This is a genomic window from Pseudomonas sp. NFACC51 (assembly GCF_900103575.1).
GTDB classification, from domain to species: domain Bacteria; phylum Pseudomonadota; class Gammaproteobacteria; order Pseudomonadales; family Pseudomonadaceae; genus Aquipseudomonas; species Aquipseudomonas fluorescens_Q.
The window spans coordinates 24,187-79,215 of sequence record NZ_FMXH01000002.1 but is presented as its reverse complement, the minus strand read 5'-3'; the positions used below and the strand labels follow the sequence as shown (position 1 = coordinate 79,215).

Annotated in this window: 58 protein-coding genes (1 of these 58 only partly in view); 23 read left to right on the top strand and 35 right to left on the bottom strand. The window is 63.2% G+C overall.

What is annotated here, in order from left to right:
• Positions 1–587, top strand: partial view of a 2,3-butanediol dehydrogenase gene (locus BLT00_RS04475; RefSeq protein ID WP_256572761.1) — the 3' portion only. Its footprint begins 478 nt before the window's first position; only the last 587 of its 1,065 coding nucleotides appear in the window; its start codon lies off the left edge, out of view; its stop codon occupies positions 585–587.
• Positions 588–639: 52 nt separating this feature from the next.
• Here BLT00_RS04475 and BLT00_RS04470 read toward each other — a convergent pair whose 3' ends face one another.
• The 17 genes from BLT00_RS04470 to BLT00_RS04390 all read right to left on the bottom strand — a co-directional run bounded on the left by BLT00_RS04470 (position 640) and on the right by BLT00_RS04390 (position 16,103).
• Positions 640–1,143: a DUF6644 family protein gene (locus BLT00_RS04470; RefSeq protein WP_092145834.1), complete on the bottom strand. Its 504-nt coding sequence runs from the start codon at positions 1,141–1,143 to the stop codon at positions 640–642.
• Positions 1,143–1,493 (bottom strand): DUF6152 family protein, encoded by a 351-nt coding sequence (locus BLT00_RS04465; protein ID WP_092145832.1) that lies wholly within the window; start codon positions 1,491–1,493, stop codon positions 1,143–1,145. The genes BLT00_RS04470 and BLT00_RS04465 overlap by 1 nt, the downstream gene beginning before the upstream one ends.
• 25 nt (positions 1,494–1,518) lie before the next feature.
• Positions 1,519–2,073 carry a DinB family protein gene (locus tag BLT00_RS04460; protein ID WP_092145830.1) on the bottom strand — a complete coding sequence of 185 codons (555 nt, stop codon included), beginning with the start codon at positions 2,071–2,073 and terminating at the stop codon, positions 1,519–1,521.
• 137 nt (positions 2,074–2,210) lie between these two features.
• Positions 2,211–3,128: a dihydrodipicolinate synthase family protein gene (locus tag BLT00_RS04455; protein WP_063320805.1), complete on the bottom strand. Its 918-nt coding sequence runs from the start codon at positions 3,126–3,128 to the stop codon at positions 2,211–2,213.
• Between the two features lie 214 nt (positions 3,129–3,342).
• Positions 3,343–4,371 carry a trans-3-hydroxy-L-proline dehydratase gene (locus BLT00_RS04450; protein ID WP_092145828.1) on the bottom strand — a complete coding sequence of 343 codons (1,029 nt, stop codon included), beginning with the start codon at positions 4,369–4,371 and terminating at the stop codon, positions 3,343–3,345.
• Positions 4,372–4,479: 108 nt separating this feature from the next.
• Positions 4,480–5,202 carry an amino acid ABC transporter ATP-binding protein gene (locus tag BLT00_RS04445; protein ID WP_092145826.1) on the bottom strand — a complete coding sequence of 241 codons (723 nt, stop codon included), beginning with the start codon at positions 5,200–5,202 and terminating at the stop codon, positions 4,480–4,482.
• The gene (locus BLT00_RS04440) at positions 5,195–5,845 is read right to left on the bottom strand and encodes an amino acid ABC transporter permease (RefSeq protein WP_003202560.1); all 651 of its coding nucleotides are present in this window, start codon (positions 5,843–5,845) and stop codon (positions 5,195–5,197) included. Before BLT00_RS04440 ends, BLT00_RS04445 begins: the two co-directional genes overlap by 8 nt.
• Before the next feature lie 12 nt (positions 5,846–5,857).
• A complete protein-coding gene (locus BLT00_RS04435; RefSeq protein WP_060742046.1) occupies positions 5,858–6,523 on the bottom strand; it encodes an amino acid ABC transporter permease in 666 nt (221 codons plus the stop codon).
• Positions 6,516–8,291: a cis-3-hydroxy-L-proline dehydratase gene (locus BLT00_RS04430; protein ID WP_092145824.1), complete on the bottom strand. Its 1,776-nt coding sequence runs from the start codon at positions 8,289–8,291 to the stop codon at positions 6,516–6,518. The genes BLT00_RS04435 and BLT00_RS04430 overlap by 8 nt, the downstream gene beginning before the upstream one ends.
• Positions 8,292–8,301: 10 nt before the next feature.
• Positions 8,302–9,120: an ABC transporter substrate-binding protein gene (locus BLT00_RS04425; protein WP_092145822.1), complete on the bottom strand. Its 819-nt coding sequence runs from the start codon at positions 9,118–9,120 to the stop codon at positions 8,302–8,304.
• A gap of 233 nt (positions 9,121–9,353) precedes the next feature.
• A complete protein-coding gene (locus BLT00_RS04420; protein ID WP_092145820.1) occupies positions 9,354–10,103 on the bottom strand; it encodes an AraC family transcriptional regulator in 750 nt (249 codons plus the stop codon).
• 120 nt (positions 10,104–10,223) lie between these two features.
• On the bottom strand, positions 10,224–11,480 hold the full coding sequence (locus BLT00_RS04415; protein WP_092145818.1) for an NAD(P)/FAD-dependent oxidoreductase: 1,257 nt from the start codon (positions 11,478–11,480) through the stop codon (positions 10,224–10,226).
• The gene (locus tag BLT00_RS04410; protein ID WP_060742051.1) at positions 11,477–11,713 is read right to left on the bottom strand and encodes a 2Fe-2S iron-sulfur cluster-binding protein; all 237 of its coding nucleotides are present in this window, start codon (positions 11,711–11,713) and stop codon (positions 11,477–11,479) included. The genes BLT00_RS04415 and BLT00_RS04410 overlap by 4 nt, the downstream gene beginning before the upstream one ends.
• A 191-nt stretch (positions 11,714–11,904) precedes the next feature.
• Complete coding sequence (locus tag BLT00_RS04405; protein WP_092145816.1) at positions 11,905–13,020, bottom strand: NAD(P)/FAD-dependent oxidoreductase; 1,116 nt, start codon at positions 13,018–13,020, stop codon at positions 11,905–11,907.
• Positions 13,017–13,949, bottom strand: coding sequence for a 4-hydroxyproline epimerase (locus BLT00_RS04400; protein WP_092145814.1), 933 nt, complete (start codon positions 13,947–13,949; stop codon positions 13,017–13,019). The genes BLT00_RS04405 and BLT00_RS04400 overlap by 4 nt, the downstream gene beginning before the upstream one ends.
• 112 nt (positions 13,950–14,061) lie before the next feature.
• Positions 14,062–14,733, bottom strand: a complete 672-nt coding sequence (locus tag BLT00_RS04395; RefSeq protein ID WP_063320817.1) for a GntR family transcriptional regulator — start codon at positions 14,731–14,733, stop codon at positions 14,062–14,064.
• 203 nt (positions 14,734–14,936) lie between these two features.
• Positions 14,937–16,103, bottom strand: a complete 1,167-nt coding sequence (locus tag BLT00_RS04390) for an MFS transporter (protein WP_092145812.1) — start codon at positions 16,101–16,103, stop codon at positions 14,937–14,939.
• Between the two features lie 136 nt (positions 16,104–16,239).
• On the opposite strand from BLT00_RS04390, the gene BLT00_RS04385 reads away from it, so the two are divergent.
• Complete coding sequence (locus BLT00_RS04385) at positions 16,240–17,631, top strand: aminotransferase-like domain-containing protein (protein WP_092145810.1); 1,392 nt, start codon at positions 16,240–16,242, stop codon at positions 17,629–17,631.
• Positions 17,632–17,831: 200 nt separating this feature from the next.
• The gene (locus BLT00_RS04380) at positions 17,832–19,961 is read left to right on the top strand and encodes a TonB-dependent siderophore receptor (protein WP_092145808.1); all 2,130 of its coding nucleotides are present in this window, start codon (positions 17,832–17,834) and stop codon (positions 19,959–19,961) included.
• A 66-nt stretch (positions 19,962–20,027) separates the two neighbouring features.
• Here the strand turns inward: BLT00_RS04380 and BLT00_RS04375 are convergent, their stop codons facing one another.
• Both BLT00_RS04375 and BLT00_RS04370 read right to left on the bottom strand, forming a co-directional pair.
• A complete protein-coding gene (locus tag BLT00_RS04375; RefSeq protein ID WP_092145806.1) occupies positions 20,028–20,762 on the bottom strand; it encodes an SDR family NAD(P)-dependent oxidoreductase in 735 nt (244 codons plus the stop codon).
• Positions 20,763–21,015: 253 nt separating this feature from the next.
• The gene (locus BLT00_RS04370) at positions 21,016–21,222 is read right to left on the bottom strand and encodes a tautomerase family protein (RefSeq protein ID WP_025213530.1); all 207 of its coding nucleotides are present in this window, start codon (positions 21,220–21,222) and stop codon (positions 21,016–21,018) included.
• 126 nt (positions 21,223–21,348) lie between these two features.
• Here BLT00_RS04370 and BLT00_RS04365 point away from each other — a divergent pair, with 126 nt between their 5' ends.
• On the top strand, positions 21,349–22,272 hold the full coding sequence (locus tag BLT00_RS04365) for a LysR family transcriptional regulator (protein WP_092145804.1): 924 nt from the start codon (positions 21,349–21,351) through the stop codon (positions 22,270–22,272).
• A 115-nt stretch (positions 22,273–22,387) separates the two neighbouring features.
• On the opposite strand, the gene BLT00_RS04360 is transcribed toward BLT00_RS04365, so the two are convergent.
• Positions 22,388–22,822 carry a nuclear transport factor 2 family protein gene (locus tag BLT00_RS04360; RefSeq protein WP_063325053.1) on the bottom strand — a complete coding sequence of 145 codons (435 nt, stop codon included), beginning with the start codon at positions 22,820–22,822 and terminating at the stop codon, positions 22,388–22,390.
• A 475-nt stretch (positions 22,823–23,297) separates the two neighbouring features.
• Entirely contained in the window at positions 23,298–24,194 is an 897-nt protein-coding gene (locus BLT00_RS04355; RefSeq protein ID WP_063320823.1) for a LysR family transcriptional regulator, read from the bottom strand.
• A 107-nt stretch (positions 24,195–24,301) separates the two neighbouring features.
• Between BLT00_RS04355 and BLT00_RS04350 the strand changes: the two genes are divergently transcribed.
• From BLT00_RS04350 to BLT00_RS04335, 3 genes are all read left to right on the top strand, one after another.
• Positions 24,302–25,699, top strand: coding sequence for an MFS transporter (locus tag BLT00_RS04350; RefSeq protein ID WP_256572751.1), 1,398 nt, complete (start codon positions 24,302–24,304; stop codon positions 25,697–25,699).
• Complete coding sequence (locus tag BLT00_RS04345) at positions 25,696–26,970, top strand: glucarate dehydratase family protein (protein WP_092145800.1); 1,275 nt, start codon at positions 25,696–25,698, stop codon at positions 26,968–26,970. Before BLT00_RS04350 ends, BLT00_RS04345 begins: the two co-directional genes overlap by 4 nt.
• A 370-nt stretch (positions 26,971–27,340) precedes the next feature.
• Complete coding sequence (locus BLT00_RS04335; protein ID WP_092145796.1) at positions 27,341–28,525, top strand: porin; 1,185 nt, start codon at positions 27,341–27,343, stop codon at positions 28,523–28,525.
• Positions 28,526–28,733: 208 nt separating this feature from the next.
• Here BLT00_RS04335 and BLT00_RS04330 read toward each other — a convergent pair whose 3' ends face one another.
• The 11 genes from BLT00_RS04330 to BLT00_RS04280 form a co-directional block, all read right to left on the bottom strand.
• On the bottom strand, positions 28,734–30,230 hold the full coding sequence (locus tag BLT00_RS04330; RefSeq protein ID WP_092145794.1) for a nitrite reductase: 1,497 nt from the start codon (positions 30,228–30,230) through the stop codon (positions 28,734–28,736).
• Positions 30,227–31,069: a uroporphyrinogen-III C-methyltransferase gene (gene cobA, locus BLT00_RS04325; protein WP_092145792.1), complete on the bottom strand. Its 843-nt coding sequence runs from the start codon at positions 31,067–31,069 to the stop codon at positions 30,227–30,229. Before cobA ends, BLT00_RS04330 begins: the two co-directional genes overlap by 4 nt.
• Positions 31,070–31,109: 40 nt before the next feature.
• Positions 31,110–32,288, bottom strand: a complete 1,179-nt coding sequence (gene nirJ / locus BLT00_RS04320; protein WP_092145790.1) for a heme d1 biosynthesis radical SAM protein NirJ — start codon at positions 32,286–32,288, stop codon at positions 31,110–31,112.
• A 28-nt stretch (positions 32,289–32,316) separates the two neighbouring features.
• Entirely contained in the window at positions 32,317–32,853 is a 537-nt protein-coding gene (locus BLT00_RS04315; RefSeq protein WP_092145788.1) for a siroheme decarboxylase subunit beta, read from the bottom strand.
• Positions 32,828–33,271 carry an Lrp/AsnC family transcriptional regulator gene (locus BLT00_RS04310; protein WP_092145786.1) on the bottom strand — a complete coding sequence of 148 codons (444 nt, stop codon included), beginning with the start codon at positions 33,269–33,271 and terminating at the stop codon, positions 32,828–32,830. The genes BLT00_RS04315 and BLT00_RS04310 overlap by 26 nt, the downstream gene beginning before the upstream one ends.
• Complete coding sequence (locus BLT00_RS04305) at positions 33,264–33,776, bottom strand: siroheme decarboxylase subunit beta (RefSeq protein WP_063320831.1); 513 nt, start codon at positions 33,774–33,776, stop codon at positions 33,264–33,266. Before BLT00_RS04305 ends, BLT00_RS04310 begins: the two co-directional genes overlap by 8 nt.
• On the bottom strand, positions 33,773–34,231 hold the full coding sequence (locus tag BLT00_RS04300; RefSeq protein WP_063320832.1) for an Lrp/AsnC family transcriptional regulator: 459 nt from the start codon (positions 34,229–34,231) through the stop codon (positions 33,773–33,775). Before BLT00_RS04300 ends, BLT00_RS04305 begins: the two co-directional genes overlap by 4 nt.
• A 2-nt stretch (positions 34,232–34,233) precedes the next feature.
• Positions 34,234–35,412 carry a cytochrome D1 domain-containing protein gene (locus BLT00_RS04295; protein ID WP_092145784.1) on the bottom strand — a complete coding sequence of 393 codons (1,179 nt, stop codon included), beginning with the start codon at positions 35,410–35,412 and terminating at the stop codon, positions 34,234–34,236.
• Positions 35,409–35,738 (bottom strand): c-type cytochrome, encoded by a 330-nt coding sequence (locus BLT00_RS04290; RefSeq protein ID WP_092145782.1) that lies wholly within the window; start codon positions 35,736–35,738, stop codon positions 35,409–35,411. Before BLT00_RS04290 ends, BLT00_RS04295 begins: the two co-directional genes overlap by 4 nt.
• Positions 35,739–35,929: 191 nt before the next feature.
• Positions 35,930–36,238: a c-type cytochrome gene (locus BLT00_RS04285; RefSeq protein WP_063320835.1), complete on the bottom strand. Its 309-nt coding sequence runs from the start codon at positions 36,236–36,238 to the stop codon at positions 35,930–35,932.
• A 24-nt stretch (positions 36,239–36,262) separates the two neighbouring features.
• Positions 36,263–37,942 (bottom strand): cytochrome D1 domain-containing protein, encoded by a 1,680-nt coding sequence (locus tag BLT00_RS04280; RefSeq protein ID WP_092145780.1) that lies wholly within the window; start codon positions 37,940–37,942, stop codon positions 36,263–36,265.
• Between the two features lie 267 nt (positions 37,943–38,209).
• Between BLT00_RS04280 and BLT00_RS04275 the strand changes: the two genes are divergently transcribed.
• The 6 genes from BLT00_RS04275 to BLT00_RS04250 all read left to right on the top strand — a co-directional run bounded on the left by BLT00_RS04275 (position 38,210) and on the right by BLT00_RS04250 (position 43,917).
• Entirely contained in the window at positions 38,210–38,944 is a 735-nt protein-coding gene (locus tag BLT00_RS04275; protein WP_371856181.1) for a CbbQ/NirQ/NorQ/GpvN family protein, read from the top strand.
• Positions 38,928–39,512 carry a cytochrome c oxidase subunit 3 family protein gene (locus BLT00_RS04270; RefSeq protein ID WP_063320837.1) on the top strand — a complete coding sequence of 195 codons (585 nt, stop codon included), beginning with the start codon at positions 38,928–38,930 and terminating at the stop codon, positions 39,510–39,512. Before BLT00_RS04275 ends, BLT00_RS04270 begins: the two co-directional genes overlap by 17 nt.
• A 12-nt stretch (positions 39,513–39,524) precedes the next feature.
• Positions 39,525–39,782 carry a cytochrome C oxidase subunit IV family protein gene (locus tag BLT00_RS04265; protein WP_092145778.1) on the top strand — a complete coding sequence of 86 codons (258 nt, stop codon included), beginning with the start codon at positions 39,525–39,527 and terminating at the stop codon, positions 39,780–39,782.
• A gap of 250 nt (positions 39,783–40,032) precedes the next feature.
• A complete protein-coding gene (locus BLT00_RS04260) occupies positions 40,033–40,473 on the top strand; it encodes a c-type cytochrome (RefSeq protein WP_003202495.1) in 441 nt (146 codons plus the stop codon).
• A gap of 3 nt (positions 40,474–40,476) precedes the next feature.
• A complete protein-coding gene (locus tag BLT00_RS04255) occupies positions 40,477–41,904 on the top strand; it encodes a cbb3-type cytochrome c oxidase subunit I (protein ID WP_092145776.1) in 1,428 nt (475 codons plus the stop codon).
• Positions 41,905–42,078: 174 nt separating this feature from the next.
• On the top strand, positions 42,079–43,917 hold the full coding sequence (locus BLT00_RS04250) for a nitric oxide reductase activation protein NorD (protein WP_092145774.1): 1,839 nt from the start codon (positions 42,079–42,081) through the stop codon (positions 43,915–43,917).
• Between the two features lie 4 nt (positions 43,918–43,921).
• Here BLT00_RS04250 and BLT00_RS04245 read toward each other — a convergent pair whose 3' ends face one another.
• On the bottom strand, positions 43,922–44,122 hold the full coding sequence (locus BLT00_RS04245; protein ID WP_072347903.1) for a protein DnrP: 201 nt from the start codon (positions 44,120–44,122) through the stop codon (positions 43,922–43,924).
• Positions 44,119–44,802, bottom strand: coding sequence for a Crp/Fnr family transcriptional regulator (locus BLT00_RS04240; RefSeq protein ID WP_003202487.1), 684 nt, complete (start codon positions 44,800–44,802; stop codon positions 44,119–44,121). The genes BLT00_RS04245 and BLT00_RS04240 overlap by 4 nt, the downstream gene beginning before the upstream one ends.
• Before the next feature lie 564 nt (positions 44,803–45,366).
• On the opposite strand from BLT00_RS04240, the gene BLT00_RS04230 reads away from it, so the two are divergent.
• Together BLT00_RS04230 and BLT00_RS04225 are read left to right on the top strand one after the other, a co-directional pair.
• Positions 45,367–46,557: an NnrS family protein gene (locus BLT00_RS04230; RefSeq protein WP_092145770.1), complete on the top strand. Its 1,191-nt coding sequence runs from the start codon at positions 45,367–45,369 to the stop codon at positions 46,555–46,557.
• Positions 46,558–46,582: 25 nt separating this feature from the next.
• On the top strand, positions 46,583–47,020 hold the full coding sequence (locus tag BLT00_RS04225) for a hypothetical protein (protein ID WP_063320844.1): 438 nt from the start codon (positions 46,583–46,585) through the stop codon (positions 47,018–47,020).
• A 75-nt stretch (positions 47,021–47,095) separates the two neighbouring features.
• Here BLT00_RS04225 and ytfE read toward each other — a convergent pair whose 3' ends face one another.
• On the bottom strand, positions 47,096–47,770 hold the full coding sequence (ytfE, locus tag BLT00_RS04220) for an iron-sulfur cluster repair protein YtfE (RefSeq protein WP_092145768.1): 675 nt from the start codon (positions 47,768–47,770) through the stop codon (positions 47,096–47,098).
• A 160-nt stretch (positions 47,771–47,930) separates the two neighbouring features.
• Between ytfE and norR the strand changes: the two genes are divergently transcribed.
• From norR to BLT00_RS04180, 8 genes are all read left to right on the top strand, one after another.
• Positions 47,931–49,463 (top strand): nitric oxide reductase transcriptional regulator NorR, encoded by a 1,533-nt coding sequence (gene norR / locus BLT00_RS04215; protein ID WP_092145766.1) that lies wholly within the window; start codon positions 47,931–47,933, stop codon positions 49,461–49,463.
• Positions 49,464–49,618: 155 nt separating this feature from the next.
• Entirely contained in the window at positions 49,619–50,266 is a 648-nt protein-coding gene (gene pdxH / locus BLT00_RS04210) for a pyridoxamine 5'-phosphate oxidase (protein ID WP_092145764.1), read from the top strand.
• Between the two features lie 88 nt (positions 50,267–50,354).
• Complete coding sequence (gene moaB, locus BLT00_RS04205; RefSeq protein WP_092145763.1) at positions 50,355–50,909, top strand: molybdenum cofactor biosynthesis protein B; 555 nt, start codon at positions 50,355–50,357, stop codon at positions 50,907–50,909.
• The gene (glp, locus tag BLT00_RS04200) at positions 50,906–52,141 is read left to right on the top strand and encodes a molybdopterin molybdotransferase MoeA (protein ID WP_092145761.1); all 1,236 of its coding nucleotides are present in this window, start codon (positions 50,906–50,908) and stop codon (positions 52,139–52,141) included. The genes moaB and glp overlap by 4 nt, the downstream gene beginning before the upstream one ends.
• 81 nt (positions 52,142–52,222) lie before the next feature.
• On the top strand, positions 52,223–53,218 hold the full coding sequence (locus BLT00_RS04195; protein ID WP_092145759.1) for a ubiquinone anaerobic biosynthesis protein UbiU: 996 nt from the start codon (positions 52,223–52,225) through the stop codon (positions 53,216–53,218).
• Between the two features lie 11 nt (positions 53,219–53,229).
• Positions 53,230–54,120, top strand: a complete 891-nt coding sequence (locus BLT00_RS04190; protein ID WP_092145757.1) for a U32 family peptidase — start codon at positions 53,230–53,232, stop codon at positions 54,118–54,120.
• Complete coding sequence (locus BLT00_RS04185; RefSeq protein WP_053184645.1) at positions 54,114–54,584, top strand: ubiquinone anaerobic biosynthesis accessory factor UbiT; 471 nt, start codon at positions 54,114–54,116, stop codon at positions 54,582–54,584. Before BLT00_RS04190 ends, BLT00_RS04185 begins: the two co-directional genes overlap by 7 nt.
• The gene (locus BLT00_RS04180) at positions 54,584–54,958 is read left to right on the top strand and encodes a putative zinc-binding protein (protein WP_092145755.1); all 375 of its coding nucleotides are present in this window, start codon (positions 54,584–54,586) and stop codon (positions 54,956–54,958) included. Before BLT00_RS04185 ends, BLT00_RS04180 begins: the two co-directional genes overlap by 1 nt.
• Positions 54,959–55,029 lie beyond the last annotated feature (71 nt).

The window sequence follows — 55,029 nt, the reverse complement described above, 5'->3', positions numbered from 1 at the left end:
TGGGCATGCATGCGGTGAAAAAAGCCGGGAGCCTGCTGGGCCAGAACGTCGTGGTGGTCGGCGCCGGGACCATCGGCCTGTGCACCATCATGTGCGCCAAGGCCGCCGGGGCGGCCCAGGTGATCGCCCTGGAAATGTCCGGTGCCCGCAAGGCCAAGGCCCTGGAAGTCGGGGCCAGTCATGTGATCGATCCGAACGAATGCGACGCCCTGGCCGAAGTCCGCCGCCTGACCGGTAACCTGGGGGCCGATGTCAGTTTCGAGTGCATCGGCAACAAGCACACCGCCAAACTGGCCATCGACCTGATCCGCAAGGCCGGCAAATGTGTGTTGGTGGGCATTTTCGAGGAACCGAGCGAGTTCAACTTCTTTGAACTGGTCTCCACCGAGAAGCAAGTGCTTGGCGCGCTGGCTTACAACGGTGAGTTCGCCGATGTGATTGCCTTCATCGCCGACGGACGCCTGGACATCTCGCCGCTGGTGACCGGGCGCATCCAGTTGGAGGAGATCGTCGGGCAGGGCTTCGAGGAACTGGTGAACAACAAGGAACACAACGTGAAGATCATCGTGTCTCCTGCACGGATCTGAGAGCGCCCGGGTGGGCGATTTGGCGATGGCCGGCAGCGGCCATCGCATTTTTTCAGGTATAAGCCAGCAGGCGGCCGCAGCAGATCACCGCGATCCATAGCGCCATCGACACCAGCGCCTGGATTTTGGCCAGGCCGGGTGCCTTGTGGCCGATATTCCATTGCTGGACGCCGCGGTAGGTTCCAACGTGGAACACCAGGGCGTTGAGGCCCGCCGTCGCGATCAGGCAGAGCTTGAGGACGAAGACGTCGTTGCCGGCAAAATCATGGGGGTGCGCGCTGAACATCATCAGCCCGGCAGGCACGATCAGCAGCAGGGCCGCAATGGCCCAGGTCAGCAGATGACGGGCCAGGGCAGTCACGGCGATGCCCTTGGATAGCCCCAGGATACGCAGGTCGAACATCACCACCGCGCCCACCAGCACCGAAAAGCCGATGATGTGCACGACTTCCACCAGCGGGTAGAGCCACAGCTCGCTGCGCATGGCCAGCGCCAGGGATGAATCCCCCAGTTGGTCCATCCAGCCTTGGGTCGCGCCAGCCTGGGAGGCCTGCATCAGCGCAACTCGGTGGTCTTGTCGTCGATGGTGATGCGTTCGGCGCGCAATTCGTCGGGTTTGTTGCGGTTTGCATAGCCGACCACGGTGGCCCGGTTACCCGCTTTGAGCATGTCTTTGGTCAGGCCCCGATTCTCCATGCGTGACGGCGGGGCCAGCACGACGGTCCAGGTTTTGTCGGTGGTCTGCAGGTGCACGTAGCCATGGGGATGGGAGTAACCGGCTTCCTTGATGGTGCCGTCGAGTTCCAACGGGGTGCTGGCGTCGTATTCACTCCAGCCGTGGTGAGCGAGTGCTGCCGTGGCCATCAGCATTGACGCCAAACCGATGCAACGAAGGATAACGTTCATGGCAAGGTTTCCTTTTGGGGGCGGTTCAACCAGGCACGTAATCGCGCCAGACCCGCCGTTCATCGAGTTGAAGCCGCTGTTCCTCGTCCTTGCGCAACGGTCGGTCGCAGTCGAGAAAGAACTCATCGAGTTGTGGCGGCTCGACGTGGGTGGCGCTGAGCATGGTGTGGACCTGCCCACGATGATGGATCTGATGTTCGAACAGGTGCAACAGCAGCCGGTCGATTCGTTCGCGCACGACACCGTCGGCCCGCACCAGGTCGACGCAGCGGGCGAGGTCTGTTTCCCGCAGGGCTTCGCAGAACGCCACCAGCCGCTGGTCGGTTTGGGTTTGGCTTTGCTTCAGTTGGGCAAAGGCCAGGGTTTCAGAAAAGTCCTTTATCTGGCCGTCCCGGTCGCCTTCCAGAGCGGTGAGGTAATAACGGTCCACTTCCAGGATGTGGCACAGCGTGGCTTGGATGGACGGGAAGAACCCCGTGCGCGGCGCCTTGTAGTCTGCCTCGCTCAGATGCGCGCAGGCGCCGAGCAGTCTGTGGTTGGCCCATCGGTTGTTCAGGGCCTGGGCCAGGAAGTAATTCATGGAAAGCCTCATCGAAACGTTGTGGGAATGAGCTTGCTCGCGAAGAGGGACGGCACATCCAGCATAGCCGGCTCTGGCAGACCGCTACCGCGAGCAAGCCCTCTCCCACAGGGTGGGCTTGCGGGTTAGGCCGGACCTTAAAGCCCCACATCCGGCAACACCGGCCGATTGGCCATGGCCTTGGCCATGATCTGTTCCACATACAGCCGGTCTTCCTCTGGCAAGGCCAGGCGCGGTGGGCGGGTGAGGGCGCTGCCGCGACCGGCGATGGCTTCGCACAGCTTGATGCATTGCACCAGATCGGCGCGGGCGTCCAGGTGCAGGATCGGCATCAGCCATTCGTAGATCGGCATCGCCTCGGCGAAGCGTCCGGCGCGGGCCAGGCGGAAAATGGTCTCGCCTTCCTGCGGGAACACGTTGGACATGCCCGAGACCCAACCTTCGGCTCCCACGGCGAGGCTTTCCAGCACTACGTCATCGAGGCCGGCGAACAGCACGAAGCGGTCGCCGACTTCATTGCGCACGTCGATGAAGCGCCGGGTGTCGCCGGAGGAATCCTTGAAACACACCACGTTGTCGCAATCGGCCAGGGAAATCAGGATGTCCGGCGTCACGTCATTCTTGTAGATCGGCGGGTTGTTGTAGACCATCAGCGGCACATCGGCGTGGCGGGCCACGTAGCGGAAATGCTCGGCGGTTTCGAAGGGCTTGGAGCCGTAGACCAGCGCCGGCATCAGCATCACCCCGTCGACGCCGACCTTACGCACCGCGTTGGCGACCTTGGCGGCCTGCACGCTGGTGAACTCGGCCACGCCGCAGATCACCGGCACGCGGCCGCGGGAGGCGTCTACCGCCACTTCAGTCACGGCGATTTTTTCTTCGGCGCTCAAGGAGGTGTTTTCCCCCACCGATCCGCAGACCACCAGGCCGGAAACGCCATCACGGATGACGTTGGAAATCACTTGGTGGGTTTTTTCCAGATTGATGGAAAAGTCATCGTTGAATTGGGTGGTGACGGCAGGGAAGACGCCGCTCCAGTTGATGCGTTTGCTCATGGTTGTCTCCGGTGGTTAAGGGGATTTCTCATATACGCAGGTAAAGTTGAGTCGAGTACATAGCTTTTGTGGCGAGGGAGCTTGCTCCCGCTGGGCTGCGAAGCGGCCCCAATCACTACCTGGCGACTCGGTGTGTCAGGTAGATCCAGAGGGCCGCTGCGCGACCCAGCGGGAGCAAGCTCCCTCGCCACAGGGGATGTGCAAGATTCGAAATTCATGCGCCAGGCCAGGTGTCCGAAAGCCGATAGCCCTGGGGCCACGGATCGGCCGGGTCGAGCAACAGCTGATGGGTCCCGGTGATCCACGCCCGTCCGGCGATGCACGGGTAGATCGCCGGGCGTCCGGCCACGTCGGTCAAAGAGTCGATGCGGCAGTGGAATTCGGAGCCGATGATCGAGCGGCCGATAAAACGCTCGCCGACCTGCATCAAGCCCTTGGCGTGCAGCACCGCCATACGTGCCGAGCAACCGGTGCCGGTGGGGGAGCGGTCGATCTTGCCGGGCTGGATCACCACGGCATTGGCGCCGGTGGCGATGCCGTTTTCCTGGACGATGGGCGCGGCGATCTGGCAGAACGAGATGTGCGACCAATCAGGATTCAACGGGTGCACGAAGCCCAGTTGTTCGTTGGCGGCGCGGGTGATCTTCAAGCCCACGGCCACCAGCTCGGCGGCCTCAAAGGGGCGAATGGCAAAGCCCAGGCGCTGGGCGTCGACGATGACGAAGCTGTCGCCGCCGTAGGCGGTGTCCACCTGCAACGAGCCCAACCCCTCGACTTCGATCCAGGCATCGAGGCGGTCGGCGAAGGAGGGCACGTTCTTGATCTCGACCCGTTGCACCTTGCCGTCGCGGCAGTCGGCCACCGCTTCGATCAGGCCGCCCGGCGCTTCGAGCACCAGGCGGGTCTGGGGTTCGGTCATCGGCAGGATGCCGCTGTCCAGCAGCACGGTGGCGACGCACAGCGAGTTGGAGCCGGACATCGGCGGCGTGTCGGCCGGTTCCATGATGATCCAGGCCATTTGCGCCCGCGGGTCCTTGGCTGGCACCAGCAGGTTGACGTGGCGGAACACGCCGCCACGGGGTTCGTTGAGGACAAAGTTGCGCAGGGTCTGGTCCTGGGCGATCCAGCGTGACTGTTCCCACACGGTGGCGCCGGGTGGTGGGGCGACGCCGCCGACGATCACATCGCCGACTTCGCCTTCGGCGTGGCAACTGACGACGTGGATGATTTTTGATGAGCGCATGGATCAAATCCTTGTGTTATCTGGCAGAGCCTCATCGCGAGCAAGCTCGCTCCCACATTGAAATGCGGTCCCCTGTGGGAGCGAGCTTGCTCGCGATAGGGCCATCCGCTATTTCACCGACTTGAGAAACGCCGCCGTCTCCGGCTGCATCGGGTTGCCAATCACCTGGTCCGGCGGCCCGATCTCATGGACCCGGCCATTGCAAAAGAACGCCACGCGGTCGGACACGTCCCGGGCGAAGCGGATCTCGTGGGTCACCAGCACCATGGTCATGCCGTCTTCGGCGAGCATGCGCATGGTGTCCAGCACTTCACCCACCAGTTGCGGGTCCAGGGCCGAGGTGGCTTCGTCGAAGAGCATGTAGTCCGGCGACATCGCCAGCGCTCGGGCGATGGCCATGCGTTGCTGCTGGCCGCCGGAAAGCTTGCCTGGGAAGGCCTTGAGCTTGTCCCCCAGGCCCACATGCTCAAGCTGTTGCACCGCCAGTGCTTCGGCGTCCTGCTTGCTTTTGCCCAACACCTTGCGCGGCGCCAGCATCACGTTCTCCAGCACGGTCAGGTGAGGGAAGGCGTTCCATTGCTGGAAGACGATGCCGATCTTCTGCCGCAGGCGATTGAGGTCGGTGGTCCGGTCATGAACCTCGATGCCGTCCACGCGAATGTTGCCTTTCTGGATCGGTTCCAGGCCGTTGATGCACATCAGCAGAGTCGACTTACCGGAGCCGGAACCGCCGATGATCGACACCACTTCACCCTTGTCCACCGTCAGGCTCACGCCCTTGACCACCTCCAGGTCACCGAAGGATTTGTGCACGTTTTCGATCTCAATCATTTTCCTGCCACCTTCTTTCCAGGCGTGCGCCAAGGCGGGCGACCACCAGGCTCATGACGTAGTAAATGAGGCCCGCGATGCACAGCACCAGCAGGGGTTCCTGAATGCGCGTGACGATGGTTTGCGATGCCCGCAGCAATTCAACGATGCCGATCCACATCACCAGCGCGGTGTCTTTCATCACGCCCAGCACCAGGTTCAGCCAGCCGGGAAACGCCACCCGCGTGGCAATCGGCAGGACGATGAAGCGCAGGTCCTGCACATAGCTCAGGCCCAGTGACCGACTGGCCCGGCGGGTGCTCAACGGCACCGCCAGCACGCCACCGCGGACGATCTCGGTGAAGTAAGCCGCGGCATAGACGCCGAGGACGATGCAACCGACGGCGAAGGCGCTGAGGTTCAGGCCGGCGATGCTCTTGAGCGAGTTGAACAGCACGAACTGGATCAGCAGCGGCACGCTGCGGAACACGTCCAGCAACCAGGCCAACGGCAGGCTGGCCCGTGGCAACAACGCCCGCAACAGACCGAACAGCAACCCGGCCAGGGTGCCCAAAAGGATCGACCAGACGGTCAGTTGCAGCGTGACCCAGGCCCCTTCGAGCAAATACAGCAGGTCGTTAACGCTGAGGCTTGTAGAGAACATGACCCACGCTCCTCAATACCGAAACAGCCGCCAAGACAACAGCCGGGCCAACCCGACGATCAGCTTGGCGATCAGGTAATACAGCACCGCCGCGAGGGCGAAGTATTCGAAGGTGCGGAAGGTCTTGACGTTGTATTCCTGGGTGACACCGGTGAGGTCGTTGTTCAGGCCGACGACCACGCCCAGGGACGTCATCAACACCGCCCAGACCATCTGGTTGGTCAACGGGTAGAACACGATGCGCAACAGTTGCGGGACGATGATCATCCGGTACGCCTGGAAGGCGCTCATCCCCAAGGAGCGGGCGGCGCGCATTTGCGTACCGGGCACGGCCTTGAGACCGCCGCGAAAGTTTTCCGCCAGGTAGCCGGCGTTGTTGAAGGTGATCCCGGCCAGCAAGGCCAGCCAGGAACTGACGTGCAGCCCGAGGGAGCCGAGGCCGAAGTAGAGGATGTAGATCTGGAACAGCGAGGGCGTGTTGCGGGCGATGGACACCCAGCCATTGCCCACGCCCCGCAGCAAGCGATTCGGGGCCTGGCGCATTACCGTCAGCACCAGGGCGATCAGTACGCCGAAAATCATCGACAGCGCAGCGGTCTCGAACGTCACCCAGGCCCCGGCGAGCATGTCGGGCAGGGCGCGCAAGGCCGGGCGCCATTGGAAGCTGTAGTCAAACATGGGGCTGGCTCCCGGTGCGGGTGGGTTGCAGCCACGTCGGCGGCTGGCCGGCGGTTGCGGCGGTACACGCGGCCTCGACGCATTCGGCAAGGGCGGCAAAGTGCACGCCGCGACCGACCAGGCCGGGTGCGTAGTGGGCGTATTTGCCGGAATTGGTCATCAGGGTGGTGGCGTGGGGCGGGATCACCGGTTCGCCCAACATGCACCAGCAGGTGTCGGTCACCAGCACTGCACCGAAGGTCTCGATGGCGGCCAGATACCCGGCTCTGCGCGCCTGTTCCAACACCGTCCGACCGCAGGTGATCGCCAGCACCACATACGGATGCTTGACCCGACCGGCGCACAAGGTCGCGAGGGTGGCGAATTCACTGAGGGAGAAATGCGGATTGCCCAGGGACACCACGTCCACCCAGTTGTCCCGGGCGCTGTTGAGCTCACGCCAACTGGCAAGCAGGCCTGCGGCATCGACGCTTTCCTGCGCCAAGGTGACGTCGCGCTCCAGGACATCGGCCGGATCAAGGGCTTCGGGCGTCACCCCGGCGATGTGGAACAACGGCGCGGCGCTGGTGGTGGCGAACGCGGCGCCAAAGGCCTTGAGGTCGTCCAGGGTGGGCGCGGCGTGTTCCAGGCCACGTATCAACGGAATGCGCCGGCCTGCCAGGCCGCCGATGTGATAGCCCAGCAGCGGATAGAAACTGTCATCGACGTGACCCAGCGCCGGCACGTCGACGATCAGCCGGGCCTTGCGCGGGTCGTCGAGATGGCAGCCGGTCAACGGCGCTCGCCCGCACAGGGCAATGCAGATATCGAGGAAGTCCGGGTACTTCTGCGTACGCGCGCCCAGCACGCTGTTGGCGTAGACCACGGCGTTGGATTCAGCCCAGACGATTTGTTCGCCGGCCTTTGGCGCGGTGTCCAGCAGGTAGGGCGCGCAGGTGAAACTCAGTTGCGCACCCATCGCCATGTAGGCATCGCCCAAGGCACTGGCCGGCTCGCCCAAGGCCGGATCGACACCCAGTTCCCGCCAGCGCCGCTGGTCCACGGAGATGGAGTTGAGCGTGGTGGGGACGCGAACCTTTGCCCCCCACTGCACCAGTTGCTCGGCAAAGCGCAGGCTGGCTGGACCTGTGTAGATACAGCCGTCGATGTGGGCCTGGGTCACGTCCAGCAGTTGCGTGGCGCCCTGGATCTCGGCCATGCGCAGCACGATCTGCATCGCCACTTGGGCAGCCTTGCCGTGGGTGCCGTCGAGCAATGCCCGGTCCTGTTCGTTCAGCTCCAGGGTTGAGAAAGTGGACGGCTGCGGCGCTGCGTCGGAACCTTGCCAACCGTCGTTTGGGGGCCGGCCAGACAGTGTCAGGACGTCGCCTTCCAGGCGCACGAAACCCTGGCCGCGCAGCCCATTGAAGGCCTCATGCCCCACGCACAGCACCGGCAGCGAGCGTTGGAAAATCACCTGCGCCACCAGCACGCCCAGGGTCAGGATTTCATCGGCTTCGGCGAGCACCAGGGCCGCGGGTGCGTGGCCGTTGCTGATCAGCTCCATCAAGACGCTGCTGCCGGTGCAGGAGCCGCGTCCGCTGGGGATCGCCAGCACGCGCCCTGCCAGGCGCTGACCACTCAAGGGATGGTGGCGGTCGATGACTTCGCCGCTGGCTGGATCGACCCCGCCCCAGAAACTCAGCCCCACCTCGGCGAACAGCAGGGCGCCCTGGGCGGCACCCTCCACCAGGCTGCGGCCTTTCACACGGACAGGCGTGCTTGGCATGCGCCGATCCTCAGTAATAGACCTGGGGAACGGTCAGGTTGGCCGGCGGGATGTCGCTGCCCACCCATTTGACGAACAGTTCCTTGTAGCGACCCGTGCGCACCTGCTGGTTGACGAACAGGTTGAGGTAGTTGAGCAGGCCGTATTCGCTGCGCTTGGCACCGAGGGACACGTAGTCGATGACGTAGGGCGCGTCACCGGCGATCTTCAGGCCCTTGTACTTGCCCGACTTGATGGTCGCGGCGGCCACGGTGTTGGTTACCACGGTGGCATCGATGTGCCCCTGGGCGACGGCCAGCAAGGTGTCGTTCTGCGACTGGTAGGCGCGGAAGCTGCCGCTGCCCCAGCTCTTCTGGTCCTTCTCCAGGGCGATGGCTTCGTAGGTGCTGCTGGTATTGCCCAGGGCTTTGCCCTTGAGGTCGGCGTAGCTGTTGATGCCGGTGTTGTCGCGGGTCAGCACGACCATCTGGAAGGCGAAGTAGGGCACGGTCAGGCCCACGGTCTTGGCTCGCTCCAAGGTGTCGGATGTGGAGGCGACGATGACATCGGCGCGACCGGACAGCAGCGCGGGGATTCGGTCGGAGAATGGGGTTTCCACCACTTCGGCATCTACACCGAGGACCTTCGCCAGATCGTTGCAATAGTCCACGTCGAATCCCGCCGGTTTATTGCTTTCGTCGCGAAAGCCCATCGGGGGGAAGTCCAGGGTCACGGCGCAACGCAGCTTGCCGGAGCCGACGATGTCGTCGAGCTTGTCGGCGTGGGCGGGGGCGATGAAAAGCGGGGTGAGGACAACGCTGAGGGCTACGGCCAATGCAGGGTTTTTCATAAATGCCTCGCTGTCGAATAAATGCGGTGAGATATCGTATTGAGGATTTCGTATACGATATTAGATAAGCAATCAGCGTGCCTGTTTCTGGTAGAGCCGCAGTAATGCCACCGGAGGGCTGGTCCAGAGGCTTTCATGCCGGGCGGTAACGAGCAGGGCAAGGGTGGTGCTGGCGCCAGGGTGTTACAGATGGGAGCACCCACGGGGCTCGATGCCCCATGAGGGAACAAGGGTCAGCGCTGATTCTCGCGATATTGGCTGGGGGACAGGCTGGTCAGGGCCCGGAACTGGCGGCTGAAGGCGCTGTGGTCGGTGTAACCGCAGCGCAGGGCGATCTCGGTGATCGGCAGGTCTTTGTCGAGTAACAGCCGCGAGGCTTCTTCCAGCCGTGCCTTGTGAATCATCTGCCGCGGCGTGAGTTGGAAGATGCGCTTGCAGTGCCGCTCCAATTGCGCCACCGACAATTCTGCAATGGCGGTCAGCTCGGCAAGGCTGATGGGGCGGGCGAAGTGCTGCTTGATATGGGCGTCCACCGCCGCCAGTTTGTGGAACGCCGGATGGCCCGATTGCGGCAGTTGCAGGTCGCGGGAAATACCGGCCAGGCCGACGATCTGGCCGTTTGGATCGTGCAGGGCGAGCTTGTGGGTCAGGCACCATACGGGTTGGTTGCCGTAATACAAATGCAGTTCGAGTTGGTCGGCCAGCTCCCGCCCGCTGGCCAGCACCCGGCGGTCCTGTTCGGTGTACAGCGGGCCGAAGCGCTCGGGGAACACCTGTTCGGCGGTGAGGCCGAGCAGGTCGCCGCTGTGTTTGAACCCGCAGCGGCGGGCCAGGGTCTGGTTGACGAAGGCGTAGCGGGCCTGCTTGTCCTTGATGAAAAACACCACGTCAGCGAGGGTGTCCAGCAGCGCGGAGATGGGCTGCAGGCTGCGCAGCAGGGTGTCGAGGTCGCAGGGGGCGAAGGGGGGGAGCGAGGGGTACATGGCCGGCGTTGTCTTTTTTGTGGGAGCGATGTCGGAGTGTCAATCGAAAATGCGCCGTCTGTCACGCCGCTATCGCGAGCAGGCTCGCTCCCACAGGGGATTGGGGTGAGTGCAGATCAGTCAGGTGGGTGGGGTTTCTTCCAGGGCCAGCAAGGTTTCGATTCGCGCCGGGCTGAAGGGCGGGCGGGGGGCGGGCGGTGTCCAGCCGAACAGGTGTTCCAGGGCGGCGCCGCACACTCGGCCCTGGCAGGCGCCCATGCCGCAGCGGCTTGCCAGTTTTGCTTCGCGCCAGTTTTCGTGGCCGACCAGTTCGCCGTACGGTACGTCTTCGCAGCGGCAGACCAGGGTGTCGCTGCGGGCCAAGGTCTTGAGCCGTGGATCGAGGACGAAGGCCTGGTTCAATGCCCCGGCGAAACCCTGCCAACGTGCGCGGCGCGGCCACAGTTGCTGGGCAGCCGCGCTATTGCCGACGGCGGCATGGCCGGCGATGGCGCCTTCCACCAGCGCCAGTTCGCTGCCGCCGAAACCGGTGCATTCGCCTGCCGCATAATGTTCATGGCGAGTGGTCGCTTGCCAGGCGTCAACCGCCAGCGCCTGGTCTTCAACCGCGCAACCCAGGGCCTGGCCTAATTGGGTATTGGGAATGAGCCCGAAACCACAGGCGAGCCGGTCGCAGGCCAATTCAATCGTCTTGCCTTGCTGATGCAGGCGCACGCCCTCCAGCCGTTCCCGACCGAGCGCTTCCACCACGTGGGTTTCGGTGCGGTAGTGCCGGTCGAACAGACTGAACGATTGGAAAAACTTCCCCGGCCAGCGCGGCAGTTGTGCGGCGAAACCGGCGACGGCGCCGCGACGGGCCTGCTCGGCGATGCGCAGCACCTGTGCACCTTGATGCTTTGCCGTGGCGGCGCTGGCCAGTAGCAAGGGGCCGCTGCCAGCGACGACCAGCCGTTCGCCGCGCACCGGCAAGCCACCCTTGATCAGCGCCTGCAAGCCGCCAGCACCGGTCACGCCGGGGAGTGTCCAGCCGGGAAACGGGAGCAGTCGTTCGCGGGCACCGGTGCAGAGAATCAAGCGCTCGTAGCTGATTTGCCAGCCGCGCTCGGCATCTTCCACCAGCAAGGTTTTATCCGCCGCGCAGGCGATCACACGGGTGCCGGCATGGCAACGTACGTTGGCGCAGGTGTGCAGTTGCTCGCGCAGGCGTCGGGCGGCGCTGGGCAGGTTGGCCTGGGGGCCGTCGCGCCAGATCTGCCCACCGGGCAGCGGATTGTCGTCGAGCAGCACGATGCGCGCGCCGCTGCTGGCTGCGGCGAGGGCGGCGGCCATGCCGGCGGGGCCGGCGCCGATGATCAGCAGGTCGGTGGTTTCGTTCATGGTCGGGTCTGCACATGCATGCCATCGAGGCACAAGGTCTGGCAGGCCAGGCGTCGACGACCGTCGATCAGCACCCGGCACTCCTGGCAGATACCCATGCCGCACAAGGGCGCACGGCGCTGGCCGCTGACCGAGGTGCGACTGCAACCATCCGCGCCCAACGCCAGTGCCGCCGCGACGCTGGTGCCGTTGGCCACTGACAAGGGGTGGCCGTCGAGGAATAGATCAGGCATGGGAGCAATCCTCCAGGGGTAAAGGGATATCAGCGCCAAACGCCCATCCCGTGGCGAGGGAGCTTGCTCCTGCTGGGGCGCGCAGCGGCCCCGACAACGATCTGACAACTCGGTGTGTCAGGCCAATCCAGGGGACTGCTGCGCAATCCGGCGGGAGCAAGCTCCCTCGCCACAAGGACTTGTGTCGGGCTTCAGGCATGGGCCGGCTCTCCAAGGAAACGCTGCGGCAGGTAAGCTTGAGGCGCCAGCGGCGAAGTTTCGTTGAACAGTTGGGCGACCAGCAGGTCGGCCGTCGCCGGTGCCGTGGTGACCCCCAGGCCTTCGTGACCCACCGCCAGCCACAGTCCCTGGCGCTGTGGATGTTGGCCCACCAGGGGCAAGCCGTCGGGGCTCGCTGCGCGAAAACCGGTCCAGGCCCTGATGCCGTTCAGATGCGCCAATCCTGGCAGGTATTCGACGGCGCGCTTGAGCATCTTCGCCAGCATCCAGCCTTCCACCTGAGGGTCAAGCGTGCCGAACTGCCGCGAGGCGCCAATGAACAATTGCCCGGTCGGGCGCGGCTGTATATTGCACGCCACTGACGGTCCGCTGGCGTTATGGGCGCTGGTGACGTAGCCCAGTTCCACCAGGGTGTGGGTGACGGTAGCGGGGTAGCGGTCGGTGATCAGCAGGTGGCCCTTCTTCGGCACGATCGGCAACTCCGGGCACAATTCAGTGGCCTGGATGCCATTGGCGAGGACCACCGCTTCGGCGCTCAACCAGCGACCGTCATCAAGGCGCACGCGATGACCGTCAACTTCGCTGACCTGCGCCCGTTGCTGGCGAATGGTGGGCGCGTCCAGCATCCAGCGCGCGGCCGCCGGGGCGTAGAGGATGCCGTCACCCTTGATCAGCAACCCACCTTCCAGCCCCGGGCGCAGCTCGGGTTCACGCTGATGCAGCGCGGCGTGGCCGATCAGCTCACAGGCTTCGTCATGGGCCAGCAGGTTCAGGTATTTGCTATGGGCCACCGCCATTTCTTCGGCATTGGCCGCCAGCCACAAGGTGCCGTTGTTGCGCCAGGCGCAGCCGTCGGGCAGGGCTGGGGCCAGCTCGCGCCAGCGTTGCAGGGAATATTGACTGAGGGCCAGCTCCGCCGGGTTGTCATCGAGCACCAGCAGGTGCCCCATGCCGGCCGCCGTGGCGCCGTGCCAACCGGCGTCCAGCACCAACACGTTGACGTTGCGTCGGGCCAATGCCTGGGCACAGGCCGCACCGATGATGCCCGCGCCGATGATGATCACGTCGGCGACATGGCCTTCGCTCACGGACGAATGCCCCAGGCGAACGGGTCATCGGCTTCGATGATCAGTGTGGTTTCGGCGCTGATGTAGGCGCGACCGCGAATGGTCGGCACGACGCGCTCGCCCGAGCGCTCGTAGGAGCCCTCGAACTCGCTGCCAATGACACTGGCCTGGCGCCAGATCTGGCCGGGTTGCAGTTTTCCATCGGCCGCCAGGCACGCCAGTTTGGCGCTGGTGCCGGTACCGCAAGGGGAGCGGTCATAGGCCTTGCCGGGACAGAGCACGAAGTTGCGGCTGTCGGCTTGCGGGTCGTCGGCAAACAGTTCGATGTGGTCGATCAAGCCGCCGTCCTCGCCGCGAAAACCCTGCTGCTCCAAGGTTTGCTGTACGGCGTAGGTGTAGGCGGTCAACGCGTCGAGGTTATCGCCGGCCACGCGTTGGCCATGTTCGGCGATCAGGAAAAACCAATTGCCGCCCCAGGCCACGTCGCCCACCACCTGGCCGATGCCGGGCACCTCCAGGGCCAGGGCCTTGCGGTAACGGTAGGCCGGCACGTTGCGTACGCTGACCGAGCGGTCTTCGTGCAAGGTTGCCTGTACCGTGCCCACCGGGGTTTCAATGCTGTGCACGCCGGGGCCGATCCTACCCAGGTGGGCCAGTGACGCCACGAGGCCGATGGTGCCGTGGCCGCACATGCCCAGGTAGCCGCTGTTGTTGAAAAAGATCACGCCGGCACAGGCGCTCGGGTCCTCCGGCTCGCAGAGCAGCGCCCCCACCAGCACATCGCTGCCCCGCGGTTCCAGCACGCAGGCGGTGCGCCAGGCGTCGTGTTCCGTGGCCAGGCGTTGCTTGCGCTCGGCCATGCTGCCCTGGCCCAGGTCAGGAAAACCGCCAGTGACCAGTCGGGTCGGTTCGCCGCCGGTATGGGAGTCGATCACGGTGATGCGTTTCATGGGAGGGCCACGTCCGTTCAGATGAGTGACGGCAAGCGTGGCCCGCGCCAGGGGGCGACGGCTTGATGGTTTTACCTGTCGCCGATGACGAAATCGGCACAGTGCCGGCCCATCAATGGCTGGAAGGCAGGAACTTGAACAAGGTCTCGCAGACCCCGGCGATGTGTTCGTCCAGCAGCATCACGGCTCGCTCGACGTCACCGGCGCGGCAGGCCTTGATGATTTCCCGGTGCTCGTGATCGGCGCGCTCCTTGCCGGCCGAAAGGCTCATCTGCATGCGCAAATAACGCTCCAGCTTGTCGTGGACCGAGCGGATCAGACTCACCATGAACGGCCGCTGCGCCGGTTCGTAGAGGCAGGCATGCAGCTGCCAGTTCAGTTCCGCCCAACGCCCTACGTCGTCTTCACCGATGAACTCCCGGCAGATGCTTTCGGCGCGGGCGAAGGTGGCTTCGGTCATGTTGGGAATCGCCAGGCGCAGTACTTTGTCTTCCAGCAGCATCCGCACTTCGAACATTTGCGCCAGCTCTGCCTCGGAAATGCGCGTCACCATCGCCCCGCGATTGCGCTGGAACATCACCAGGCCCTCGGCCTCCAGGCGCTTGAGGGCTTCGCGCACGGGGATCTTGCTGACGTTGAACTGCCGGGCGATGTCATCCTGGCGAATAGGCTCGTCCTCGGCAAAGTGCCCGGCCACGATGGCATCGCGCAGATGGCGGGTGATGATTTCCGAGGTGGAAGGGGTGTTGCCCAGATCAGGCAGGTTGAACTTGGATAAAGTCACGGCGGCGGGTCGTTCGGCTTAGGTGGGGATATGGTATACGACTTTGCCGAGCGCAGTGTCGAGCTGTCCAAGGCTTCCCCAATCCTTCAGTCAGCCTCTGTGGCGAGGGAGCTTGCTCCCGCTCGATTGCGCAGCAATCGCAGAATGTTGGGGTCGCTGCGCAACCCAGCGGGAGCAAGCTCCCTCGCCACCGGTTGGTTGTTTCAGCCGTGGGACAGGTGGCTCACATAAGCCTCGGTCCGGACGATGCGCCATCCGGTAACAGACACCCCAGCCAATAACGCCAGGCCGAACACGATCAACGCCACGTCCGCGCCGAAATGATCGGCCAGCAACCCGGTCACCACCACCGGGATGCTGAACCCGACATAGGCGAACAGGAAAAACCCGGCACTGACCCGGGCCTTTTCCGCGCCAGCCATGGCCGTGACGGCCGACAACCCACCCAAGTACAGGAAACCGTAGCAAGCGCTGCTGGCGCCCAGCGCTCCCAGCAACACGGCGAGCAGGGAGCCGGCGCTCGCGCCCCAGGCCAGCAACGCGTAGCTCGCAGGCAGGATCAACAGGCCCAAGCCCGTGGCCCTGGCCGGCTGCATGCGTCGAACCCAGGGCTGGAAGAGCAAGCCGCAACTGATCACCGTAAAGGTCGACAGGCCCGACCAACGCTGCAAGTCGCGGGTCGCCAGCACCGATGGCAATATGGCAATGACCAGGCCCGAGGTCGCCCAGGCCAACAGCATGGAAAAACTGTAGGGCAGGCTGCCGGCGGGAAACAACGGCAGGCGCAGCAACGGTGCATCTTTGATTTTCTGCGCCGGGTCCGGTAAGCGCCAGACCACGACGATCGCCATTGCAGCCAGCATCAACTGCAACCAGAAGCTGCCGGGCGTGGCGCTGTGATGGACGAACAGGAACAGACTGGTCAACGCCGCGCCCAGGCCAAAGCCCAGGGAGGTGCTGGCGGTGACCCGGTTGGCCGGCGAGCGGGGATCGCGGGTTGCCATGAGCTCGGCCATATAGGCGGTTGATGTGGCCGAGGCCAGCCCTGTGCCGACCCCCATCATCAGGCGCGCCACGCCCAGGGCTTCCAGGCTCGGCCAGAGCAGTGTCACCAGCGTCGCCAGCATCGACAGCCCGAGGGCGACCAGGATCAACGGCTTGCGTCCCACCCGGTCGGCCAGCCCGCCGAACGCCAGCAGGACCGGCAGTACGCCCAGCACATAACCGGAAAACGCCACCGCCGTGGCTCCGGCCCCGTAGCCGGACAACTGCGCGTAGGTGGTGTACAGCGGCGCCTGCAGGTTGACCGCAAGGGTGATCAGGCAAAGGCCGAAAGCCAGTCCCCAGGAATGTCGATGCGATGGGTTCAAGGGTGTTCCTTAGAGGTGTGCATGAAGTCTCGGGGACTATCACTGCCGGGCACAGCGCAAACAAGGAACAGACCCAGGCCATTTGTGCTTAACTGTTCGCTCGAAATTCGAGAACACTTAGCCAAGAGTGCCAGCCGTGGACCTGAAGATTGATCGCAACGTTGCCGAGCCTGTGATCCGGCAGCTCGTGACGCACCTCATGGGCTGGATCAACGCCCATGGCATCCGCCCCGGTGCGCGCATGCCGTCCATTCGTCAACTGGCCCGGGAAAACAGCTTGAGCCTGTCGAGCGTGATCAAGGCCTATGACCAACTCGTTGCCAGCGGGGTACTGGAGTCTCGACATGGCGCGGGTTTTTTTGTCGCGCAGCAGTTGGTCCGGCCCGTGGAGCCGGAGCCGGAAACGGATAACGCGCGGTGGCGGTTGTTCGACAATGAGTCGACGCAGCTCAAGCTGGGGTGTGGCTGGCTGCCCGATGCCTGGCGCGACGACACCGACCTGGGCCAGGCGATCCGCCAAGTGGTGCGCAGCGACAACCATGCGTTGTTCAACTACAGCACCCCGCTGGGCTCGCCTCATCTGCGCCTGCACCTTCAAAAGCGCCTGGGCCTGATCGATATTCATGTCGACCCGACGCAAATCATCACCACCCAAGGTGCCAGCCAGGGCCTCGACCTGCTGGTGCGAACCCTGCTCAAGCCCGGTGACCTGGTGCTGGTGGAAAGTCCTGGCTACTACAACCTGTTCAATCTGCTGAAACTGAATGGGGTCAAGACCGTGGCGGTGCCGAGAACCGCCCAAGGCCCGGACATCGCCCGCCTGGAACAGCTTCTCGGCGAGCATAAGCCCTCGTATTTCTTCATCAACATCATGTACCAGAACCCCACTGGCACCAGCCTGGCGCCAAGCGTGGCTTATCGTCTGCTGCAACTGGCAACGGCCCATGACTTCCGCCTCATCGAGGACGACATCTACGCCGATTTCCAGAATGGTCCGACCTCACGCCTGGCCTCCCTGGATGCCTTGGACCGGGTGATCTACCTGGCGAGTTTTTCCAAGACGCTGTCCAGTTCGCTGCGCATCGGTTACGTGGTCGCCCATCCCGAGATCATCCAGCGCCTGGCCGAAGTCAAGATGATTACCGGCATCGGTTGTTCGCTGCTGGCAGAAAACGTGGTGGCGACGTTGCTGGCCAACGGTGCTTATCGCAAGTTGATCCAGCGCTTGCGCCAGCGCCTGAACAAGCAGATGGCAAGTACGCTGCGCCAACTGGACCCAGCCCACTGGGAGGTGTTTGCCGAGCCGCTGGGGGGGATGTTCGTCTGGGCCAGGCCTCGGTACCTGGCGGCACAACGGGTGCAGCAGATCGCCCGGGAGCTGCAAATCCAACTGTCCCAAGGCTCGACGTTCCTGCCCCAGGGCGAGGCGTGCGATTGGTTGCGGTTGAATGTGGCCTATACCCAGGATCATCGGGCGCAGGTGTTCTTCCAGCGGGTGGAGCAGGAGTCGACTGCGGTGGCTCAGTAGGGTTTGGGAAATTGTTCTGCGTCATCGCGAGCAATCCCCTGTGGAGCAAAGCTTGCTCGCGATGACGGACTGACCGGTCACAAAAAATATCGGCGTTAATGGGAATAGATATCAAACAGAAATGAGTTGCTGTATCTTTCGCGACACATTCTTGTCAGCCTCCCGACGTGGAGGCTTTTTTCCATTAGGATTGTGCATCGATGCGTCGGATACTCGTTTCACTGTGTGTGCTCCAGGCTTATTCCGTTTCCACCTGGGCTGAACAGCCAGTCCCTGCCAAGCCGGCTTCCCTTGAGTTGCAAGCCACGGATATCGTCGGTAGCGCCGACTATGAATCAGCACAGGGACCGGTGAAGGGCTATCACGCCACCCGTTCGGCCAGTGCCACCCGTACCGACACGGCGATCCATGAAACCCCGCAATCCATTTCCGTGGTGTCTCGCGACGTCGTCGAAGACCTTGGCGCCACGCGTCTGCAGGACGCCCTCGATTACGCTGGAGGAGTCGGCCGGGGTAACAACTTCGGCGGCCAGGGCCTGACTACTTTCACCGTACGCGGTTTCACTACCGGAGAGTTCTACCGCAACGGTTTCCCGATCAACCGTGGCTACCCGAACATGCCTGACGCCAACACCATCGAGCGGCTGGAGGTCTTGCGCGGCCCGGCCACCATGCTCTATGGCCGGGGCGATCCCGGCGGTACCTTCAACGTGGTGTCCAAGCAGCCGTTGGCCGAGCGCACGGTGACCCTGGGTAGCCAGGTCAGCGACCAGGGGATGCGTCGCGGTACGCTGGACGCGTCCGGTCCGTTGGATGAAGAAGGGCGCCTGGCTTATCGCCTGAACGTGATCGGCGAGGGCGGCGACACGTTCCGCGATCACGTCGAGACCGAGCGTTACGGCGTTGCACCCGTGGTGTCCTGGCAGGTCAACGACACCACGCGCCTGACCTTCGAAGGCGACTTCATGCGCAACAATGCGCCGCTGGACCGTGGCTTGACTCATTACGCCGGCCAGCGCGGCACCGCGTCGCGGGATACGTTCTTCGGTGAAAAAGACGTCGGCAAGCTGCATAACGACAACAACATGCTGCAGGTGCGTTTCGAGCACATGCTCAACGACGACTGGACCCTGGCCGGCGGTACCCAATGGCTCGACGGCACCTTGCAGGGCAATGCCATCGAAGGCAACGGCATCGCCGCCGATGGGCGCACCCTGGGTCGCAACTTCAACTACCGCAAGCTGGAGTGGACCGACCGCGACACCCAACTCAACCTCACCGGGCATTTTTCCACTGGCGGGTTCGAGCACACGTTGCTGACGGGTATCGAGTATGAAGACTACGACTACCAGTCCATCATCCAGCGTTCCTCCGGCGTCGTCGGGGCTTACCCGATCGATATCTTCGACCCGGTGTATGGCCAGCCACGCCCGGCATTGACGCGCAAGCCCACCGATGACCAGGAAAACCTCAAGACGTTTGGCGTGTTCGTCCAGGATCAGGTGGCGCTGACTGAGCGCTTGAAGTTGTTGGCTGGGGCGCGTTTCGAGCGGTTCGAGCATAAGTACGAGAATTTTGCTACCGCCAATGGTGACTGGGATGCCAGCCATAACGCCGTCACTCCGCGTCTGGGAGTGATCTACGACTTGACCGACACGGTGGCTGTCTACGCGAATACGGCTCGTTCTTTCAAACCCAACACCGGACGCAATGCGCAGGGTGGTGGATTCAAGCCTGAAGAGGGCAAATCTTATGAAATGGGCATCAAGTGGGAAGCGCTGGATCGTCAGGTAAGCGTAGATGCCGCGGTGTACCAAATCGAAAAACGCAATGTGCTCACCTCAGATCCACAGGACTCGACACTTAATGTGGCCGCCGGTGAAGTACGGAGTCGTGGTTTTGACCTGAACGTGGCGGGAAACCTGACGCCGGAATGGCGCGTGATCGGCGGCTACGCTTATGTGGACGCCGAAGTGGTCAAGGACAACACCTTCGAGAAGGGTAGCCGACTGCTCAACGTACCAAGGAACAGCTTCAGCCTGTTGAACGTCTATGAGTTCCAGGACGGAGGCCTTAAAGGGCTGGGCTTGGGACTGGGGGCCAGGTACGTCGATGAGCGGGCCGGGAAGATGGGCGTCAACCCGTTTTCCATGGACAGCTACACCGTCGTGGACCTGCTCGGTTACTACAAGGTCAACGAGCGGATCCGCCTCAACCTGGACCTGAAGAACCTGTTTGACGCCGACTACGAAGAGGGTGCATTCGGGGGCGTCTATGCCTACCCGGGTGCACCGCGAACCGTGCAGGCCGGCATCTCCTACACGCTCTGAATTCGATGCGTCATGAAAACCCCGAAGGTTCTGCCTTCGGGGTTTTTCTTTTTACCACTTGCCTCTTTACCACTTGCCTGTGCTCATCCCGCCGTCCACCGGCAGTATCGCGCCAGTCGTGAAATCGGCGCCCGCCAGGTACAACACGGCCTCGGCAATTTCCTCGATGGTGCCCACCCGACCGGCTGGGGCCAGGTTGTCGAGGAATGCGCGGTGCGCCGGGTCGTGCATGGGCGTGTCGATGATGCCGGGGGCGACCGCGTTGACCTTGATGTTGTGGGGCGACAGCTCCAGGGCCAGGGCGCGGGTCATCTGGTTGACGCCGCCCTTGATCAACACCGGCAGTGCTGCCGGCACCTGGATGTTCGGTTGCAGGGCCACGGCGGCTGAAATGTTGATGATAAAGCCTTGTTGGCGCCCGATCATGTGCGCGGCAGCGGCCTGGCTGGCGTAGACCAGACCCTTGAGGTTGGTGTCCAGTAGCGCGTCCAAATCCTGGGGGCTGTATTCGACGAAGGGTTTTGGCAGGAAGAAGCCGGCGTTGTTCACCAGCCCGTCAACGGCGCCAAACGCCGCGACGGCTTGGGTGATGAGGGCGGTTGAGGTGGCCGGGTCAGCGATGTCGCCGGCCACGCCGATGAAGCCGGCCGGGTGGCCGAGGTCGGCGGCGGCAGCCTCCAGGCCGGACGGGGAGCGGGCATTGCCCACCACGTTATAGCCCCGACCCAGGAACGCTTTGACCAAACCCAGGCCGATCCCGCTGGAAGCGCCGGTGATGATGACGGTTTGTTTGAGGCTCATGATTGACTCCTGATCACATTGAGTTGAACCGGTGCGCCTGTGTTGGCGGTGGTTGAGTCCAGGGTATTGATGCGCCAGGGTTTGATAAATAAGGCTTCTGGTACTTGAGTTGATACGTCATGTAATCAATGGTCGGGGCCACACACAATGTTCCCGGCTGATTGCAAACCCAGGTTCGCCGGTAACGCTCACAGGATTGTCGCAGGCAGAAAAAAGCCCGGTCAGTTGGACCGGGCTCGGGAGGGGCAGGGCGTTATTCCTTGGGAAGACTTCGATACTCCGTCGTGGTCATGCCCGCGTATCCCCAGTTATCCGTGTCGACTTCCTCGATCACGATGTGGGTCAAATGCGGGTCCTTGCCCAGTACGCGCTGGAGGGTTTCGGTGATTTCGGAAATCACCTGGGCTTTCTGTTCACGGGTGACGCCGTCTCGGGTAATTCGCACATTGACGAAAGGCATGTTGCACTCCAACTGATGGAAATGAGCGCAGGACAACCCTGCGCGGTGGAAGGCCACTGTATTTATACGCCGCAGACTGATAAACAGGCCTTTGGAAACTTCAGTTGATACGCGGTGTAATGAATCATGAAGCGTCATTTCGAAGACCTGCAGTTGGGCAGCATAGAACTGTTCTGCCTGGCGGCGGAGGCGGGCAGCTTCACGGCGGCGGCGCAGTTGGCGGGGGTTACCCCGGCGGCAGTGAGCCGCTCGATCTTTCGCCTGGAAGAGCGCCTGGGTTCAAGGCTTTTCGTACGCACCACCCGCAGCATCCGCCTGACCGAAGCCGGCAAGACCTATTTCGAGCAATGTCGGCAGGCGTTGACGCAACTGGTCGAGGCGCAACAGGAAATGATGGGCGCGCAATCGGTGCCGTCCGGGCAACTGCGCATCAGCCTGCCCACTACCTACGGCCATCACCGCATCCTGCCGTTGCTGCCGGCCTTTCGAGCGCTGTACCCGCAAGTGACTGTGGACCTGCACCTGAGCAATCGAAACATCGATTTCGTTGCCGAAGGTTATGACCTCGCCATCCGGGTGCGGGCCCAGCCGGACTCCTCCATGATCGCCAGGTTGTTGGAAGACGCGAATCTGGCGGTGGTCGCCTCACCGGACTACCTGCGCAAGGCCGGCACGCCGCAGACCCTTGAAGACCTGGACGATCACGAGTGCATCCAGTTCGAATTGCCCAGTAGCGGGCGACGGATTTCCTGGTTGTTCAATGTCGAGGGCAAAGAAAAGGAGGTGTTCGGCGAAGGGGGATATTGTTGTTCGGACGATGTGCTTGGCGGCGTGACGCTGGCCAAGCATGGCGCCGGGTTGTTCCAGACCTATCGATTCATCGTCGAACAGGAACTCGCGGATGGCCGGCTGGTGGAGGTGTTGCAGCCTTTCGGGGGACGGTCACGACCTTTCACACTGCTGTATCCCCATGGCCGGTACGTGCCGCAACGGGTGCGTGCCTTCGTGGATTTCCTGTTGGAGTACCGGCAGCAATGGGCCTTGGCCTGACACAAGGTGCCAGGGCTGAAAAGGCATCTCTGTGGCGAGGGAGCTTGCTCCCGCTTGAGCGCGAAGTGCTCACTCGATCTCACTCGCCACAGAGATTCCAACCGTCAGATCGCGATCAGAACCGAAACGCCTGACGGCCAATCAGCAGCCACTTGCCATTCTTCTGCTTCTGCCAGATCTGGAAGTTCTCGATTTCCGTCGGAACCACTTCGGTGCCCTTGAGCGCCTGGGCCGAGAAGTGGTTGCGCACCAGCGCTACGTCACCGGACAAGGTGATTTTCTGGTTCTGCATTTCCAGGGTCTTGAACGCGCTCTTGCCCGTTTCGATGTCGGCGATGAAGGCTTTCTTGTCCTGGATATTGCCGCTGGAGTGCCCGTAGGTCAGGTTCTCGGCGGCCAGTGCCTGGAGTTGTGGGATGTCTTTGTGCAGCATGGCTTGGGTCAGGTGGTCGACGGCCTCGGCCACTTCCTGCTCGGCCGAAGAAGGGGCTGCCGCTGCGTAGCCGCTGAACAGGCACAAGAAGCTGACGATCAATGTCGCTTTTTTCATGGAGATTTCCTTGTTGTTGTAGGTATCCGGAACATACGAGCGCTTGCTCTCATCGGTCATCGTACAACTTGTCGAAGGCAACGGGAATAGCCAGACAGCTAGGCCATTTGTGAAATCAGCCAGGTCTGGTCAAAAGAACATCGGGGGGGATGGCCAACAATGTGGCGAGGGAGCTTGCTCCCGCTGGGTTGCGCAGCAGCCCCCACGAATCGGCACCGAGGTGTGTCAGGTTTATTGCGTTGTCTTTTTGGGGCTGCTTCGCAGCCCAGCGGGGATAAATCCCCTCGCCACAAGGCGCGTCGCATCCAGTTTTTGTGGCGAGGAAGCTTGCTCCCGCTGGGTTGCGCAGCAGCCCCCACGAATCGGCATCGAGGTGTGTCAGGTTTATTGCGTTGTCTTTTTTGGGGCTGCTTCGCAGCCCAGCGGGAGCAAGCTCCCTCGCCACAGGGGGGGGCTTTTAGCTGCGGTGGTGTATTCACAGGCCCTCGCGAACCGCTCCCCGAATTCCTTCCAGCAACATGGTGAACGCCGGGTTGTCGTTGTCCTGGCGCCATACCAGGTGCAACTCGCTTTGAACCCCTTCGCCCAGGTCGATCTCGCGAAACACCACCTGCTTGAACACCACGCTGCTGGCGCAACGCGGCACCAGCGCCAGGCCCATGCCGGCATTGACCAGTGCCAGGATCGTCAGCGACGACCCCAGCCATTGCACGAATTGCGGCGCGACCCGAGCCGAGCGCAGCATGCCGGTGAGCAGTTCGTTGAAGGGCGGGTAGGCGGCGTGGGAATACATGAGGAACGGTTGGGCGTCCAGATCCTGGACGCTCACGGTCTCGGCGCTGGCCAGCGGATGTCCGGCAGGCACCGCCAGTACGAAGGGTTCGCGCACCAGGCATTCGGTGGCGTAGCCGGTCTCCAGCAGTGGCGAGCGGACGATGCCCAGGTCGATGCGCCGAGCGCGCAGGGCTTCATGCTGCTGGTAGGTGTTCATCTCCGCCAGGACGATTTTGACCTGGGGCTGTTTCAGCCGGGCCTCGGCAATCACCTTGGGCAGAAACTCGTACACCGCGCTGCCGACGAAGCTGATGGTCACCGAACCGATGTCACCCTGGGCAAAGCGCCGGGCGGCGATGGCGGCTTGTTGGGCCTGTTCCAGCAGGTTCTGCGCTTCGATGAAAAACGCCCGGCCGGCGGCAGTGAGCGCCACGCTGCGGGTGCTGCGGGTGAACAGTTCGACGCCCAAGTGGTGCTCCAGCAATTGGATCTGCCGGCTCAGCGGAGGCTGGGTCATGTTCAGGCGTTCGGCGGCACGACGAAAGTTGAGTTCGGTCGCCACGGTGGTGAAGCAGCGCAACTGGGCCAGCTCAAACATTGATTCAATCCGGGTATCAATCAAGTGCCAAGTTAGATTAGACGGGAACAATCCACCGCGTCCATCATCGTCCCGTTCCCACAAAAACAATGATCGGGAGGCACCCCTTGAATAACGTAACGGACTCCACCCATGACAGCACCCTGGCGCTCGCGGCGGCCAAGGTCAAACGTCATGTACTGCCGTTGGTGGTGGTGATGTTCATCGTCAACTACATCGACCGGGTCAACATCGGTTTCGTGCGCAGTCACCTGGAAACCGACCTGGGCATCGGCGCTGCCGCCTATGGGCTTGGCGCCGGGTTGTTCTTCGTCGGCTACGCCCTGTTTGAAGTGCCGTCCAACATGCTGTTGCAACGCTACGGCGCGCGGGCCTGGCTGACGCGCATCATGTTCACCTGGGGCGCGGCGGCCATGGCCATGGCTTTTGTGCGCGGCGAAACCAGTTTCTATGTGCTGCGCTTCATCCTCGGCGCGGCGGAGGCGGGGTTCTTTCCCGGCATCATCTACTACTTCACCCAATGGCTACCTGCCAACGAGCGCGGCAAGGCGATGGCGATCTTCCTGAGCGGGTCGGCCATCGCCTCGGTGATTTCCGGCCCGGTGTCCGGCGCCTTGCTGCACATCAGCGGGATGGGGCTGCATGGTTGGCAATGGATGTTCCTGATCGAAGGTTTCGCCTCCATCGTGCTGTGCGGGTTTGTCTGGTTCTGGCTGCAATCGCATCCGAGCCAGGCGAAATGGCTGAGCAGTGAAGAGAAAACCGTATTGATCGCCGCTATCGCCGAAGAGCAACGGGCCCGGGAGGCGGCCCAGGTGATCAAGCCGTCGATGTTCAAATTGTTGGCTGACCGACAGATCGCGCTGTTCTGTTTCATCTACTTTTCCATCGCCCTGACCATCTACGGTGCCACGTTCTGGCTACCGAGCATGATCAAGAAAATGGGCAACCTGGGAGACTTCCAGGTCGGCTTGCTCAACTCCATTCCGTGGATCATTTCCATCATCGCGATGTACGGCTTTGCCGCCCTGGCCGGCAAATGGAAATTCCAGCAGGCCTGGATCGCGGTGACGCTGGTGGTCGCTGCGTTTGGCATGTTCATGTCCACCACGGGAGGGCCGATCTTTGCCTTCGTGGCGATCTGTTTTGCGGCGATCGGTTTCAAGGCGGCGTCGGCGTTGTTCTGGCCGATTCCCCAAGGCTACCTGGATGCACGCATCGCGGCGGCGGTGATCGCCTTGATCAACTCCATCGGTAACCTCGGCGGTTTTGTGGCGCCGACGGCCTTCGGTTTCCTGGAGCAGACCACTGGCTCCATCGAGGGGGGCCTGTATGGGTTGGCCGCCACTTCGCTTGTCGCCGCCGTGGTGATCTTTTTCGCTCGCACCGCACCGAAGCGCGATACCCCGAACTCACTGTCCGGCCGGCCCGAAGCCGTTGTCGAAGTCGATCAGTCGCAAACCTCTCAAGCCTTGAAACCTGGCCCATCGGGAGCCGCTGTATGAAGATCAAACGCGTCACCGTCACACCCATCGCTTTTCGCGATCCACCTTTGCTCAACGCCAGCGGCATCCATGAGCCGTTCGCGTTGCGCTCGATCATCGAGATCGAAAGCGACAACGGTTACATCGGTCTGGGGGAGAGCTACGGCGATGCGCCGGCCTTGGCGATCCAGCAGCAGTTGCAGAGCCAGTTGATCGGCCTGGATCCGTTCAACCTCAACCAGTTGCGGTCTATCGTCCAGGCGACCGTCGCCGCGCACAAACCGGCCAGCGTTGCCGGTGCCGAACTGGCGCCGGGTTCCCACGCGAGCAAGGCGGTGAGCAATGCCTATTCGGCGTTCGAAGTGGCTTGCCTGGATTTGCAGGCCCATTACCTGGACGTGCCGTTGGTGGACCTGCTGGGCGGCGCGATCCGCGACGAGATCCCGTTCAGCGCCTATCTGTTTTTCAAGTACGCCGAGCACATCGATTCGCCGTACCCGCCCGACAGTTGGGGCGAGGCGCTCAACGAACAACAGATCGTTGCCCAGGCCCGGCGGATGATCCAGGACTATGGTTTCAAGAGCATCAAGCTCAAGGCCGGCGCTCTCGATCCGGAGCATGAAGTCGCCTGCATCAAGGCGCTGAAACGGGCATTTCCCGGCTATCCGTTGCGCATCGATCCCAACGGTAACTGGTCCCTGGAAACCTCGATTCGCATGGCCGAGCTGCTGGGGGATGACCTGCAGTACTACGAAGACCCGACACCGGGGCTGGAGGGGATGGCCGAGCTGCACAAGCGCACGGGGCTGCCCCTGGCGACCAACATGGTGGTCACCGATTTCGATGAGTTCCGCCGTAGCGTGGCGCTGGACAGCGTGCAGATCGTGTTGGCCGACCACCATTACTGGGGCGGCCTGCGCGACACCCAGGCCCTGGCGAAAATGTGCAGCACCTTCGGCCTGGGCGTGTCGATGCATTCCAACTCGCACCTGGGCATCAGCCTCATGGCCATGGCCCACGTGGCGGCAGCGGTGCCGAACCTGGACTACGCCTGCGACACCCATTACCCGTGGCAGGAACCGGATGAAGAAGTGATCAAGGGTGGCAAGCTGCCGATTGTCGACGGCTGCGTGAAGATCACCCGGGCGCCGGGCCTGGGCTTGGAACTGGATCGGGATCAACTGGGCAAGCTGCATGACCAGTTCCTCAGTTGCGGCATCCGCCAGCGCGACGATGTGCGGCAGATGCAGCGTTACCGGCCGGAGTGGAAGACCGTCAAGCCGAGGTTCTGAGGAGACAGCGAGGGGGCCTGCTGCGCAGGCCAGCGGGAGCAAGCGCCCTCGCCACAAAAGCTGGATCTGACTTCAATTTTGAGTGTGGGTGCGACCCCTGTGGCGAGGGAGCTTGCTCCCGCTGGGCTGCGCAGCAGCCCCAAACCAAACAACTCGCTATGACTGACCAATGAGTTGATCCTCCCAGGCCCCCCCTGCGGCCCACACCCAAAGTACCGCACCCGCCAGCCTCGCCGTCTTACACCCAAACTGCCGCGCCGGGCCGGCGCTTCCAAAGCATCCGCCAATTGCCTCCAAGGCAGCGTATGACGCGCCCTGGCGCCTTTCGATAATCGCCTCCGACATCCAGTCCCCTGTTGCGGAGCGCGCCATGCACAACAATAAAAATACCCGCCAACGTTTTTTGCCTGCGGTCATCGTAGGTGTTTCGAGCCTGGGCCTGATGCCTTGGGCCAACGCCGAAATCATGCTGTACGACAAGGACCAGACCACCTTTTCCACCGACGGCTACATCAACGCCTTTTACGTCAACAGTGACGTCGACCGCGCGGGTGAGCAGTACGACCGTCGGCAGGCGCGGGTCAAGATGGGGTTCTTGCCCAACTACCTGGGCTTCAACATGGGCAAGCAGGTCGATGACCTCAAGCTCGGTGCCCGGGCCTCGTTCTGGGTGACCATCAACGACAGTGAAACCAATGGCACCGACACCGCCATCGACGTGCGCCAGTTCTACGGCACCGTGGCGAACCCGGAGTGGGGTGAGGTGCTGATCGGCAAGGACTTCGGCCTGTTTGCCCGCTCCAACATCCTGCTGGACGAGTTGCTCGCCGGTTACGGCCAGGTCAGTGACACCCTGGGCCTGGTGGACGGCGGTGGCGTGTCGTTCGGCAACATCGGCAGCGGTTACCCGTACCCGTTCCCGACCTCGCAGATCACCTACCGCACGCCGGTGATGGAGGGCCTGCGCGTGGCGGTGGGGATCATGGACCCGGTGGACACCAACGACAACAGCGCCACGGGCAAGGCCTATCAGGAAAACCCGCGCACCGAGAGCGAGATCACCTATCAGTTCGATCTGGGCGGGGCGAAGATCTACAGCTGGCTCAACGGCAGCTACCAGACCTCGGACAACACCGACTCCACCGTCGAATCGGTCACTTCCAAGGGCCTGGGGTATGGTGTGCAGGCCAAGATGGGCGGGTTGTCGCTGACCGGCTCGGGGTTCCAGGCCAAGGGCATCAACCCGTTCTTCACCAACAACGCCGGTGAAGCCACCCTGCGCAATGTCGACAGCAAGGGCTACCTGTTGCAGGGCTCCTACAAGCTGGGCAAGAACCGCCTGGCGTTGTCCTACGGCAAGACCGATGACGACGGCAACGGTGTGGTGGGCAGTGGCGCCGATTACGAAACCCGTGGCATCGCGCTGTTCCACGACATCAACGACAACCTCAAGCTCGTGGCCGAGTACAACCAGTTCGAAATCAACGGCCACGACACCAGCGCCCAGAACGAAGACACCGATACCTTCGCGGTGGGGGCGGTGCTCACCTGGTAAGGGTGACTCCCTTCAACTGAGGCGTGCCAGGTCGGCTTTTGGGGCTGCTGCGCAGCCCAGCGGGAGCAAGCTCCCTCGCCACAAGAGCAGTGTTCGACTTCATTTTTGAGTACGGTGCAATCCTGTGGCGAGGGAGCTTGCTCCCGCTGGGGCGCGAAGCGGCCCCGAGACTGATTGATATTGGGGGCTGCGCATCAGCCCCCTTTTTTCAGTGTGACGTCCCCTCGGCGAACTCGATCTTGTTGCCGACGTTGTACTTGCCCGACGGCTTGTTCATGGGCAGGCGCTTGATTTCCTCGAGGGTGTTGCTGTCGTAGACGATCAGCGCGCCATCGGTATCCCAAATGCTCAGCAGCAGGTAGCGGCCGTCGCGAGTGAACTCGACGTGGGCGGCGGTTTTACCGGGCATGGGCCGCAGCGTGTGGGCGATTTCCAGGGTCTTTTTGTCGATCAGGTGGATGGCATCGTTGTCCGGGCCGAAGAACACGTCGGTCCAGGCGTAGCGGGAATTGGCATGGCTGCGCAGGAAGAAACCCGGCCCCAGGGTAGGGATCTGCTTGATGACTTTCCAGGTGTCGAAGTCGATCACCGAAATCAGCCCGTTGCTGATGTTGGGCGTGGCGAACACCCAGTGTCCATCGCGTTTCCAATAGGTCCCCGAGCCCAGGTGCGGCATGCCCGGCAGCGCGATATCGGTGACAATCCGCCCCGTGTCGAGGTCGATCACCTGGCCGCCTTGGGCCTTGCGCGAGGTGGCGAGCAATTGCCGGTAATCGGGCGAGAAGGAAAAATCATCGAGGTAATCCTCGGCCTCGATACGCCTGGGCACAAAGTCCGGATTCGGGCCGGTGGACAGTTCCCAGACCTCTTTCACATCTTTCAAGGCGACGATGAAGCTGTTGCGCGGCGGCGCGGTATAGACCGCGCTGACCCGCGACGCCTGGCCGTCCAGCCCCACCGTTGCAACGGTCTTGACCAATGACAGGTCGCGGGCATCCAGCACCACCAGGTTGCCGGGCAGGGTGTTGCCCACCAGCACCCAGCGCCCGTCCTTGCTCACCGCCAGGTTGCGGGTATTGAGCCCGGCTCGCACCTCGGCGATGAGCGTGAGGTTGTGCAGGTCATACAGGCTGATCCAGCCGTCCCGGGAGGCGAAATAGACGAAGCGTCCGTCCGGCGAAAACTTCGGTCCGCCATGCACCGCGAAATGTGAGGCGAAGCGCGCCAGGACCTCGAAACGATCCCCGTCGACGATATCGACGTGATGATCGCCAGCTTCCACCACCACGAACAGGTTCAGCGGATCGGCGTGGTGCTGGGGTTTGTCGGGCAGGGTCGCGATATCCGCCAGCAGGCGATGGCTGCGGCGAGTATCGTCCTCGCTCCAGGTCGGTTCGACGGCCGGTGGACGTTGGAGATAGTGGGTCAGGCCATCGATCTGCACGGGCTCCAGCACCGCGCCGAATGCCGCCATCTGGCTGGCCGGACGTCCATGCTCGATCACCTGGCGGATTTCGTCGGGCTTGATCCGACTCAGACTCTGGGGCAACAGCGCCGGCCCGGCGCCGCCGATGCGATTGACCCCGTGGCACTGCTGGCAGTGTTGCTGGTAGTTCTGTTCGGCCAACGCCAGGTCCGGGTCAGGCGCCGTGGCGCCGTGGACGGCACCGATCCACAGTAATGGGGCAAGCCAGCCGATCCTCATGAGGCCACCCTCGCGACAGTTGGCTGGAGCGGTAGGGCCGGATGCAGGCGCGCCGGATGCTCCAATACCTGATGGGCAAACAAGCCAACCACCTTGCCGATCACCGTCAAGGTCGGCAGGCCTTCGGCGCATGCCAACGCCATCTCCGGCAATTGCTGGAGGGTGCCGCGCAAGACCTGCTGGTCGGGGCGTGTGCCGTTGCTGATCAAGGCCGCCGGCGTATCAGCCGCCAGGCCCGCCGCGATCAGTTGTGCGGCGATGGTGCCGAGGTTTGACAGACCCATGTAGAACACCAGGGTCTGGCTGTCATCCGCCAGGCTTTGCCAGGGCAGGTTCAAGTCACCTTCGCGTTGCAAATGACCGGTGATGAAGCGACAGGAATTGACCAGGTCGCGATGGGTCAGGGGAATGCCGGCATAGGTGCTGCAACCGGCCGCGGCGGTGATGCCGGGCACGACTTGGCAATCGATACCGCGGGCCAGCAGATACTCCAGTTCCTCGGCGCCGCGACCGAAGATGAACGGATCACCGCCCTTGAGGCGCACCACCCGCTGTCCCTGGTCGGCCAGGTCGGCCAGCAGTTCGTTGATCTGTGGCTGGGGCAGGCTGTGGCAACCGGCGGCCTTGCCGACGTAGTGGCGGGCGCAGGTCAGGGGGATCAGGCTGAGCAATTGCGAGCTGATCAAGCGGTCGTAGACCACCGCATCGGCCTGCATCAACAGGCTCCAGGCGCGCAATGTCAGCAGGCCCGGGTCACCGGGGCCGGCGCCGACCAGGGCGACTTCACCCGGTCTGAAGGGCGATTGCAGGGCAGCGGGCAAAACGATGGAGGCAGGCATGGGACTTCCTTGGTTCGGTATCGGGTTCGCCGTCGGTTGATCAGGCGCAGGGCATCGCAACGCTGGGGATCGCGTGCAAGCCGATTTCTTCGTCGCTGAGGTGGCAGCCAGGGTCTTGGCCCCATAGGTCACCGTCGGCCCAGGCCCGGGTGCGGGTATTGCCGTTGCAGATCGCCAGCCAGCGGCATTGTCCGCAGCGACCGCCAATGGCCCGTGGGTGTTCGCGTAGCTTGAGCAGCAGGGCATCGGGGCGATTGAGCCAGAGCGTCTTGAATGGTGTCTGGCGGACATTGCCCACCGAGTGCTGCCACCAGTACGTGTCGGGGTGAACCTCGCCGGTATTGTCGATGTTGGCGATGCCGCTACCCGACGCGTTGCCGCCCCAGGCTCGCAGCATCTGCTCGAGTGCGGCGTAGTGTTGGGGCAGACGCCGGGCGACCCATTGCAGCAGCAGGATTGCGTCGGCGTCGTTGTTGCCGCTGACGAAGTCACTGTCGCGGCCTTGTTCGATGTCGCGCCAGGCCCGCTCGAAGATCAAGGCCATGGCCTCGCGGCTCATCTGTTGCTGGGCATCGAGCTTGCGACTGCGCTTGCCCCGGCCGCTGTAGTTGAGGTGCGACAGGTAGAATTTCTGTACGTCGTACTCATTCATCAAATCCAGCAAGCGCGGCAACTGGGCATGGTTTTGCTGGGTGAGGGTGGTGCGCAACCCGACCCGGATGCCTTGCTCGCGGCAAAGCCGGATGGCCGCCATGGAGCTGGCGAAACTGCCCTTGAGCTGACGGAATTCATCGTGGGTCGCTTCCAGTCCGTCGATGCTGATGCCCACGTAATCAAAGTTCGCCGCAGCAATCTGTTCGATATTGGAAGCGTCAATCAGCGTGCCGTTGGTGGACAAAGCGAGGAAAAAACCTTTGTCGCGGGCATAAGTGCTGAGTTGGAACAGGTCCTCGCGCAACAGCGGTTCGCCGCCGGAGAGGATCAACACCCGCACGCCGGCCTCGTGCAGGTCGTCAATGACCTGGAGCGCCGCCGGGGTGTCCAGTTCATCGCGAAACACGCTATCGGCCGACGTTGCATAGCAGTGCTTGCAGGTCAGGTTGCAGCGCCTGAGCAGGTTCCAGATCACCACTGGTGGGCGGCTGCTGCCCGGTGGCGCGACACGTGGGGCGGGGCAATGCCCGGCCAGGGCTCGCAGGTAATGGCTGATCCTCAACATAAGGCGCTCCTTCAGTCGGCGTGCGGGTTCAGCGCGAGGCGGGTGACAGGCGCAGGCCGGTTTTTTTCAGGATGCGGCTGCTCACCAGCATGTCGTCGGCGGCGCAGGCGTCCCCCAGCAGGTAGCGCAGGTGTTCGCGGTAGCTGTCGATTTCTTCGCGGCTGCGGCCATGGACCATGGCGAACAGGTTGTAGCGCCAGCCCGGCTGGCGCGGGCGCCGGTAGCAGTGGCTGACGAAGGGCTGCGCCCCCAGCAGGGCGCCGAGACGCGAGATGTCGGCATCGGCCACGTCCCAGACCGTCATGCCGTTGTGGCGATAGCCCAGGCGATAGTGATTGGGCACGGCGGCAATGCGGCGGATCGCACCGTCGGCCTGCAGGCGCTTGAGCAGGTCGAGGGTGGATTCCACGCTCAGTTCCAGTTGCTCGGCCAGCCAGGCCCAAGGGTCTTCGAGCAAGGGCAGGCCGGCCTGGGTCAGTTCCACCAGGCGCAGCGCCAAGGATGTTTCATCCAGCCGTGGCGGCGCTTGCCACAAAGACTCAGACGGGGAAATACAGGCCGACATGGTAGGTCTCCTCTTTGGGCAGGTTCAGCGGCACCAGGCCGGTCAGGTGTTCGATGTGCAGCAGGGTGTCGTTGATCGCCTGTTCGCTGGGGCAGGCGAGCACGAACCACATGTTCCAGGTGTGCTCGCGGCGGTAGTTGTGGGCGACCTCGGGCATGTCCGCGAGCAGCTCGGCGATGGCCTCGAAACGCGGCTCGGGCACCGCCAGCGCCGCCAGGGTGAACGCACCGCCCAGGCGATCGATATCGAACATCGGGCCGAAGCGGGTGAGTACACCGTCGTTGAGCAACTCATGCAGGCGATCGAGCAATTCGCTACTGCTGCTGTCCAGCTCTTGGGCCAGGGCCTGCCAAGGGTGGCGCACCAAAGGCAGGCCCAGTTGCAGGCGATTGATCAGGCGGCGGTCCAGGTCATCCATCGATATGGGCTCCGACCGGGGCGGCGTAACGTGCGCCGCATTGCTTGAACAGGTGCGTGCTGAACAGCAACTGGTGGGGCAAGTCGTCCAGCCGATGTTCTTCAAGCAGCGCCTGGATCTGGGCCTCGACACGGTCGCGCTGGCGACCATGGATCATGCAGAACAGGTTGTACTGCCACTGGGGCAGGCGCCTGGGGCGTTGGTAGCAAAGGCTGATGCCGGGCGCTTGCCCGAGGCGACGCCCGACTTCATCGACCAAGGCGTCCGGCACGTCCAGCACGAGCATGGCGTTGGCGGCAAACCCCAAGGCGCGATGGTTGACCACCAGGCCGACACGGCGGAACAGCCCCTGTTCATGCCAGTGCTGCACCTGTTCGAGCACCTGTTGCTCGCTGGCCTCGATCTGCTCGGCCAGGGCCTGGAAGGGGCGCGATGTCAGGGGCAGGCCGGTTTCCAGCAAACGGCGCAGTGCCAGTGACTGTTGTTCGCTCAGGGCGTTTTTCATGGGGTGGCCTCCAGGGCAAAGCCCAGGTCGATGCGATAGGCGGTCAGCATGGGCAGGTCCAGTGGCGTGAGACCGGTGTCGTTCTCCAGTTCCTGGAGGATGTTTTCCAGGTGGGCGCGGTTGGGGCCGGTCAGCACGAACCAGAGGTTGTAGCGATGTTCGCGGGCATAGTTGTGATTGACTTCCGGGTATTGGCTGATGCGTGCCGCCACCTGGTGCAAGCGCTCTTCGGGTACGGCCAGAGCGGCCAGGGTGCTGGCCCCGGCCCGGGTGTGTTCGAACACCGGGCCGACCCGCGACAAGGTCCCGGCCACTTGCAGGTGTTGCAGGCAGTCGATGACCTGGGCTTCGCTGCAGCCCAAGGTCTGGGCCATGGCCCGATAGGGCTCGGCGCACAACGGCAGGCCATGCTGGAATTGATCGATCAGGCGTCGGGCCAGTGAGCTGGAGGTCATGGTCAGTACCCCGGCTTGTGCGCGCGGCTGCTGAAGAAAATGCCGCTGGGGCTGAGGGCCGGCAGGCTGCTCAGACGCTCGAGCCGATACGGGTTCCAGACCTGGACCTCGCCACCGTCCCGGGCAGACAACCACAACTGGTCACCCCGCGCGGTGAACTCCATGTGCAGCACCGCCGGGCCTGGCCGCAGATCCGCGACGATGGCGTGGGTCTGGGTGTCGATGACCTGGACGCGGTCGTTGTCCGGGTAGGCGAAGTTGACCCACAGCTGCCGACCGTCCGGACGCGCCGTGACGAACACTGGTTGACCGGCCACGGCGATGGTGTCGGTCTGTTGCCAATCCTGGGCGTTCATCACCAACACCTGGTGATGCCCGACCGCAGGCACGAAAGCTTGCTGGTCGGCCATGGCCCAGCCTTCCAGATGCGGCATCTTGTACACCGGGAGCCGCTCCTGGCCGCGACCGTAATGCCCCAGTACCCGTTTCACCCCAAGCTCCGGGTGCCAGAGATCGAGTTGGGCCATGCCGTCTTCACCGAACAGCCCGGCCATGTAATAACGCCCGTCCGGGGTGATCAGGGCATCGTAGGGTTGCTGGCCGATAGCGGTGAAACGTTCGATGCGCGGGGTGAGGCCTTGGCTGAAGTCGGCGGTCCAGATCTCACCCGTGTCGAACAGGCTGAACACGAAGCGTTGCCCCGGCGCGTCCACCAAGCCGACCACCCGTGAGCGCTTTGGTCCGCCGGGCAATGGTGTGGCCGGGATGTCGGCGACCTGTTCCAGGGTCTGGGCATCGAATACCTTGACGCCGCCGGGCTCGTAGTTGGAGACCGCGATCAGCTTGCCGTCCTGGCTGATTGCACCGCCGATGCTGTTGCCGCCCTGGATGATGCGCCGCTCGATGCGCGCACTCAGCAGGTCGACTTTGCTCAGGCCTCCATCGCGGCCGAACACGTAGGCGTAGCGTTGGTCGCGGGAGAACACCACCGAGGCGTGGGACAAGTCGCCCAGGCCTTCGACGCGGCCCAGGGCGGTGCGGGTGTCGCTTTCAATGATTTGCAGGCTGCCGGTGGCGCGCTCCACCACCACGCCCAAATCGCCGGTGCCGCGCAACGGTGTCTGGGCGCAACCGCAGAGCAGCAGGGCGATGGCGGAGGAGGAGAGGATAGAACGGATCATGAGGCGGGTTTTCCTTGAAGGAGCCGGTCCACCAGCCAGCGGATGTCGTCGGGTGCAAGCAACGGTGCCCAACCGGGCATGGCGCTGCCGGGCCGTCCGAGGGTGACGGTGGCGATGAGGCTGTCGCGGGATTTTCCGGCCAGGGCTTCGTGGGTGAGGGGTGGGCCGAGGCCGCCGGTCATGTACAGGCCGTGGCAGGCGCCACAATCCTGGTCCAGCAGGTGTTGCAGTTGGGCCTGGCGCTGGCTGTCGGGAGCGGCCAGCACGCAGGACGAAAGAACCAAGAGCAGGGCAGTCGCCAGGGTTGTAGCACTGTGTCGTTCCATGACGTCCTCCTGAATCAAAATCGTGCGCGGTCCTGTGGCGAGGGAGCTTGCTCCCGCTGGGCTGCGAAGCAGCCCCGATAACGACCTGACGACTCAGTGTGTCAGGCAAAACCAGGGGGGCTGCTGCGCAGCCCAGCGGGAGCAAGCTCCCTCGCCACAGGGTTTGTGTCAGACAGGTCTCCCTGCCGGGTTTATTTAAGGGTCAGGACCCACGCCGCCAGGATCTTGGCTTCCTCTTCCGTCACGGGGTTGGCCGGCATCGGCATCGGTCCCCAGTTGCCTTGCGTACCTTCCTTGATGTGCTTGGCGAGCAGATCCTGTGCTCCGGCGACGCCGGCGTTTTTCGCCGCGACGTCCTTGAGCGCCGGGCCCACCACCTTGGTGTCAATGGAGTGGCAGGCCGCGCAGGGCTTGCTCTTGAACAGCGTCGGGCCGTCTTGCGCCAATGCCGGCAGGCTGTAGGCGGCAGTCAAGGCCAGGGCAATCAGAATAGGCTTCATGGTTTTTCCTCTTATTGATGGGGCTCAATAGATGTCGTGTTGGGTGTTGTAGACGTTGAATTTCCCCGTCGGGGTGATCAGGCGTTTGTCCTTGATCACGTTCTTGACCTTGAGGGTCTTGTCGTCGATCACCACCAGGGCCGACTCGTCTTCCTGACCACTCCAGACCGAGAACCAGACCTCGTCGCCGGCCTTGTTGTATTCCGGTTGCACCACACGCAGCGCGCCTTTCTTGATACCGGCGTACTCGGCAATCGGCAGCACGGTGTAGCCGGCGTCGAGCTTGTCGATGTTGAACACCGCTACCGACTGGCTGAGCTTGGCGTCGGGGCTGAGGGTGGTGTCGACATACAGATGACGAGACGCGGGGTGAGTCTTGATGAACAGCGAACCGCCACCCTGGCCCTGGAGCGAACCGACCTGTTTCCAGGCGTATTGCGGGTGATTGACCGGGTCGGTGCCGATCAGCGAAACGCCGGCATCGCCCAAGTGGCTGGTGGCCCAGACCGGTCCGTAGAGGGGGTGGTTGAAGTTGGCGCCGCGGCCCGGGTGCGGGGTCTTGCCAACGTCCACCAGGGCGGTGAGCTTGCGTTCCTTGGAGTCGATCACCGCGACCTTGTTGGAGTTGTTGGCGGCCGTCATGAAGTAGCGATGGCTGCTGTCCCAACCGCCGTCATGCAGGAACGGTGCGGCGTCGATGCTGGTGATGGTGAGGTTCTTGATGTCCTGGTAATTGACCAGCATCACCTTGCCGGTTTCCTTGACGTTGACGATGAACTCCGGCCACTCGTGGGAGGCGATGATGGCCGCGACCCGAGGCTCGGGATGGTACTGCTGGGTGTCGACGGTCATGCCGCGGGTCGAGACGATCTGCTTGGGCTCCAGGGTCTCGCCGTCCATGATGGTGAACTGCGGCGGCCAGTACGAGCCGGCGATGGTGTACTTGTCTTCGTAGCCCTTGAACTTGGAAGTTTCCACCGAGCGGGCCTCGATGCCCACCTTGATTTCCGCGACCTTGGTCGGCTCTTTCGGCCACAGGTCGATCATGTCGATCTTGGCATCCCGGCCGATCACCAACAGGTAGCGACCCGACGCCGAGATGCGCGAGATGTGCACCGCATAACCGGTGTCGATCAGCTTGACGATCTTCTTGCTGTCGCCGTCGATCAGGGCAATCTTGCCGTCGTCGCGCAGGGTCACCGAGAACAGGTTCTGCAGGTTGAGCGTACTGATCTGTTTGGTCGGCCGGTCTTCAGGCTTGACCAGCACTTTCCAGGTCTTGCGGGTTTCGGCCATGCCCCATTCCGGTGGCGTCGGCGGGGTGTGCTGGATGAACTTGGCCATCACCGTGATCTGGTCTTTGGTCAGGGCATTGGAGGTGCCCCAGTTCGGCATGCCGGCGGCCGAACCGTAGGTGATCAGCGCCTCCAGGTAGGCTTGGCCGCGCGATTGGGTGATGTCGGGTGTCAGCGGCTTGCCGGTGGCGCCTTTGCGAAGCACACCGTGGCAACCGGCGCAGCGCTGGAAGTAGATTTCCTTGGCCGTGTCGAAGTCGGCCTGGCTCAGGTCGGGCGCGCCTTCGGTCTTGACCACGCGGGGTTGCTCCGGCGCGGCGGTTTGGTCGGCGAAGGCGTGGGGGGCGGCCAGCGCTGTACACAGCGCCGTGACCCGCAGGGCCCACGATTTTTTGTGGCTGATCAGCATTCCATTTCTCCTCAGGCGTGACCCGCGCTGCGCTGTAATTGACGTTCGGCGCGCAGGTTCTTGGTGCGGTGCAAGGCTATGCCCAGGCCGGTGGTTAGCCGCTTGACGGCGATCAAGTTTGCCCGCCGCGGCCCTTGCCAGGTTGTCGCAGGGCACCGTAGCGTGGCCTGCAATCGTGTTGTCCGAGCAGGCCTTGCCATGAACGCTATCCATACTTTGCAGCACCCCGACGAACCCTTTTATCAACCCCAGGACAACGAGCAGGCGATGTTCGAACAGGCCTGGCATCACGGCATGCCGGTGCTGATCAAAGGCCCGACCGGCTGTGGCAAGACCCGTTTCGTCCAGCACATGGCCCACCGCCTGAAGCTGCCGCTGTACACCGTGGCCTGCCACGATGACTTGAGCGCGGCCGACCTGGTGGGGCGTCACCTGATCGGCGCCCAGGGCACCTGGTGGCAGGACGGGCCCTTGACCCGGGCGGTGCGCGAGGGCGGTATCTGTTATCTGGATGAGGTGGTCGAAGCGCGCCAGGACACGGCCGTGGTGTTGCACCCGCTGGCCGATGATCGTCGGCAGCTGTACCTGGAACGCACCGGCGAAGTGCTGCAGGCGCCGCCGTCCTTCATGCTGGTGGTGTCGTACAACCCCGGTTACCAGAACCTGCTCAAGGGCATGAAACCCAGCACTCGCCAGCGTTTCGTGGCGATGCGCTTTGGCTATCCGGCGGTGGCCGATGAAGAGCGTATCGTTGCCCGCGAGGCGGGGGTCGATCTGGCCCTGGCGGCTCAGGTGGTGCGATTGGGACAGGCGCTGCGCCGGCTCGATCAGCATGACCTGGAGGAAGTTGCCTCGACGCGCCTGCTGATTTTCGCCGCGCGCATGATCGGCTCCGGCATGGACCCGCGCCAGGCTTGCCTGGCGTGCCTGGCCGAGCCATTGAGTGACGACCCGCAGACCGTTGCAGCGTTGATGGATGTGGTCGATGTCCACTTTGGCTGAAACCGTTGCCGTGCCCCGACGTTTGCCCGGGGACCTGGCGATGTGGTTTTTCATCCTCGCCGAGTTGTCGGTGTTCGCGTTGTTGATCCTGACGTTCACCGTCGCCCAGGCGTTGTACCCACAGACTTTCAGCGAAGGCCGGCAATTGCTGGACCGCTCCACGGGCCTGGCGATGACCCTCAGCCTGCTGACGGCCGGGTTGTTCGCCGCCCTGGCCCAGGAGCAGGTCAGGCAGGACCGGCCACGTCGGGGGGCGTTGTTGCTGTGGGTGGCGTTGCTGCTTGCTTCGGGCTATGTGGGGATCAAGCTCACGGAGTACGCCCATCTGTTGGCGAACGGCCTGGGGATGGAGCACGACACCTTCTTCACTTTGTACTGGATCCTCACGGGGTTTCATTTCCTCCATGTGCTGCTGGGCATGGTGATCCTTGGCTGGCTGGCCGAGGGCTGCCGGCGCCGTCGCTATGGGGCGCAGCGCAACAGTGGGCTGGAATCCGGCGTGCTGTATTGGCACATGGTCGATCTGGTCTGGGTGCTGTTGTTCCCGGTGGTCTACATCCTTGATTGAGCGGAGGTGCTCATGTCGGCTTCCCGTGTCTTGATTGCTTGCTGGATGATGCTGGCCGTGCTGAGCACCGGTACCGTTGCCCTGGGCCAGATCGCGGCTGCCGGGCTGGTGTCCATCGCCATCCTGGTGGTCGCGGTGACCAAGGCCTGGCTGATCGCCGACGGCTTCATGGAACTGCGCCATGCACCGCGATTGTGGCGTGGGTTGATATTGAGCTGGGCGGTGCTGTTGGCGGTGCTGATCGCCTCGACACTTCTGTCAGGCACATAACCCGTGGCGAGGGAGCTTGCTCCCGCTGGGCTGCGCAGCAGCCCTATTCCTAACAACCTCACTCTACCTGACACACCGTGCCGGCAGGTTTTGGGGCCGCTTCGCGACCCAGCGGGAGCAAGCTCCCTCGCCACGGGATCGGTGCTGCAGGAACAACCCACCAAAACCATCGGAGATTCTTGATCGCCATCAAGCGGTTTCCGACCCCTCGCTTCCTAGAATGAACACGCCAAGCAATGAGGAAGTGACCATGTCAGATACTTTCACCAAAGGCATGGCCAGGAATATTTATTTCGGGGGAAGCATCTTCTTTTTCCTGATATTCCTGGCCCTGACCTACCACACGGAACAGACCTTTCCAGAACGCAGCAACCAGGCGCAATTGACGGAATCGGTGATACGCGGCAAGGGCGTCTGGGAGCGCAATAACTGCATCGGCTGCCATACCCTGCTGGGCGAGGGCGCGTACTTTGCGCCGGAGCTGGGCAACGTGGTCAACCGTCGCGGTGGCGATGAAGCCTTCAAGCCGTTCCTGCAGGCCTGGATGAAAATGCAGCCGCTGAACGTTCCGGGGCGTCGGGCCATGCCGCAGTTCAACCTGAGCGAGCAGGAGGTCGACGACATCGCCGAGTTCCTCAAATGGAGCTCGAAAATCAATACCAATGGCTGGCCGCCAAACAAGGAGGGCTGAGAGATGAGCATGGCTAATCCGCATCTGAAATTCGCCTCGCAGGCCGTCGCCAAACCCTACTTCGTGTTTGCCCTGATGCTGTTCCTGGGGCAGGTGTTGTTCGGTTTGATCATGGGGCTGCAATACGTGGTCGGCGACTTCCTGTTCCCGCTGATCCCTTTCAACGTGGCCCGCATGGTCCACACCAACCTGCTGATCGTCTGGCTGTTGTTCGGCTTCATGGGCGCCGCCTATTACCTGATCCCGGAGGAGGCCGATCGCGAACTGCATAGCCCGAAACTGGCGCTGTTGCTGTTCTGGGTGTTCGCCGCCGCTGGCGTGGCGACGATCCTGGGCTACCTCTCGGTGCCTTATGCAACGCTGGCGAAGTTCACCGGCAACGACTTGCTGCCGACCATGGGGCGCGAGTTCCTGGAGCAGCCGACCATCACCAAGATGGGCATCGTGGTGGTGTGCCTGGGGTTCCTCTACAACATCGGCATGACCCTGCTCAAAGGTCGCAAGACCACGGTCAGCATGGTGATGATGACCGGACTGATCGGCCTGGCGGTGTTCTTCCTGTTCTCCTTCTACAACCCGGAAAACCTCGCTCGCGACAAGTTCTACTGGTGGTGGGTGGTGCATCTTTGGGTCGAAGGTGTCTGGGAACTGATCATGGGTTCGATGCTTGCCTTCGTCCTGATCAAGATCACCGGTGTGGACCGCGAAGTGGTCGAGAAATGGCTCTACGTGATTATCGCCATGGCACTGATCACCGGGATCATCGGCACCGGTCACCACTTCTTCTGGATCGGCGCACCCGAGGTCTGGCTGTGGGTGGGCTCGATCTTCTCGGCGATGGAACCGCTACCGTTCCTGGCCATGGTGGTCTTCGCCTTCAGCATGGTGAAAAACCGTCGTCGGCAACACCCGAACCGCGCCGCCACGTTGTGGGCCAAGGGCACCACGGTCACCGCGTTCTTCGGTGCGGGCGTCTGGGGTTTCCTGCACACCCTGGCACCGGTCAACTACTACACCCACGGTTCACAACTGACTGCGGCCCACGGTCACCTGGCCTTCTACGGCGCCTACGCAATGATCGTGATGACGCTGATCAGCTACGCCATGCCACGCTTGCGTGGGTTGGGTGAAGCAGCGGACGAACGTTCCCAGCGGTTGGAGATCTGGGGCTTCTGGTTGATGACCTTGTCGATGGTGATGATCACCTTGTTCCTCACCGCTGCCGGTGTGGTCCAGGTGTGGTTGCAACGCTGGATGGCGGATGGCAGTGCCTTGCCGTTCATGGCCACGATGGATCATTTGAAGCCGCTGTTCTGGGCACGACTGGTCAGCGGTATCGGGTTCCTGGCCGGGTTGCTCTGCTACCTGTTCAGCTTCCGTCAACGTGGCCGTGCGGCCCTGCGGGCACCAGCGGCGGTGGTGCCTTCGTGAGTCACCACAGCGACTGAGCCGGACTCATTTGTGGTGAGGGAGCTTGCTCCCGCTTGGGTGCGCAGCGCCCACAAAAAAGGGGGCTGCTGCGCACCCCAGCGGGAGCAAGCTCCCTCGCCACGAAAGCGGTGTGAGCCAGTCCCTTCAGCGCAACGGCTTAAGAGGAGAATAACCATGGCATTCACCCTGGAGCTGGAAGAATGGGTCGGCAGTGTCTGGCACCGTTTCATCACCCGTCGGGCCAGTGCTGATTTTCCTGAGGCCCGGGTCGAGCTGGTGCCCCGGCAACGCTCGTTGCAGGTGCTGTTTCGCGCCACTGGCGGTGCGCCTCACCTGGGGGTGGAAGCGGTCAGCGACCGCGACCTGTTGTTGCGTCGCAACCTGTTGCAGCAGATTGCCGGCACCTGCAAGCAAGTGCCCCTGGCCTGTTGCGATGGCGATAACCTGCGGCTGCCGGCGAGCCTGGCGACGTTCCCCGATGTCGGGCTCAACGAAGAGCTGTATCGCTGGCTCGCGTTGCTGGCCGCGCAGTCGGGGCCGATGAAGCACTGGGGACGGGACAATCAGCGCTGGACCCTGGCGGTGTTGAAGCGCTACCCGGCGCTGCGCCCTCGCTACCGGCGACTGGTGGAGGCGCACCTGTCCCTGCGCCCCGATCCGGCCACGCTCAACCCGGCCGAAGCCGCCTTGGAACGGGCGTTGTGCCAGGCCTTGCGCGAACCGGGCAGTGTCGAACATTTTCCACGCAGCGAGCGGGCGGCCTGGCCGTTGCCGCTGTGGCTCTACCCACCCCAACACCTGGCCAATCCCCAGGCCGCCAACCTTGAGGAGTCCGAGCAATACCTGGCGACGCCGCCCGGTGAACAGCAGGGCGGGCGCAAGCGCGCCGAGCGAATCGACGACACCACCCGTGACGGTGGGCTGCTGATCGTGCGTCTGGAAAACCTGTTCAGTTGGACCGAGCACGTGGACCTGGATCGCTGGGCGGATGACAGCGAAGACCCGGACGCCGCTCGCGTCGCCGAGGACCTGGACCAGTTGACCTTGTCACGCACCCGCATACGCAAGGGCGGTGGTTTGAAACTGCACCTGGACCTGCCGCCGGCCGATGTGGATGACCTCCCGTTGGGCGCAGGCATCCTGTTGCCGGAATGGGATTACCGCAAGCAACGACTGCAGGACGACTTCGTCAGCCTGCAAACCTTTACCCCTCGCGATTGCCAGCCCCAGCCGTTGCCCGCGCGCCTGCGAAGCTCGGCCCAGCGCTTGCGTCGCCAGTTCGAACACTTGCGCAACGATCGCCAATGGTTGCGCCAGCAAACCCAAGGCTCGGAACTGGACTTGCAAGCCTGGCTGGATTTCCACGTCGAACGCCAGCACGGGCAGTGCAGTGAACGCGGGCTGTTCATGGACCAGCGTCAGACGCGCCGCGACCTGGCCTGCCTGCTGTTGGCCGACCTGTCGATGTCTACCGATGCCCACCTCAACGACGAACACCGGGTGATCGACGTGATTCGCGACAGCCTGTTGCTGTTCGGCGAAACCCTGTCGGTGCTGGGGGACGATTTTGCCTTGTACGGGTTCTCTTCCTTGCGCCGCCAACAGGTGCGCATGCATGAACTCAAGGCCTTTGACCAGCGTTATGACGACCACACCCGGGGGCGGATCCAAGGGCTCAAGCCCGGTTACTACACGCGCATGGGCGCGGCGATTCGCCAGGCCACGCAACGGTTGGCGGGCTGCAAGCGGCGGCGCAAATTGTTGTTGCTGCTCAGTGACGGCAAGCCCAATGACCTGGACCTCTACGAAGGACGCTACGGTGTGGAAGACACCCGCCAGGCAGTGCTGGAAGCCCGGCGCCAAGGGCTGACGCCGTTCTGCATCACCATCGATCGCGAAGCGGGGGATTACCTGCCGTACATGTTCGGGGCCAACGGCTACACCTTGATTCGCCAGCCCGAGCAACTGCCGCTGCGTTTGCCGCAGTTGTACCGGCAATTGACTCAGGATTGAGGACTCAGGCGATGCTGCGGGGCAGCCAGAAGAACATGCCGAAGCAGAAGATCGTCAAGCCGACACAGAACCAGGTGAAGCGTCGCAACCGACGCTCGCTGGCCTTTGCGGCCTCGACTGGCAGGGGCATGCCGCACTGGCGACATTCGGTCTCGTGTATCGGGTTGGCTTGTTGGCAATACAGGCAAGTGGGCTGCGCGCTCATTCGAATTGCTCCAGGCGCAGGCGATCGAGAATGGCGATCTGGCGACCGTCCTGGGTGATGATTTTTTCATCGATCAGGCGCCGGATGATCCGCGAGAAGGTTTCCGGCTGGATCGACAAGTGCCCGGCGATCAACTGCTTGGCCATCGGCAATTCGAACTGGCTGTCCACGGTTTGCAGGCGCACCAGTTGCGTCAGCAGGTAGCGCACCACGCGGTGAGTGGCGTTCTTCAGTGACAGGGTTTCAATCTCGTTGACCCGTTGGTGCAGGCGTACACAGAGCTTGCCGAGCAGGGCGAAGGTCAGCCGGCTGTTGCTTTGCAGCAGACGCATGTAGGTAGCGTTGGACAGCCGGTATACCTGGGTCGGGCCGACGGCTTCAGCGGACGCGACGTAGTTGGGGGTGTCCATCAGCATCATGGCTTCGGCGAAGGTCTGGCGCTCGCCGATCACCTCGAAGACCTTTTCCTGGCCATCCGGGGTCAGCCGGTAGATTTTCACGGCACCGGAAATCACGAAGTAAAACGCCTGCGCCGGCTCTCCCTGGCGGAACAGCGGATCGCCCCGGTCGATGTTCAGCAGTTGGCTGTTGCTCATCAATTCGTTGAGCTCTTCTTCGTTCAAAGGCTCGAACAGGTGATGGCTGCGCAGAATCTGGTGATGGACGCGGTGGAGCACCATGGCATGGAATCCTTGTAAGGGCGAAAGAGGTGGTCGGGGTCAGACCAGGCTCAGGGACAAGCCGCTGGCTAGCGCCACGACGCAGGAGAGCAAGACGAACCAGGTAAACGGCAGAACGACGGATTTCATGGATGACCCCGACAAGAAAGGTGATGCCGTGCCTGAGCAAGAGACGGGCCATGCCTGCCGGCGTTGATTCATGGGACGTTAGAGTCAGTTAGGGTAAAAATGACCCTGGCGCAATCGGGTTAAAACAACCACGAAAGGGTCATAAGTACCCCGTTAGGCTACAGTCCCTGTGGGAGCGAGCTTGCTCGCGATGGCGTCGGATCAGTCAGTATTGAGTTGTCGGGCCCACCGCCATCGCGAGCAAGCTCGCTTCCACAGGGGGTAGGGGTATTTAGCGAATGGCTCGACCCGGTTCGGCAAGCCCCTTGCAAGTGACTGGTCGAGGCACCTGGCTGGCTTGATCTGAGACAAGGCCTGCCAGCGCCGATAGCCGATCATTCGAACCCTGGTTTGTCGTACTTCGCTGGCGGTTCAGCGAGGCAAAAGGAGTGATGTATGCAAGTGCTTGACCGTCGCAAGGCCATGGCCATTCTGCCGCTGTGGCGCCTGGCGTTTCGGCCGTTCTTCCTGGCGGGCTGCGTGTTGGCGCTGTTGGCCATTCCCCTGTGGCTGCTGGCGTTCACCGGGCGCTTGTCGACCTGGCAGCCAGCCGGCGGCTGGTTGGCCTGGCATCGGCATGAACTGTTGTTCGGTTTCGGCCTGGCGATCATTGCCGGGTTCCTGCTGACGGCGGTGCAAACCTGGACCGGAATCCCCGGCCTCAGCGGCAAGCGCCTGGCAACGCTGGCGTTGTTGTGGCTGGGCGCGCGGCTGGCCTGGTTGGTGGATGCGCCCTGGCCGTTACTGACGCTGCTGGAGCTGGGTTTTGCCCTGGCGGTCGCCGCGCTGATGGGCGTGATGTTGTGGCGTGTGCGGCAGAAGCGCAATTACCCAATTGTGCTGGTATTGCTGCTGTTGGCCGCCGCCGATGCGTTATCCGTATACGGCCTGGTGCAGCACGACGAGGGCTTGCAACGCCAGAGCGTGCTCACCGGCCTGTGGCTGGTGGCGGCGATGATGGGGTTGATCGGCGGGCGCGTGATTCCATTCTTTACCCAGCGCGGCCTCGGTCGGGTCGAGGGCGTTACCCCTTGGCCGTGGCTCGATCGCCTGTTGCTGGCAGGGGCGGCGCTGGTGGCGTTGTTGTATGCCTTCGGTCCGGCGCTGGTGACCAGCGTCTGGGTCGGCCTGTTGTTCGCCGCGTTGGCGGTGGGCCACGGGATTCGGCTGGTGCGTTGGCATGATCGGGATTTGTGGCGGGTGCCGCTGCTGTGGTCGTTGCACCTGGCCTACGCCTGGCTGGCGGTGGCTTGCCTGGGCATGGCGCTGTGGCACTTCGGCGTGCCAGTGAACCCGAGCCTGGCGGTGCATGGCCTGACCATCGGCGCCATGGCCGGGTTGATCCTGGCGATGGTTGCCCGTGTCAGCCTGGGCCATACCGGGCGCGCCCTCGAGCCGCCGGCGGGCATGACCCTGGCGTTCATCCTGCTGAACCTGGCGTGCCTGAGCCGCGTGCTGTTGGTGCTGCTGTTGCCGTTGGCCGGGCTGTGGCTGGCGGCGCTGTGCTGGACACTGGCGTTCGGTCTATACGCCTGGCGCTATGGGCCGATGCTGCTCAAGGCTCGGGTGGATGGGCATCCGGGATGAGCCGACTGGGCAGAGGGAATCGATAATGTACGGGGTCTTGCTGGTTACCCACCTGTTGGCGGCCATCGCCTTCATTGGCACGCTGTTTTTCGAGGTCTTCATCTGGCATGGCGCCCGTCGGCCGTTGGCCCAAGGCGTCAAGGACGCTGCCGACCAGGCTATCGCCCAGCGCTCGCGGCACGTGCTGCACGGCGTCGTGCTGGTGCTGTACGGCGCCGGCATGGCCCTGGCCTGGCAGCATCGCGGCGCATTGAGCCAGCCGTTGAGCAACAGCTTCGGCCTGCTGCTGAGCCTGAAGATCCTGCTGGCCCTGAGCATCATCGGTCACTATTTGTGGCTGGCGTACTGGCTCAAGCGCGGTCGCCTGACGCCGAACCGAGCCTGCTGGTTGCGTCGCAGTATCCTGGGGCACATGGTGTTGATCGTGGTGTTGGCCAAGGCGATGTTCTATTGGCAGTTTTGAGCAGGGATGGGAGCAACGAATGCCTGTGGGAGCAAGCTTTGCTCCCACAGGCGTAATGGGCAATGTTTGTGAGAGTTAACGGGCAGGCTTCATCGCATTGACGAACAACACATTGTTTTCCAGGTGGATGTGCTGCATCAGGTCATCACGAAACTCCACCAGCCCGCGATACAGGGCGCGCCAGGTGTTGCAGGCGTCGGCGGGCGGGGTGATCTGGTCGGTCAGGGCGAGCATGGTGTCCAGGGCTTCACCGTGCTGGTCGTGTTCGTAGCGCAGCACCTGGATCGGCGCCGAGGCCCGTTCGCCCAGGCCTTGTTGCAGCATCGGGAACAGCACCTGTTCTTCCTTGAGCATGTGGCCTTCGAGTTCCTGGTACATGTCCTGCAGGTGATCGGCCAGGCCGTTCGGGCAACTGGGTCGCGCACCGTGGACCTGCTCGACGCGCCGGGCCAGACGGATCAGTTCCGGCAGCTGTTCGCGATGGCGTGCGTGGTAGCGCTCCAGGATGTGGCCAATCAAGGTCGCCTGGGGTTCGTCGCGCCAGTCATGGCCCAGCTCCCCAGCGGCTTGCAAGGTGCGCAGGGCGTCGGCGATCAGCAGCGGGTTCAGGCCTTTGCCCAGCGCCGCTTCACGCAAGGACTTTTGCCCGCCGCAGCAGAAGTCGAGGTTGTAATGATGGAAGGTACGGGTTGCACCGGGAATATCGCAGGCCAGTTGGCCGAGGCTTTGTTCCAGCAAATCGAGGCTCATCATGTTTCCTTGGGGTTGAATCCCGGCAGGGACGGATGAACGGACTTTGCAGTCGACGTGCCAGTTTCAACTGATTGAAAATAAAGCATTAAATTTTTGGCAGGGTGATTGTCACCCTGACTGTTGAGGGTCAAACGAACCCTGGAGGGTCATCACTACCATGCTGCGTGAAAGCCTGGCCGCCGACCTGATCGTCGAGCTGCCCAATGCGGTGCGATTGCAGCGCCTGGTGCAGACCCTGCGCGAATACTTCAACAGTGGCGCCGTGGGATTGTTGCGCCTGGACGACGACAGCCTCAGGCCCGTGGCGACCGTGGGCCTGGTCCACGAGGCGCTGGGCCGACGGTTCGTGATTGCCCAACACCCACGCCTGGCGGCAATCATGGCCTCGCGCGAACCCACCTGGTTCGAGCCTGACAGTCGCTTGCCGGACCCTTATGACGGCTTGCTCGACAACCATGTCGGCGAGCCGCTGCCGGTGCACGACTGCATGGGCGTAAGCCTGTATGTGGAAGGCCGGCTCTGGGGCGCGATCACCCTCGATGCGTTGCACGCCGGCACCTTCGACAGCCGCGCCCGAGAGGAACTCAAGCGCTGCACCTTGCAGATCGAAGCGGCGGTGCGAGTCACTCGGCTCGAGCAGGAAAACCGCAGCCTTAGGGCCTCGCGCAGCGACCCGGCGGACCTGCGCCTGCCGGCCGAGGAGGGCGAAATCCTCGGCCGTAGCGAGGGGCTGCAACAGTTGCTCAACGAGTTGGATGTACTGGCCGACTCCGAACTGCCGGTGCTGTTGCTGGGCGAAACCGGCGTGGGCAAGGAATTGTTCGCCCGGCGTCTGCATCGCTTGTCCCGGCGCGCCCACAAACCATTGGTCCAGGTCAATTGCGCGGCGTTGCCGGAGTCCCTGGCCGAAAGCGAATTGTTCGGCCACGTCAAAGGCGCGTTCTCTGGCGCGACCACCGACCGCGCCGGGCGTTTCGACGCGGCCAATGGCGGCACTCTTTTTCTCGACGAAGTCGGCGAGTTGCCGCTGAGTGTGCAGGCCAAGCTGCTGCGCACCTTGCAGAACGGCGAGATCCAGCGCCTGGGGGCGGACAAGCCGCTGCACGTCGATGTGCGGATCATCGCCGCCACTAACCGGCACCTGCCTGACAGCATTCGCGACGGGCTGTTTCGCGCCGACCTGTACCACCGGCTTTCGGTCTACCCGGTGCCGATCCCACCGCTGCGCGAGCGTGGCCACGATGTGTTGATGCTGGCCGGGCACTTTCTCGAACTGAACCGCACGCGCCTGGGCTTGCGTGGCTTGCGCCTGTCACCGGCGGCTGAACAGGCGCTGCTGGCGTACTCCTGGCCGGGCAACGTGCGGGAGCTGGAACATGTGATCAGTCGCGCGGCGTTGAAGCAACTGAGCCGGGGTGCCAGTCGCAGCCTGATCATGACCTTGGAGCCGCAGGTGCTGGATCTGGATGTCAATGCCGGCGCCGTCACGGCCCAGGCGTTGCCGGAGAGGCCCCTGGAAACGCTCGATGCGCCGTTCCAGCCCTTGGGTGAGGCGGTTGATGCTTGTCAGCGACAGGCAATCCTCACGGCTCTGAAGCGTTGCGGGCAGAATTGGGCGGGGGCGGCGCGGTTGTTGGAGGTTGATCCGAGTAACTTGCATAAGCTGGCGCGGCGGTTGGGGCTCAAGTAGCCGTTGATCTGTCAGGCCGCGTTGCCTTCATCGCGAGCGAGCTTGCTCGCGATAGCGCCCTTCAACTCACCACAAGAACCACCATTGACAACGATCAAGGCCCACCATCGCCGCAGAATCCACACTGGCCCAAACCCATCGTGGAGATCACCGTCATGCCCCTTTCCCTGGCCAAAATGCGCCGCCAGTACACCCTCGATGGCCTGGATGAAGTCCAGGCACCCGACGACCCCATGGCTTTGTTCAGGCTCTGGATGCAACAGGCCCGAGACACCGAAAGCCCGCCGGTGGAAGCCAACGCCATGGCGTTGGCGACGGTGGATGAGCAGGGCCGGCCTCACTGTCGGGTGTTATTGCTCAAGGGCTTCGACGCCCAGGGCTTTTCGTTTTTCGGCAACTACGACAGCGCCAAGGGACAGAACCTGGCGGCCAACCCGTGGGCGGCCATGACGTTTTTCTGGCCGGGGCTGGAGCGGCAAGTGCGGATTGAAGGACTGGTCTGCAAGCTTGATCCCGCGTTGTCGGATGCCTATTTCGAGTCCCGTTCCGTCGCCAGTCGCCTGGGTGCCTGGGCGTCGCCACAAAGCCGACCACTGGAGGACAGGGCCGCGCTCGAGACCTTGCTGGTGCAAACCGAACAACGTTTCGCCGATCAACCGGTGCCACGTCCCGCGCATTGGGGCGGCTATTGCCTGCGACCCGAGCGACTGGAATTCTGGCAGGGCCGCGCTGACCGTTTGCACGATCGCCTCGACTACCGCCTGCAGGATGGCGCCTGGCAGCGCAGCCGCCTGGCGCCTTGAGCGCCGAGGGAGGTACCTCCAAGGAGGAATAGGCCCGGCAACGATTGCGGTTCAGGCTGGGCCATCTTTTCTGACAGGACGGCTGATCATGGCCCATCTGACGCAACGCCTCTTTCAACCACTGAACATCGCGGTCCTTACCATCAGCGATACGCGAACCTTCGAAACCGACACCTCGGGCCAAACCCTGGCGGACCTGCTGCAAACAGCCGGACACGTGCTCATCGACCGTGGGCTGGTGAAGGACGATATCTACCAGATCCGCGCCCAGGTCTCCCAATGGATCGCCGACCCCAAGGTGCAGGTGGTGTTGATGACCGGCGGCACTGGGTTCACCCCGCGCGACAACACCCCCCAAGCGGTGGCGCCGTTGCTGGACAAGCACGTCGACGGTTTTGGTGAGTTGTTCCGCCAGGTGTCCCTGGCGGAAATCGGTATGTCCACGCTGCAATCGCGCGCCTTGGCGGGCATGAGCAATGGCGTGCTGGTTTGCTGCTTGCCAGGCTCGCCGGGGGCTTGCCGGACCGGCTGGGAAAAGATCCTGGTCGGGCAACTGGACAGCCGCACTGGCCCGTGCAATTTCACCCCGCATCTCAAGCCGCAGGCCGGCATTGCTCCGACCGCCTGCGAGACACGCTCGTGAGCGGCAAGGTGTGCGACAGCGGCGTGCTGATGCCGGTGGATGAGGCGATTCGTCATCTGCTCGACCAGGCCCCGCCGCCACCGCCCGTGCAACGGGTTGGCCTGGACCAGGCCCTGGCGCGTGTGCTGGTCGCCGACATTCTGTGCCCGATGAACCTGCCGGCCTGGGATAACAGTGCGATGGACGGCTATGCCCTGCGGGCCGCTGACCTGCCGGGTGACGGCGGCTACCTGCTGTTGGGCGGGCGGATCGCCGCGGGTGACGAGCCGGGCGAGCCGTTGCAGGCCGGGCACGTCGTGCGGATTTTTACTGGCGCGCCGCTGCCACCGGGGGCCGACACGGTGGTGCCGCAGGAAAGCTGTCGCGTCGATGGCGAGCGGGTCTGGTTGCCGTCGGTCAGCGGCGGTGACCATGTTCGCAAGGAAGGCGAGGAACTGCGTCGAGGAGACCGGCTGCTCGAAGCCGGCACGCGCTTGCGTGCCCAGGAGTTGGGTTTGCTCGCCGGTGCCGGCGTCGGCCAGGTGGACGTCTATCGCCCCTTGCAAGTGGGCTTGCTCAGCAGCGGCGATGAGCTGCGCGAGCCGGGCGAGCCACTGGCGCCAGGACAGATCTACAACAGCAATCGTCATAGCCTCGCCGCACTGCTGCGCGGTTGGGGTGTCGAGGTGCATGACTTCGGGGTCATGCCCGACCAGCTATTGGCTAGTCGACAAGCGTTGCGCCTGGCCGCCGCCGAATGCGATGTGCTGATCACATCGGGCGGTGTCTCGGTGGGTGAAGAAGACCACCTCAAGCAAGCCATCGAAGCCTTGGGCAGCATCGACCTCTGGCGCCTCGCCATCCAGCCGGGCAAGCCCCTGGCCTTTGGGGATGTGGAAGGCAAGCCATGGATTGGGCTACCGGGCAATCCTTCAGCGGCGTTGATTACCGCGTTGATCGTCGTGCGTCCCTTCCTGTTCCACGCCCAAGGCATGCGCGACGTGCTGCCTGTACCGTTGCAACTGCCGGCCGGGTTCGATTGGCTCAAGCGCAACCGACGCCGGCAGTACCTGCGGGCCAGGTTGGTCCCGGATGCCAACGGCCACCTGTGTGTGGAACTGCACCCTCAGCAAAGTTCGGCGATGCTGACGGCCGCTTGCTGGGCCGATGGGCTGGCGGTGGTGGAGTGTGAGGCGCAACTGCACAAGCACGATAAAGTGCTGTACCTGCCATTCGCGAGCCTGATGCATTGACGGCAATTGATTGCCGTCAAGGTCGCCGGCCGAGGGCTGGCTAGACTGGCGGCGCTTGAGTTTTTCTCATGAGGATGCCCCATGCAACTGGTTTGCCCGGCAGGGAATCTGCCTGCCCTCAAAGCGGCGGTGCGCCAAGGCGCCGATGCCGTCTATGTCGGCTTTCGCGATGACACCAATGCTCGGCATTTTGCCGGGCTGAACATGGACGACAAGCAGTTCGACGCGGCTGTCGCACACATCCGTCAGCACCAACGCAAGCTGTACGTGGCGGTCAATACTTACCCGCAGCCCAAGGGCTGGGAGCGCTGGCAACGGGCGGTGGACCGTGCCGCCGATTTCGGCGTGGATGCCCTGATTGCCGCCGACCCCGGCGTGCTCGGCTACGCCAGCCAGCGTCACCCGAAACTGGCGCTGCACCTGTCGGTACAAGGCTCGGCGACCCATGCCGCGGCCCTGGCTTTTTACGCCCAGCGCTATGACATCCGCCGCGCCGTGCTGCCGCGGGTACTGTCCCTGGCCCAGGTGCGACAGGTGGCGGCTGCCAGCCCGGTGCCGATCGAAGTGTTCGGTTTCGGCAGCCTGTGCATCATGGCTGAAGGCCGTTGCCACTTGTCTTCCTACATCACCGGCGAATCGCCGAACCTGTGCGGCGTCTGCTCGCCCGCCAAGGCGGTGCGCTGGAGCGAGGATGCCCAAGGCCTCAGCGCACGCCTGAGCGAGGTGCTGATCGACCGCTACACCCCCGAAGAACCGGCCGGTTATCCGACCCTGTGCAAAGGCCGCTTCCTGGTAGGCGGCAAGCGTTTCCATGCGCTGGAAGAACCCACCAGTCTCGACACCCTTGACCTGTTGCCGGAGCTGGCGGCCATCGGCGTCGAAGCGGTGAAGATCGAAGGTCGCCAACGCAGCCCGGCCTATGTTGAACAAGTGACCCGGGTCTGGCGCGCCGCACTGGATGCCCACCAGGTCGCGCCGCAACGGTTCCGGGTGCGGGAAGAATGGCGCCAGGTGCTGGCTGGCTTGTCCGAAGGCAGCCAGACCACCCTGGGTGCCTACCATCGATCATGGCAATGAGGGGAGGCCAGATGAAACTCAGCCTGGGACCGGTCCTGTTTTACTGGGACAAAGCGCAACTGGGGAATTTCTATGCCGAGATGTCGGCATTGCCGCTGGACGTGATTTACCTGGGGGAAACTGTGTGCTCCAAGCGCCGGGCCTTTTCTCTGGATCAATGGCTGGGGCTGGCGCGCGAGCTACAGACGTGCAGTCGGGCACAGATCGTGTTGTCGAGCCTGACACTGATCGAAGCGGCTTCGGAGCTGTCTTCGCTGCGCCGTCTGTGTGACAACGGCCAATTATTGGTGGAAGCCAATGACATGGGCGCGGTGCAGTTCCTGGCCGAACGCAAGCTGCCTTTCGTGGGCGGTCCGGCGTTGAATTTGTACAACGGTCACGCCCTGGGCCAATTGCTCGACAGCGGCATGGTCCGCTGGGTGCCACCGGTGGAGTGTTCGGCGGCGCTGATTGGCGATGTGCTGGAGCAAGTGCGAGACATGGAGCGTGAGGTGCCTGAAGTCGAGATCTTTGCCTACGGCCATCTGCCCCTGGCTTACTCGGCGCGCTGCTTCACCGCTCGTGCCGAAAACCGGCCCAAGGATGACTGCCAGTTCTGCTGCATCAATTACCCCGATGGCCTGGCGCTGAGCAGTCAGGAGGGCCAGCCGTTGTTTACGCTCAATGGCATCCAGACGATGTCCGGTGAGGTGAGCAACCTGCTGGCTGATTACAACGCTCTGGTGGCTTGCGGGGCCGACATCCTGCGCTTGAGTCCGCGAGCCCAGGGCATGGCCGAGGTGGTCAGCGCGTTTGATCGCGTGCGCCAGGGGGAGGCGCCGCCGCTGTTTGTCGAGGGCTGCAACGGCTACTGGCACGGCCATGCCGGCATGTTGAAGGTAGAGGAGGCGGGCCTGTGTTGAGTCCGAAGAAGTGGGTGCTCAAGGGCGCTGACCGCTTGCTGCCGCTGGTGGGCAAGGTGCCGTTCGTGGTGCAGCGCCTGGCGTTGCAACAGGCGCTCAATCGTTGCCTGGCCGAGCCGCTGCGCGATGGCGGGTTCGATGTGCTGCGTGGACGCTGGTTGTGCCTGCGGGTGCCGGACCTGAAGTTGTGTTGGTACCTGACCCTGGCGCGGGATGGATTGCGCATCGCCGAGCGGGCCGAGGCCCAGGTCACCATCAGCGGTAACTGGCGCGAGTTCCTGTTGCTGGCCAGCCGTCAGGAAGACCCCGATACGTTGTTCTTCCGGCGACGGCTGGTGATCGAGGGGGACACGGAGCTGGGGCTGGCGCTGAAGAACCTGATCGACAGTCTTGATCCGGAGGTATTGCCGCCTTGGTTGTGGCGCAATCTGGAGCGGGCGGGCAAGGGGTTGGCGACCGTGTGATGAAGCCTTCGACTGCATTGCCCCTGGTGTATTCCTGCTCCGGTTGCTCCAATGTTGCGCAACTGGCCAACACCGTCGCCCTGCGCCTGGACCGCGCCGGGTTGGCCGAGATGTCCTGTATCGTCGGGGTCGGCGGGCATGTGGCGCCGCTAGTCAACAAGGCACGCTCGGGGCGGCGGATCATTGCCTTGGACGGTTGCCCGTTGCAATGCGTCCAGGCGTGCTTGCAGCAACACGACCTGGAAGCGGATGTGCATGTGATCCTGAGTCAGTTGGGCTGGCGCAAGCGTTTCGGGGTCGAGTGCTCGCAAGAAGAGGGTGATGCGTTGTTCGAGCGGTTGATACCGATGATAGGGGTTGATCAAAGCCCCTGAGCCAAACACCGATCCCGTGGCGAGGGAGCTTGCTCCCGCTGGGGGCGAAGCCCCCCCAAGTTTGCCACTGC

Coding starts and splice junctions, on each gene's coding strand:
- moaB (WP_092145763.1), top strand. CDS start 50,355: ATGGCCCATCTGACGCAACGCCTCTTTCAACCACTGAACATCGCGGTC.
- BLT00_RS04380 (WP_092145808.1), top strand. CDS start 17,832: ATGCGTCGGATACTCGTTTCACTGTGTGTGCTCCAGGCTTATTCCGTT.
- BLT00_RS04280 (WP_092145780.1), bottom strand. CDS start 37,942: ATGCTGATCAGCCACAAAAAATCGTGGGCCCTGCGGGTCACGGCGCTG.
- BLT00_RS04180 (WP_092145755.1), top strand. CDS start 54,584: ATGAAGCCTTCGACTGCATTGCCCCTGGTGTATTCCTGCTCCGGTTGC.
- BLT00_RS04450 (WP_092145828.1), bottom strand. CDS start 4,371: ATGCGCTCATCAAAAATCATCCACGTCGTCAGTTGCCACGCCGAAGGC.
- BLT00_RS04310 (WP_092145786.1), bottom strand. CDS start 33,271: ATGGATGACCTGGACCGCCGCCTGATCAATCGCCTGCAACTGGGCCTG.
- BLT00_RS04370 (WP_025213530.1), bottom strand. CDS start 21,222: ATGCCTTTCGTCAATGTGCGAATTACCCGAGACGGCGTCACCCGTGAA.
- BLT00_RS04430 (WP_092145824.1), bottom strand. CDS start 8,291: ATGCCAAGCACGCCTGTCCGTGTGAAAGGCCGCAGCCTGGTGGAGGGT.
- nirJ (WP_092145790.1), bottom strand. CDS start 32,288: ATGTTGAGGATCAGCCATTACCTGCGAGCCCTGGCCGGGCATTGCCCC.
- BLT00_RS04270 (WP_063320837.1), top strand. CDS start 38,928: ATGTCCACTTTGGCTGAAACCGTTGCCGTGCCCCGACGTTTGCCCGGG.
- BLT00_RS04470 (WP_092145834.1), bottom strand. CDS start 1,143: ATGCAGGCCTCCCAGGCTGGCGCGACCCAAGGCTGGATGGACCAACTG.
- BLT00_RS04355 (WP_063320823.1), bottom strand. CDS start 24,194: ATGTTTGAGCTGGCCCAGTTGCGCTGCTTCACCACCGTGGCGACCGAA.
- BLT00_RS04445 (WP_092145826.1), bottom strand. CDS start 5,202: ATGATTGAGATCGAAAACGTGCACAAATCCTTCGGTGACCTGGAGGTG.
- BLT00_RS04225 (WP_063320844.1), top strand. CDS start 46,583: ATGTACGGGGTCTTGCTGGTTACCCACCTGTTGGCGGCCATCGCCTTC.
- BLT00_RS04275 (WP_371856181.1), top strand. CDS start 38,210: ATGTTCGAACAGGCCTGGCATCACGGCATGCCGGTGCTGATCAAAGGC.
- BLT00_RS04195 (WP_092145759.1), top strand. CDS start 52,223: ATGCAACTGGTTTGCCCGGCAGGGAATCTGCCTGCCCTCAAAGCGGCG.
- BLT00_RS04420 (WP_092145820.1), bottom strand. CDS start 10,103: ATGTACCCCTCGCTCCCCCCCTTCGCCCCCTGCGACCTCGACACCCTG.
- BLT00_RS04415 (WP_092145818.1), bottom strand. CDS start 11,480: ATGAACGAAACCACCGACCTGCTGATCATCGGCGCCGGCCCCGCCGGC.
- ytfE (WP_092145768.1), bottom strand. CDS start 47,770: ATGAGCCTCGATTTGCTGGAACAAAGCCTCGGCCAACTGGCCTGCGAT.
- BLT00_RS04400 (WP_092145814.1), bottom strand. CDS start 13,949: ATGAAACGCATCACCGTGATCGACTCCCATACCGGCGGCGAACCGACC.
- BLT00_RS04410 (WP_060742051.1), bottom strand. CDS start 11,713: ATGCCTGATCTATTCCTCGACGGCCACCCCTTGTCAGTGGCCAACGGC.
- BLT00_RS04290 (WP_092145782.1), bottom strand. CDS start 35,738: ATGGAACGACACAGTGCTACAACCCTGGCGACTGCCCTGCTCTTGGTT.
- BLT00_RS04365 (WP_092145804.1), top strand. CDS start 21,349: ATGAAGCGTCATTTCGAAGACCTGCAGTTGGGCAGCATAGAACTGTTC.
- BLT00_RS04285 (WP_063320835.1), bottom strand. CDS start 36,238: ATGAAGCCTATTCTGATTGCCCTGGCCTTGACTGCCGCCTACAGCCTG.
- norR (WP_092145766.1), top strand. CDS start 47,931: ATGCTGCGTGAAAGCCTGGCCGCCGACCTGATCGTCGAGCTGCCCAAT.
- BLT00_RS04375 (WP_092145806.1), bottom strand. CDS start 20,762: ATGAGCCTCAAACAAACCGTCATCATCACCGGCGCTTCCAGCGGGATC.
- BLT00_RS04265 (WP_092145778.1), top strand. CDS start 39,525: ATGTCGGCTTCCCGTGTCTTGATTGCTTGCTGGATGATGCTGGCCGTG.
- BLT00_RS04435 (WP_060742046.1), bottom strand. CDS start 6,523: ATGTTTGACTACAGCTTCCAATGGCGCCCGGCCTTGCGCGCCCTGCCC.
- BLT00_RS04190 (WP_092145757.1), top strand. CDS start 53,230: ATGAAACTCAGCCTGGGACCGGTCCTGTTTTACTGGGACAAAGCGCAA.
- BLT00_RS04255 (WP_092145776.1), top strand. CDS start 40,477: ATGAGCATGGCTAATCCGCATCTGAAATTCGCCTCGCAGGCCGTCGCC.
- BLT00_RS04260 (WP_003202495.1), top strand. CDS start 40,033: ATGTCAGATACTTTCACCAAAGGCATGGCCAGGAATATTTATTTCGGG.
- BLT00_RS04240 (WP_003202487.1), bottom strand. CDS start 44,802: ATGGTGCTCCACCGCGTCCATCACCAGATTCTGCGCAGCCATCACCTG.
- BLT00_RS04460 (WP_092145830.1), bottom strand. CDS start 2,073: ATGAATTACTTCCTGGCCCAGGCCCTGAACAACCGATGGGCCAACCAC.
- BLT00_RS04295 (WP_092145784.1), bottom strand. CDS start 35,412: ATGATCCGTTCTATCCTCTCCTCCTCCGCCATCGCCCTGCTGCTCTGC.
- BLT00_RS04440 (WP_003202560.1), bottom strand. CDS start 5,845: ATGTTCTCTACAAGCCTCAGCGTTAACGACCTGCTGTATTTGCTCGAA.
- BLT00_RS04360 (WP_063325053.1), bottom strand. CDS start 22,822: ATGAAAAAAGCGACATTGATCGTCAGCTTCTTGTGCCTGTTCAGCGGC.
- BLT00_RS04345 (WP_092145800.1), top strand. CDS start 25,696: ATGAAGATCAAACGCGTCACCGTCACACCCATCGCTTTTCGCGATCCA.
- BLT00_RS04315 (WP_092145788.1), bottom strand. CDS start 32,853: ATGTCGGCCTGTATTTCCCCGTCTGAGTCTTTGTGGCAAGCGCCGCCA.
- BLT00_RS04455 (WP_063320805.1), bottom strand. CDS start 3,128: ATGAGCAAACGCATCAACTGGAGCGGCGTCTTCCCTGCCGTCACCACC.
- BLT00_RS04465 (WP_092145832.1), bottom strand. CDS start 1,493: ATGAACGTTATCCTTCGTTGCATCGGTTTGGCGTCAATGCTGATGGCC.
- BLT00_RS04425 (WP_092145822.1), bottom strand. CDS start 9,120: ATGAAAAACCCTGCATTGGCCGTAGCCCTCAGCGTTGTCCTCACCCCG.
- pdxH (WP_092145764.1), top strand. CDS start 49,619: ATGCCCCTTTCCCTGGCCAAAATGCGCCGCCAGTACACCCTCGATGGC.
- BLT00_RS04300 (WP_063320832.1), bottom strand. CDS start 34,231: ATGACCTCCAGCTCACTGGCCCGACGCCTGATCGATCAATTCCAGCAT.
- BLT00_RS04335 (WP_092145796.1), top strand. CDS start 27,341: ATGCACAACAATAAAAATACCCGCCAACGTTTTTTGCCTGCGGTCATC.
- BLT00_RS04230 (WP_092145770.1), top strand. CDS start 45,367: ATGCAAGTGCTTGACCGTCGCAAGGCCATGGCCATTCTGCCGCTGTGG.
- BLT00_RS04250 (WP_092145774.1), top strand. CDS start 42,079: ATGGCATTCACCCTGGAGCTGGAAGAATGGGTCGGCAGTGTCTGGCAC.
- BLT00_RS04245 (WP_072347903.1), bottom strand. CDS start 44,122: ATGAGCGCGCAGCCCACTTGCCTGTATTGCCAACAAGCCAACCCGATA.
- BLT00_RS04305 (WP_063320831.1), bottom strand. CDS start 33,776: ATGAAAAACGCCCTGAGCGAACAACAGTCACTGGCACTGCGCCGTTTG.
- cobA (WP_092145792.1), bottom strand. CDS start 31,069: ATGCCTGCCTCCATCGTTTTGCCCGCTGCCCTGCAATCGCCCTTCAGA.
- BLT00_RS04330 (WP_092145794.1), bottom strand. CDS start 30,230: ATGAGGATCGGCTGGCTTGCCCCATTACTGTGGATCGGTGCCGTCCAC.